We start from the raw sequence: 56442 nt of genomic DNA on the forward strand, positions 1-56442 counted from the left end.
GGACCCGGGTCCTGGTCCGGCCTCCGCCCACGGGCCGGTGCCGCCGGCCGGCCCCGCTGCCAGAATGGACCACGAGGGACGGCGGTACGCGGCCTCCGGCACGGGCCGGGAGGGGCGGCCGACGGGGGAGGAACGGCAACGATGGCCAAGGACACCGCGAGGCTGCTCTGGACGCGCAACGACGCACTGCTGGCCATCGGGATCGCCGCGGGGGAACTGGTGGGCTTCTCCGTCGGCGGCCGGCCGGAGGGACCGTTCCTCGCGGTGAGCGCCGCGCTCGCCCTCGTGGCGTCGGCACTGGCCCTGCCGGCCAGGCGCCGCCACCCGGCGGCCGTGCTCGCGGCCGTGCTGGCCCTGGGCGTGGTACCCAACCTGGCCACCCCGGGGGTGTCACCGCACTTCGGCCTCGCCCTCGTGGTCGCCCTCTACTCGGTGGCCAGGTTCAGCCGACCCGCCGTGGTGGCCGCGGCCTTCCTCGCCACCGTGCCCATGCCGTCGGTGGGCCAGGGCGGAACGCTGCTCCCCTCAGGCTGGGCCGTCGCGGCCAACGCGGTGGCCGCCGCGCTGGTCATCGCCGGGGGAGTGGCCACCAACCGCTGGCAGCGCGAGGTCGAGGCCAACCGCGTCCTGCTGGCCGACCGGGCGGTGGCCGAGGAACGGCGCCGGATCGCCCGCGAACTGCACGACATCGTGGCCCACCACATCACCACCATGCAGCTGATGGCCGGCGGAGCCCGGGCCAACCTGGCGCACGACCCCGAGACGGCCCGCGAGGCCCTGGTCACGCTGGAGGGCTCCGGCCGTCTGGCACTGCGCGAGATGCGGCAGTTGCTCGACGTACTGCGGGCCGGGGAGGAACCGGAGCAGGGCTTGCCGGCGCCGCAGCCCGGGGCGGCGGACCTCGATCGCATCGTCGCCGAAGCCCGGCAGGCCGGGACGGACACCGAGTTCACCGTGGACGGACCGGTGCGGCCGCTGCCCCCGACCGTGGGGCTGACCGTGTTCCGGATCGTCCAGGAGGCGCTGACCAACACCCGCAAGCACGCGGCGGAGGCACGGGCCGAGGTACGGCTGACGTACCGCCCGGACGAAGTCACCGTGGAGGTGCGCGACGACGGAACGGGCGGGCAGCCGGCTGAGCAGCACCCGGCCGCCCCCGCCGGGTACGGTCTGATCGGAATGCGTGAACGAGTCGCCCTGCACGGCGGCACCCTGGAAGCCGCCCCGCTGCGGGACGGCGGTTTCAGGGTCGCGGCCCGCCTGCCGGCCGGGTCCGGGCCGGCGGGCGACGAACGAGGGGGAGAGGGAGGGGAGCGGGAACTGTGATCCGCGTACTCATCGCCGACGACCAGCCGCTGGTGCGCCGCGGCCTGGCACTGATCCTGGCCCCCGACCCGGAGTTCGAGGTCGTGGGCGAGGCCGGGGACGGCGCCGAGGCCGTCGCCCTCGCGCAGCGCCTGCGGCCCGACGTGGTGGTCATGGACATCCGGATGCCGGTACTCGACGGGGTCAAGGCGACCGAGGAGCTGGCCCGGCTCCTGCCGGAGTCCCGGGTGCTGGCCCTGAGCACCTTCGACATGGACGAGTACGTCGTCGCCGCGCTGCGGGCCGGCGCCTACGGCTTCCTGCCGAAGGACGTCTCCCCGGAGGAGCTGGGCGCCGCCGTCCGAACCGTCCACGGCGGCGAGGCGGCGGTCGCCCCGCGCCTGCTCACCCGGCTGATCTCCACCTACGTACGGGCTCCCGCGCGGCCCCCGCGGCAGCCCGCCGCCATGGCGGGCGAACTCACCCCGCGGGAGCTGGAGATCTGGCACCTGCTGGCGAGCGGGCTCGACAACGCCGAGATCGCCCGGGACCTGGACATCAGCGTCTCCACGGTCAAGAACCACATCACGGGCATCTTCGGCAAGTTGGGCGTACGAGACCGCGCGCAGGCGGTGATCGCGGCGTACGAGTCGGGGTTCGTGGCGGCCGGGCGGGAGTGCGGTTGATCACCAAGCGCCCGTAAGAGGCCCGGAATCCTCCGGGGGAGCACACCCCTGACCAGCAAAAACACTGGATGATTCGCCCGTGCGGACCGGGCCCGGTCCATGGCAGAGTGCGATCAGCCCAACCGCACGACCAGGGAGCCGCCATGCGCGATCCGCACCCCACGCCCCTCGCGGCCGCCCCCGCGTGTCGGCCGGAGCCGAGCCCGCTGCCCCGCTGTCCGGTGTGCGGCAACGGCCCGGAGCGGATCTCCTGGCGCCAGCGCCCCGGCCTGCCGGTGGTGCTGGCCTTCGACCCGTGCGGACACCAGCACACCTCGCCGGCTCCGCCGGTCCTGGCGGTGGCGCCCGCCGTCGCCCCTGCCGGCCAGGGATCCACCGGCAGCGGGTGGCGGGCCGGGAACGGACGTCGGCCTCCGGCCACTCGGATCCCGGCGCGAAGTCGATCAGCCAGCCCCGCGCCAGGCCCGTCGTTGGCAGCCGGCGGCGCGTGATGCCGGGGACGGCCTCGGCGGGTTCGATGCCATCGACGTGGACGACCGTCTTGAGAGGCGTCGTGGGTGAGGTGCTCGCCCGGTGGTCGGCGTACGGCCGGCCGTCGAGGCGAGGGTCAAGGCCTTCCGGCGGGAGTACGTGCCCCGGACGTCGCAGGCCGGGCCCCCGGGGTGGTGGGTGTGGCACTGGCCGTGGGCGTGGGGGATGCGGCGCCGGCCGTCGGGGTGGGGGATGCCACCGGGGCGACGCAGGTGACCTTGTCACGCGGTGTGTAGTGGGTGCGGAAGGTGTCCCGCCCGACCTCACGGCCGTCCCGTAGGAGGAGGCGGTCGACCTCGACGTCGAAGCCTTCGTACGGGGTCTGCGCCTCGCAGTCGGGTCCGGAGGCCTCCCGCGTCGCCGGCTGTGTGACGTGGGTGCGGGGCCCTCGGACGGCTCGCACGGCGTCGAAGCGCTTCGTGCCGAGGAAGGTGATCGTCACCGAGTGGTCGGTGGACCGGGCCCGGATGTAGATCGGGTGGCCGGAGTCGTTCAGCCAGCGCAGGTCGAGCGTGCCCCACGCCACGGTGGCCTCGCGGCCTTCCGGGTACCGCTCGATGTAGAACGAGTGGGCCCCGTGCTCCAGCGGCTTGACGCCCGCGAAGAACAGGGCGTTGAACATGGTGGTCGCGACCGCGGAGACCCCGCCGCCGGGGGACTTCACGTACCGGCCGTCATTGATCATGATGCCGTCGACGAAGCCGTTCTTCGGCGTCCGCTCGCCGACCGTCTTGTTGAAGCTCCAGGCCTTGCCGGGCATGATGACGTTGCCGTCGATCCGTTCCACGGCGCGCCCGATGTTCGTGGTGCGATAGGCGGCGACCGGGAACTTCACGGTGAAGGAGGACATCTCCTCCTTGATCCCGAGCCGGCGGGCCGCCTCGGGTATGGGGCCCGACGCCGCCGGCGGTACGGCCGCCGCGTCCGGCCTGACCGCACCGTCTCCCGACGCCGCGTGCGCGTTCGTACCGCCGATGCCGCCGAGGAAGAGCGCGACGGCCATGCCTGCGGCCGCGAAGGCGGCCCGCCAGGCGGTGCGGGTGCTGTGGGGGCGTCGCATGTCTCTCCCGGGCGTGTCGGCGCGAACGGGATCAATCATTCACCCCTATGTCCAAAACCGGGCAAAAATGTGGCTTTCCACACGCCCCCGCGCCCGCTCCAGGGCGTGCGGCCGGGAGCCGGAAGGCCGCCGCCACCGTGCGGGAGCCCGCACGGCGACCTGTGGACCTACCGGACCGACGCCCTGTTCCTGGGCGTGCCCATCCGGTACGTGGGCGTACGCGCCCCACTGTGCTGAAGCTCTGAGGTCCCCCGAGGGGGCCCGGTTCGAGCAGGGGCGGGGCGTCCAGGACCCGCCACAGGGTGAATGCTCAAAGATGCTCGATCTGACGCGACTTCGAGCAACTTCCTTCAAACGGAGCGCGTGGAGCGCTATCTTGCCGGGAGCATGCCAAAGCGGTGTGTCCGTGACCCGGACCGCACGAGGAGCTGCCCGATGAGCGCCATGACCCCCTTGAGACTGATCCGCATCCGCAGGAGCCGGCCCCGGGGGCCGGGCAGGCGGCGCACCGCGGCGCTGCTCGCCGCCGCCCTCGCCGTGGCGGGGCTGGCCGCGGCGGGACCGGCCGTGACGCCCGCCAAGGCGGCCTCCGCAGCCCCCGCGGCCACGGCCGGCAACGTCACCGGATTCACCCAGTCCGGGAACACCTTCACCGTTACCGCGTCCAGCGGCGCCAAGGCCCGGGTGGTCGTCGCCCGCGCGGACATCTTCCGGCTCTGGCTCTCGCCCGACGGGGCCTTCACCAACGACCCGGCCGGTTCCGACCTCGCCCCCACCACCGACTTCGGCCCCGTCAGTCCCGCTTACACCGACGCCGGCGCGTACTACCGCATCACCACCGGAGCCCTGTCCATCCGGGTCAACAAGTCGCCCCTGCAGTTCTCCGTCTATCGCGCCGACAACTCCACCCTCGTCTGGCAGGAGACCCAGCCCACCTCCTGGACCGGCAGCCAGACCACCCAGTACCTCGCCCGGGGCGCGGACGAGCAGTTCTACGGAACCGGCCTGCGACTGGGCGAATGGGCGCTGCGCGGCAAGACCGTGCCGGTGGCCGTGGACAACAAATGGCGCGAGAACAACAACGCCAGTCCCGCCCCCTTCTACATGTCCACCAACGGCTACGGCGTCATGCGCAACACCTGGGCCCCGGGCTCCTACGGATTCAACGCCCCCACCACCCTCACCCACAACGAGAGCCGTTTCGACGCCTGGTACTTCACCGGCGGCTCCCTCAAGTCGGTCCTCGACGCCTACACCGACGTCAGCGGCAAACCGTTCATGGCTCCGATGTGGGGCTTCGAGCTCGGCAACGCCGACTGTTTCAACGCCTCCAACCCCGACTACCAGGGCGACCACAACCGCCTGCGCCACCTGACCACCCCGGACGTGGCCGGTTACGCCGCCGACGCCCGCGCCGCCGACATGCCCTCGGGCTGGTTCCTGCCCAACGACGGTTACGGCTGTGGCTACACCGCTCCGCTGAAGTCCACGGTCGACGCGCTCAAGGCCAAGGGCTTCCAGACCGGGCTGTGGACCTCCACCGGACTCGGTTCCATCACCGACGAGGTCTCCGTGGCCGGCTCCCGCGGAGTCAAGACCGACGTGGCCTGGATCGGCAGCGGCTACAAGTACGCCTTCAACGGCGTCCAGCAGGCCGTCGACGGCATCGAGAAGAACTCCGACGCCCGTCGCTACGTCTGGACCGTGGACGGCTGGGCCGGCACCCAGCGCAACGCGGTCGTCTGGACCGGCGACACCAACGGCACCTGGGACGACATGCGCTGGCACGTCCCCGCCATCGCCGGCGCGGGCCTGTCCGCCATCAACTACGCCTCCGGCGACATCGACGGCATCTTCGGCGGCAGCCCCAAGACGTACGCCCGCGACCTCCAGTGGAAGGCCTTCACCCCGGCCTTCATGACCATGTCCGGCTGGGGCGCGACCAACCCCGCGGCCGGCTACCAGGACAAGCAGCCCTGGCGGTTCGCGGAGCCGTACCTGTCCATCAACCGCAAGTACCTCCAGCTCAAGATGCGGCTGATGCCGTACCTGTACACGATGAGCCGGGTCGCGCACGAGAGCGGCGTACCCAGTACCCGCGCCATGGTCCTGGAGTACCCCGACGACCCGGTGGCCCGCGGCAACCTCACCAGCGGCCAGTTCATGGCCGGCGACTCCTTCCTCGTCGCGCCGGTCGTCTCCGACACCTCGGTACGGGACGGCATCTACCTGCCCGCCGGGACCTGGACGGACTACTGGACGGGCAAGACGTACGCCGGACCGGGCTGGCTGAACGGCTACCGGGCCCCGCTCGACACCCTGCCCCTGTTCGTCAAGGGCGGCGCGATCGTACCGATGTGGCCGCAGATGAACTACACCGGCGAGAAGCCCGTTTCCACCCTCACCTACGACATCCACCCGCGCGGAACCTCCTCCTTCAGCCTGTACGAGGACGACGGTCTCACCCGCGCCCACCAGTCCGGCGCGTACGCCCGCCAGAAGGTCGACGTCACCGCCCCGGCCACCGGCTCGGGCACGGTCAGCGTCTCCGTCGGCGCCCCGGCCGGCAGCTACACCGGCAAGCCGGCCGCCCGCGGCTACGAGTTCACCCTCCACGTGGCCACCGCCCCCGGCACGGTCACGGCGGACGGCGCCGCGCTCGCCCGCCAGTCCTCGAAGTCCGCCTACGACGCGGCCGCGACCGGCTGGTACTTCGACGCGGCGGACCGCGGGGGCGTCCTCTGGGTCAAGACCGGCTCGAAGGCGGGCGCCTTCAACGTCACGGCCACCGCCACGACCGTCCCCGCGGCCGACCCGATCCCGGCGGGCTCCGCCCCGATCGCGCAGTCGGCCTGGACCCTGGTCTCCGCCGACAGTCAGGAGAGCGGCGGCGAGAACGGCGCCGCCCGCAATGCCTTCGACGGCAACCCGGCCACGATCTGGCACACCGCCTGGTCCTCCGGCGCCCCGGCGCCGCTCCCGCACGAGGTCCAGATCGACCTCGGAGCCCGCTACGCGGTCGACGGCCTCGGCTACCTGCCCCGCCAGGACGGCGGCGTCAACGGCCGGATCGGCGGCTACGAGGTGTACGTCTCGGACACCACCACCGACTGGGGCTCCCCGGTGGCCGGCGGCACGTTCGCCGACACGGCGGCCCGCAAGGACGTCACCCTGGCCGCACGGACCGGCCGCTACCTCCGCCTCAAGGCCCTGACCGAAGCCGGCGGCCGCGGCCCCTGGAGCAGCGCCGCCGAGATCACGCTCACCGGGCGGGCCGCCCCGCTCCCGGCCGACGCCACCCTCGTCAACGCGGCCTCCGCCGCATGCCTGGACCTCCCGTACAGCGCCACCACACCGGGCACGGAACCCGCCCTGTACACCTGCCACGGCGGCCCCAACCAGCGCTGGACCCTGCAGGGCGACGGCCGTCTGACCGGCCTCGGCGGAGTCTGCCTGGACGCTACGGGTGCCTCGCGCGTCACCATCCAGACCTGCAACGCAAGCTCCGGTCAGACCTGGCAGGCCGGCCCCCAGTCCAGCCTGCGTACCGGCGGGCAATGCCTGGCCCCGGTCGGAGGCGGCAGCGCCAACGGCACCAAGCTCACCCGCGCCGCCTGCGACGACTCCGCGGCTCAGCGCTGGACCTTCACGCCCTGATCCTGGCCTTGATCCTGACCCCTGTCCTGACGCCCTGATCCCCCCGCCCTGACCGCCCCCCACGGCCGATGGGTCGGCACCCGTCCCCTTCCCCCTCGTCAAGGTCCGGACCGTGACGAAGCCGGGGACGGGTTGCCGCCCGGTCTCTGTGAAGATCATTGTTCACCCTGACACCCAAGTCAATCCTCCGATTTCCTCCCAACACCCAAGTGATAGCTTGGGGTTCATGACCCTCGACGACCTCCGTGTCTTCGTCGCCGTCTGCCGGGCCGGCAGCCTCAGCGCCGTCGCCCGTGACCTCGGCCGCACCCAGTCCGCCGTCAGTCAGCACGTCCGCCGCCTGGAGAAGCAGACCGGCGCGGGCCTCCTGGAACGCCATGCGCGCGGCGTGGTCCCCACCGAGGCCGGGCGGATCCTGTGGGCGGCCGCCGCCGACGGGATCGCCGGCCTCGACGGCGCCCTGCGCCGGCTCGACGACCTCGTCCGCGGCGGCGCCGGCTCGGTCCGCGTCACCACCGGCGCGACGACCGTGCGGCACTTCATGGCCGAGGCCGTCGTCACCTTCCGCCGCGAGCACCCTCAGGTGATCCTGGAGTTCCAGACCGAGAACTCCAGCCGCAGCTGCTTCGACGCCCTCGCCGCCGACGACCTCGACCTCGCCTGGATCACCATCGGCGCCCCCGTCCGCGGCATCGAACAGCGCCCCGTCATGCACCTGCCCTGGGTGCTCGCGGTCCACGCCGACGACCCCCTCGCCGCCCGGCCCCGCATCGAGCCGGCCGAGCTGGCCGCCGTCCGCCACATCCGGCTGCCCGAGAACTCCGCCTCCCGCGCCCACCTCGACGCCGCCCTCGCGGAATCCGGCATCCGGATCACCTCCGACACCAGCGTCGCCGACTGGGACACCGCCCTCCTGCTGGCCGAACTGGGCCTGGGCCACGCGGTCGTGCCCGCCCTGCCCGGCTGGCAGGTCCCCGGCACCGACGGCCCGCTGCGCCTGGTGCCCGTCCCCGCACTGCCTCCCCTCGCGGTGGGGTGGGCCGTGCGCCGCTGGACGGCCCTCAGCCCGCCGGCCCGCGTCTTCGCCGACGAGGTCGCCCGAAGCTGCCGAGCGCGGGCCGCCGTCCCCGGCGGATGATGGAGGGACCAGGGGCGGGCGGTGCGCCCGGCCCGGCCGAGGAGGAGGTGTACCTGCCATGGCGGAGCACGAGGGCGGTCCGTCCGCGCGCGAGCTGGAGGAGGGCCGACTGCTCAAGGAGCTCGAGGCCATCCACCGCACGCGCCACGAGACCCTGCTGCACGGGTCCAAAGACGCGCTGGTCACGCACACGCAGCGGATGAACGAGCTGGAGCACGAGTACGTGCGCCGCCACCCGGAGCGGGCCCAGACGCCGGGCCGCACGCGATCCGGCGCCCGTGCCCGTACGGCCGCGGACCAAGAGGACGGCCACCCGTAGCGGTCCGCGGGCCGCTCCGCGCAGGGGGGCTACTTCTCGGCGTGCTTGCCCAGCAGGAAGAGCAGCCAGACGAACCCCGCGAACAGGTGGGTTCCGAAGATGTAGAAGAACGCGCGCAGTGCGACGCCGTTCTCCTTCCACTTCTCGTTCTTCGCGGCGATGGGGTCGCGGCCGCGTTCCTCACTGGTGTCCGTCACCTGGACAGCCTACGGCTCTCCGCATCGCCTGAGTGGCCAAATTTGCCTCATGTGAGACAGAAATGTATCGTTTGAGGCGAAGGAGGCTCACTATGGTGGAAGAAAACGAACTGCTGGACGGCGCCGCGCGCGTCCTCGCCGGTGACCACAGCGCCTCGATGTCCCACATCGCCGCGGGCATCGGTACCAGCCGCGCCACACTGAGCCGTCGCCACGCAACCCGCGAGTCACTGCTCAAGGCCGTCGCCGTCCGGGCGATCGAAGTGGTCGACGGCTGCCTGACCCCGGCCGACCTGCCCGCGGACGCCGACGGCCCGGCCTTCGACGCCGCGCTGGAGCAGCTCGTCACCGACCTGCTGCCCGCCGTCCACCTGTACGGGTTCACCTCGCGCGACGCCACCGTGCTCGCCGATCCCGAGTTCCGGGCCGGTATCGAGCGCCAGGACCAGCGGGCCCTGGCGTTCTTCGAGTTCGGCCAGCGGCTCGGCCGCCTGCGCGCCGACCTGCCCCCGTACTGGATCTGGTACTCGCTCTGGGGTCTGCTCGACGCCGCCGCCGAAGGCGTGCGCGACGGGCACCTCGCACGCCGCCGGGCCGGCCATCTGGTCCTGACCTCCTTCCTCAGCGGAACCCGGGCCTCCGCCGCGTAGTCCCGCCGCGGGGCAGCCCCCCAGCGCAGCCCCGCGCACCCCTCCCGAACGGAACCTCCATGCACACCCCCACGCCGGATCCGCGCCGATGGATCGTGCTCGCGATCCTCTCCGGCAGCCTCCTGCTCATCTCGATGGACACCACGATCCTCAACGTGGCCTTCCCCTCGCTCGTCGGCGACCTCCAGCCCGGCGCCGTACAGCAGCTGTGGATCATCGACATCTACGCGCTGGCCCTGTCCGGCCTGCTGGTCACCGCCGGCGCCCTCGGTGACCGCTGGGGCCGCAAGCGGCTTCTGATGGCGGGCTTCGGCATCTTCTCCGTCGCCTCGCTCATAGCGGTGTTCTCCACCGAGGCCTGGCACGTCATCGCGGCCCGCGCCCTCCTCGGCATCGGCGGCGCGGCGATCATGCCTTCCACCCTGTCGATCCTGCGCAGCGTCTTCACCGACGCCAAGGAACGCGCCTTCGCCCTCGCCGTCTGGGCCGCCGTCTTCGGTGGCGGCATGGCCTTCGGCCCGGTCGTCGGCGGACTCCTCGTCCAGGACTACGGCTGGCACTCCGCCTTCCTCCTGAACCTCCCCGTCGCCGCCATCATCGTCGCGGCCGGCCTGCGCTACCTTCCCGAATCCCGCTCCCCGCGCTCCGCCGGCAGCTGGGACTGGTGGGGCGTCGCCCAGTCGATCGTCGGCATGCTGGCCCTCGCCGGCGGCATCAAGCAGCTCGGCAAGAGCGGCATCGGCGACCCGCTGCCCTGGGCCCTGCTCGTCGTCGCCGCGGTCACGCTGACCATCTTCGTCCGCCGCCAGCTGCGCCTGGCCAACCCGCTGCTCCAGGTGCGGCTGTTCACCAAGCCCGCCTTCAGCGTCGCGGCGACCGCGATCTTCCTGCCCATGGTGGGCATGGGCGCGATCCTCTTCCTCGTCACCCAGTGGTTCCAGTACGGCCAGGGCTACACCCCGCTGGAGGCGGGCCTGCGCCTGCTGCCCGCGCCGCTCGCCCTGATCTGCGCCTCGATGATGGCCCCCACCCTCATGCAGCGCTTCGCGATCCGGCACGTCCTGGGCGCCGGCCTGGTGGTGCTGGCCGTGGGCATGGCCCTGCCGTGGACCCTCCAGCAGTTCACCGATCTCGGCTACCCGGCCTTCGCCGTCGCCCTGACGATCATCGGCCTGGGCGCCGGCCTGGCGACCACGGTCGCCTCGGTGACGCTGATGTCCTCGGCCCCCGCGGACGAGGTCTCCAGCGCGGCAGCCATCGAGGAGACCTGCTACGAACTGGGCTCGGCCATGGGCGTGGCCATCCTCGGCTCCACGGCCGCCGCGCTCTACCGGGGCAACCTCCCGGCCCTCGACCTGGACAGCTCCACCATGAGCGCGGTACGGGACTCCGTGGGCGAGGCGGCCCACACGGCCGAGCGGATCGGCGGCGAGGTCGGCAGCACCCTGCTCGACGCGGCCTCGCACGCCTACACCCTGGCGATCACCCCGGCGTTCCTGCTGGCCGGAGCCCTCGCGGTCGTCGCCGCGGCCACCACCTGGTCGCTGATCCCGCGCGACCTGCAGCCGACCGAGAACCACTGAGGCAGGCTGCGGCGGCGGCGCTCAGGAGGCCGCGTACGTCCAGAACTCGCGCATCAGGGCCGGCGGCGTCGGGCTGCTCAGCTCCAGCTGGGTCAGCAGGATGCTGACGGCCCCGGTGGACGGGGTGACGTGCGCGGCCGTGCCGGTGCCGCCGACCCAGCCGTAACGGCCCGGCACGTTCCACGGGTCGACGGGCGCGACGTCCACCGAGCCGCCGAAGCCCCAGCCCTGGCCCTCCAGGAACAGCTCGGCGCCGGCCCGCTGCGCGGGGGTGAGCCAGTCGGTGGTCATCCGCTGTACCGAATCGGCCGACAGCAGCGGGCCGCCGCCGTCGAGCAGCATCCGGGTGAAGGCGTACAGGTCGTCCAGGCTCGACACCAGCCCGCCGGCGCCGGACGGGAAGGCCGGCACGCCGCTCCACTGCCCGTCGGGGGCGTCGATCAGTTCCGGGCCGCCCTGCGGTCCGGTCCGGTAGCAGCCGGTGAAACGCCCGCGGCTGCCGTGCGGTACGGCGAACCCCGTGTCGGCCATGCCCAGCGGCTCGAAGATCCGCTCGGCCAGGAACTCCGGCAGCGAGCACCCCGCCACCCGCGCGATCAGCACCCCGAGGACGTCCGAACAGGTGTGGTACAGCCAGGCCTCGCCCGGCTGGTGCAGCAGCGGGATCTTTGCCAGCGTCGCCATCCACTCGTCCGGCGCCGCGATGAGCTGCGGATTCGGCGGCCCCTGCTTCAGCTCGCTGAACAGCAGCCCGACCGCCGGGAGCGAGAAATCGGACGGGAAACCCCAGCCGGCCCGGAAGGTCAGCAGGTCCGCGACGGTGATCGCGTGCTCGGCCGGGACCACGTCGTCGACCGGGCTCGACGGAGTCCGTACGACCACGGGCGAGGCCAGCTCGGGCAGCCAGGGCGCCACGGGATCGATGAGCGCGAACCGGCCGTCCTCCACCAGCATCATCACCGCCACGGCCGTGACGATCTTGGTGATCGAGGCGACGCGGAAGAGCGAGTCCCGGACCATCGGGGCGCTGCCCTCCGTATCCGCGCTGCCCACCACCGCCACCTCGACCTCGTCGCCCCGGGCCACCAGGGCCACCGCCCCGGGCAGCGAGCCGCCGCTGACGTGCCGCTCCAGGATGTCGCGCAAACCGGTCACGAGTCCGCCTTTCCGTCGGCGCCGCCCCGGGACTCCCAGAGCGCGCAGTGGTGTTCGGCCGATGCGTCCACCGGGTGGATCCCGGCCGGCCCCGGAGCCAGCGACAGCACGGAGGCCGGCGGCGAAACCTTCCACCGCGGGGCCCCCGGCCCGTTCGGATCGCCGGTCCGCGCGAACCGGACCCAGTAGCCGGCCATCCGGTCCGCCAGCGCACGCTGAGGCCCGCTCAGGGCGAACGGCGTGTCGAACAGATAGGTCAGTTCGAATCCGTGCGAGGCGCCGTACGGGAAACCGGGGACCCCCGGCAGCCCGGTGTAGTTCGGCGCTTCCCGGTCGTCGAACCGGTAGAGGTACGTCGGCACGTGCCGCCCCAGTGCCCGGCCGTCGCGCAGCGTCGGGCACACGAAGGACACGTCGGTCAGCACGGTCGCCAGTGCGAGCGCTGGCGTCGGGTACGCGGAGGCCGGATAGGCCGCCTCGACGCGCGGGGCCGACTCCCCGAACGACGTGTACAGCCGGGCCCGGTAGGCCTGGTCGTCGGCGACCGGGTACACCGCCAGGGTCTGCCCGAGGAAGATCCGCATTTCGTCGCGGTCGGCGCCCTGGATCACCGGGACCCGGTGGAACCGCCCCTCCTGCAGTGCCCGCCGCGGTTCCACGGGCAGCAGCGCATTGCCGTAGGAGACGAGGGAGAAGCGCTGCATCAGCTCGGGCGTCGCCAGCCGCCCGGTGTCCAGGCCGCGCAGGCACTCCAGTTCTGCGGCGGGCTCCGGCCGTCCGCAGCCGAGCCGGGCCGCCGCGGCGGCCCCGTCCGCGACCGTGCGCCGCTCCGGCACGAAGGGCTCGTACGCACCCAGTTCCGGCAGCAGGGCCCGCGGCGGCATCGTGGTCGAGCAGGAACCGCTCTGCACGATCGCCCGGTGGAACAGGCCGGCCGAGGCGGGGGAAGTCAGGTGCACGCAGACGCTGAGCCCGCCGGCCGACTCGCCGAAGACGGTGACGTTGCCCGGGTCGCCGCCGAACACGGCCGCGTTGGCCCGCACCCAGCGCAGCGCCGCCTGCTGGTCGCAGAGGGTGGAGTCGGGCGCCCCGCCGAGCGCCGGGTGCCCGAACAGGCCGAAGACGCCGAGCCGGTAGTTGACCGTGACGACCACCGCCCCGCCCGCCGCGGCCAGCCGCTGCGGCCGGTACAGGTCCCCGGCGCCGTTGACGAAGCCGCCGCCGTGGAACCAGACCATGACGGGCCGCCGGACCCCGACCGCGGGGCTGGTGACATTCAGGAACAGGCAGTCCTCCGAGCCGCTCGGCCCGCCGGGCCCGATCGCGGGGAACTGCACGCAGCGGGCACCGGGCGCGCCCGCGTCCCGGACGCCCTGCCAGCGCGCCGGGGGCACCGGCGGCCGCCAGCGCAGCGCCCCGACCGGCGGCGCGGCGTACGGGATGCCCTCGAAGGTGCGGTACCTGGCATGCGCCCGGCCGCGTACCGCCCCGCGATCGGTCTCCACCACCGGCCGGTCCGCGGCCCGGGCACCGAAGGCCGGCCCGGCCGCCGCCAGCACCGGCGCCGACAGCAGCAGCCCCGCCAGCAGGGCCCGCACGGCCCGCCGTAGGGCCGCCCTCACCGGCGCCTCGTCAGCACGCCCCGTACGAAGGCGGCCTGCCCGGCGTGCTGGAGGGCGTCGCCGATCACGCTGACCAGCCGCACGCCCAGGGTCACCGGCGGATCCCAGGCCTCGTCGACCACCCGGTCCAGATCGGCGGCGGCGACCCCGCGCAGGAACTGCCCGGTCTGTGCGTGGACCGCGTCGAAGTAGCCCAGCAGCAGCTCGCCGGAGTCCACGCGCACGGTCCCGGCCTGGCGCGCCGTGTGCCCGTACCCCGTCGCCCCGGCGGGCAGCGGCAGCGCGAACCGGTCCGCCCAGCCCTGGGCGGACCACACCTGCTCCAGGCCGCCCGCGTCCGCCACGTGGTCGTCCTGGATCCGGGTGAGGTGCCACACCAGCCAGGCGATCGAGTTGGCCCCCGGATCGAGGCGCGCGTTCAACTGCTCGGCCGACAGCCCCTCGACCGCGTCGTGCACCACGTCGCGGATCCTGCCGAACGCGTCGGCCAGTACTTCCGTGCCCTTCATGCCTCCACCATGCCCACGCGGGGCGGGAGTCACCGGGGCGGCGGCGCGGGAGACCCCCGTTTGCCCGCCCCGAATGGCGCAGTGCGGCGAAGTGCCGCTGAATGTGACAAAGCGTGCGATTCCCGTGACGCACGATGGTCGGCGCGCGACGTGTACCCGCGCGTCGGCGAACGGAGCTTTCCATGGATGACCCCCTCAGGATCGCCGCGACGGAGCACGAAGAACCGCGCGGGCTCCCCGACGCGCCCGCCGCGGTGGGCCGCCCCGTCCGCGAAGCCGGCGAGAGGGTCGCCCTGTGGGGCGAGCACGCGCACGAGGGGGTGGAACCGGCCATCGCCCCGGGAGCCGCGGCCCGCGGCTCCCGCGCGCTGCGCCACGTACTGCGCTGGCCGGTGGCGCTCGCGCTGCTGGTCTGCGGGGCGCTGCACCTGCCCGCCGACGCGTCGGGCGCGTCGGCCGGTGACCCCGGGGTGCTGACCGGCCTCACGGTCGCCGTGCTGTGCCTGGGGCTCGGCGCCCTGCTGGCGGTGCGCGACACCGCCGCGGTGTGGCGCACCGGGGCCGTGGCCGCCCTCGCCGTCACCGTGCTGCACGTGCTGGGCGGGATCCGCGGGTTCGACCCGCCGGCGGGTGCGGTCGGCGGGTCCGCGGACTGGGCGGACGTGACGGCCGTGCTGTGCGCGGCGTCCGCGGCCGTGCTGGCGGGCCTGGCCCTGCAGTACCGGCCGCGGCGCGAAGGAACCTGAACCGGCGAGGGGCCCGGGCGGCGCCGTGCGGCCGGTTACGCGAGCACGTTCACCAGCCGTGTGAACACCCCGGGCAGCCGGGCGGCGAGCGGCACGATGCGGCGCGCGAGCGGGGGCTGCCCGCGGGCCCAGAGCAGGGAGGCGGTGAGGGCGCGGTAGCTGCGCGAAAGCTCCCGCCACGCCCGCTCGTACTCCTGCGGCCGGCCCGCCCGTACGCACCGTACGAGCTCACCCGCCGCCGTCACGGCCAGGGTGAGACCCTCGCCGGTGAGGGCGTCGACGTACCCGGCGGCGTCCCCCACGAACAGCACCCGCCCCGCCACCCGGACCCGGGCCCGCTGACGCAGCGGTCCGGCGCCGCGCACCGGCGCGCCGGGAGCCGCGGGCAGCCGGGCCGACAGCAGCGGGAACCGGGCGAGTTGCACGTCGAACGGGGCCTGCTCGCAGGTCAGCACGGCCACGCCGACCCGGTCGGGCCCGAGCGGGGTCACGTACGCCTCGGCCCGCTCCGACCAGTGCACCTCCACGCAGTCGCTCCACGGCTCCACGGCGTAGTGCCGGCGCAGGCCGTAGCGGGCCGCCCGGCCGGGCACGGGCGGCGCGGTCAGGCCCAGTTCCCGCCGGACGGGGGAGTGCAGACCGTCCGCCGCCACCAGGTAGCGGGCGGTCAGGCCGGCCGCGCTGACCGAGTCGGGGCCCTGGCGCACCTCGTCGATCCGGCGCGGGAGCACCCGTACGCCCAACTGCGCGGCCCGGTCGGCCAGCGCGGCCTGGAGCGCGGTACGCCGGGCGCCGAGCCCGGGGCCGGTGTGAAAGCGCCCCTCCGCGTGGCGCCCGGTGACGCCGTCGAGGTAGCGGATGCCGTGGAAGGGCCGGCCGGACACGGTGACGCCGAGCTCCGCGAGCCGGCGCACGCCCGCCGGCATCAGCCCCTCGCCGCAGGCCTTGTCGATGGGGGTCGGGCGCGGCTCGGCGACGACCACCTCCAGCCCGGCCAGCGCGCCGTGGATCGCGGTCGCCAGCCCGGCCGGTCCGCCGCCGGCGACGAGCAGATCGATCACGGCGCCGGGTGCGGGGCCGGGGCGGGTGCGCCGTCCACCGCGCTGCCGGCCGCGCTGCCGGCCGCGCTGTCGGCCGCGCCGTCCGCCAGGGCGTCGGCCAGGGCGGTGTCCTCGCAGTGGATGCGGGCGCCCAGCAGGACCGCGTTCAGGGCGGTGAAGCCGATCGCGGTCAACCACGCCGTGTGCACCAGCGGCAGCGCGATGCCCTCGATGACGACCGCGACGTAGTTGGGGTGGCGCAGCAGCCGGTACGGCCCCGCCGCCACCAGCGGCAGTCCGGGCACCACCAGCACCCGGGTGTTCCAGCGCGGCCCGAGGGTGGTGATGCACCACCAGCGCAGGCCCTGCGCCGCCACGGCGAACGCGAGCGCGGTCCAGCCCAGCCAGGGGACGAACGGGCGCCCCGCGGCCCACGGCTCCACCGCGCACCCGGCCAGCAGCGCGGTGTGCAGGGCGACCATGGCCGGATAGTGCTCCCGGCCGTACTCGCGGGCGCCGCGGGCCAGGCTCCAGGCGCTGTTGCGGCGCGCCGTGACCAGCTCGGCGAGGCGTTCGGCGGCGACGAGGCCGACGATCAGCAGGTACAGGTTCATCGGCACGGGTCACTCACCAGCGCAGCAGGACGAGTTCGGAGGCGAAGCCCGGACCGAAGGCGAGCATCAGCCCGACCGACCCGGGCGGCGGCGGTCCCGACTCCTGGAAGGTGGCGAGGATGTGCAGGACCGAGGCGGAGGAGAGGTTGCCGACGGTCGCGAGCGAGTTCCGGCTCGCCGCGAAGGCCGACTCGGGCAGCGACAGCGCATCCGCCAGCACGTCGAGGATCCGGGGCCCGCCGGGATGGCAGATCCACGCATGGACGTCGGACGGCTTGAGGTCGTGCCCGGCCAGGAAGGTCTCGACCTCCTCCGCCACGTGCAGCCGGACCAGTTCGGGGACCTCGCGGTCCAGCACCAGCCGGAAGCCCCAGTGCCCGATGTCCCACCCCAGCAGGTGCTCGGTGCCCGGGTAGAGGCGGCTGCGCGCGGCCACCACGGTGGGTCCGGTGCCCGAGCCGTACAGCGGATGGTCGTCGCCGACGGCCACCAGGGCCCCGGCCCCGTCGCCGAACAGGGCCCCGCCCACCAGGGCGGCCATCGAGGCGTCCGCGGCCTGGAGGGTGAGCGAGCACAGCTCGGTGGAGAGCAGGAGCGCCGCGTGGCCGGGGCGGCCGGTCAGGTGCTCGTGGAGGTGACCCACCCCGGCGGCGCCCGCGGCGCAGCCGAGGCCGAAGAGCGGCACCCGCCGCACGTCCGGGCGCAGCCCGGCGCGGCCGACGAGGCGGGCCTCCAGGGAGGGCGTGGCCAGGCCGGTCACCGTGGTCGACATGACCAGGTCGAGCTCGGCGCCGGCCAAACCGGCGTCCGCGAGGGCGAGTTCCAGGGCCCGGCCGCCGAGTTCGAGGGCGGCCCCGACGAAGAGGGCGTTCGTGGTTCCGAAGTCGTTCGACGGCCCGTACCGCTCCAGCGGCAGCGCCAGATGGCGGGCCCCGACCCGTACCGAGGCGTGGACGCGGTGCAGGAGCGCGGTGTCGCTGCCCGGCGGCAGGAACCGGGCGAGCGCCGCCGCGATCTCGGACTGCGGATAGCGGTGGGGCGGGAACACGCTGCGCACAGCCAGGACACGTGTCATTGCCTCAACATAGGGAAGAATCGACACTTCGTGAGGAACCGGTCGAGCCGGGCGCGCCGCAGCCCGGGCCGTCCACGCGACGGCCTAGCGTGACACCGTGCCCGCCACCGCCGCAGAGGCCCGTACGCCGCCGTCCCCCGTCGCCGGCCTGCTCGGCGCCTGCCATCCGCTGCCGACGGCGGCCGTCACCCTGTTCGCCGCCGCCCTGGCCGCGGCCGTGGGCCGCGCCCTGCCCGGAGCCGCGCTCTGCGTGGCCGCCGTCGCCGCCGGGCAGCTGTCGGTCGGCTGGTGCAACGACCGCGCCGACCTGCGCCGCGACCTCGCCACCGGCCGCATCGACAAACCCCTGGTCGCCGGTACGGTGACCCCGAGCGCGGTGACCGCCGCCGCGCTCGGGGCGCTGCTCCTGTGCGTACCGCTCTCGCTGGCCGGCGGGCCGCTCGCCGGCGCCGTGCACCTGACCGGCGTGGCGGCCGCCTGGGCGTACAACCTGCGGCTCAAGAGCACCGCCGCTTCCTGGCTGCCGTACGCCCTCGCCTTCGGGCTGCTCCCCGCCTACGTCACCCTCGGCCTGCCCGGGGCGCCCTGGCCGCCCCCGTGGCTGACCGCCGCCGCGGCGCTGCTCGGGGCGGGCGCGCACTTCGCCAACGTCCTGCCCGACATCGAGGACGACCTGGCCACCGGAGTGGCGGGGCTGCCGCAGCGGCTCGGCCTGCGCCGCTCGGCCGCGCTGGCCGGCCTCCTCGTCCTCGGCTCGACCGCCGCGCTGGTCGTCGGGCCGCCGGGGCCGGTGAGCCCGTACGGCTGGGCCCTGCTCGCCGTGACGACCGCCCCGGCCCTGCTCGCGGGCGGGCGTCTCGGCGGACGCTTCCCCTTCCACGCCACCCTGGCGGTCGCGGGGGCCGACGTGGCGCTGCTGCTGGCCGAGCTCCGCTGAGCCGGGCCGCCCGGTTTGTGGTCACACTGGGAGGACGCGGATCACGGGCAACAGGAGGTACGCGATGGATCCGGTTGCGGCGCTGGACCGGATCGCCTTCCTGCTGGAGCGCGCCCAGGAGCCGACGTACCGGGTGCGCGCGTTCCGCACGGCCGCGTCCGCCGTCGGACACATGGGCGAGGGCGAGGCGGCCGAGCGGGTCCGGGCGGGCACGCTGGAGGCGGTCAAGGGCATCGGCCCCAAGACGGCCCAAGTCGTCCGCGAGGCGCTGAGCGGAGCGATCCCGGAGTACCTGCGCAAGCTGGAGGACCAGGCCGCCGCGCACCCGGCCGGTCCGCCGGCCCCACCCGAGGCCCTCGCCCTGCGCGCGGCCCTGCGCGGCGACTGCCACGTGCACTCCGACTGGTCGGACGGGGGCAGCCCGATCGAGGCCATGGGCCGGGCCGCGGCCGGCCTCGGGCACGAGTACGCGGTGCTCACCGACCACTCGCCGCGCCTGACGGTCGCCCGGGGGCTCTCGCCCGAGCGGCTGCGCGAACAACTGCGGGTGGTGGCCGAGCTCAACGAGACCTGGGCGCCGTTCCGGCTCCTGACCGGCATCGAGTGCGACATCCTCCTCGACGGATCGCTCGACCAGGAGGACGAACTCCTGGACGAGGTCGACCTCGTCGTGGGATCCGTGCACTCCAAACTGCGCATGGACGCTCCCGCCATGACCCGGCGGATGCTCGCCGCCGTCCAGAACCCCCGCATGGACGTCCTCGGCCACTGCACGGGCCGGCTGGTGACCGGCCGGACCCGGCCCGAGTCCCAGTTCGACGCCGAGGCCGTCTTCGCCGCCTGCGCGGAAGCCGGCACCGCGGTGGAGATCAACAGCCGGCCCGAGCGGCTGGACCCGCCCCGCAGACTGCTGCGCCTCGCCGAGCGCGCGGGCACGCTCTTCGCGATCGACACGGACGCCCACGCCCCGGGCCAGCTGGACTGGCAGACCACCGGCTGCGAACGCGCCGTGGAATGCGGGGTCCCGGCCGACCGCATCGTCAACACCTGGCCGGCGGACGACCTCCTCACCTGGACCCGGACCCGCCGCCCACCCGGCTGATCGGGGTCGTGAGGGTGAACAGGGCCCCGTCCGGATCGCGCAGCGCCACCCACCGGTCGGTGTCGCTCGACTGGATCGCCGACACCGTACGGCCGCCCAGGTCCAGGGCCGCCTGCACGGCCGGCTCCAGCGCCGGGACGCGGAAGTGCACGTGCCAGCGGGGGCGGCTGTACGGCGCGTACGAGGCCGTCTCCACGGGACCGCTGTCGAGCCGGGCGACGGGCTCACCGCCCTGCCGCAGCACCACCCGGTCCTCCTCGTAACTGACCTCGCAGCACCCGGGGCGGCCGGTGGCCCACTCCAGCACCTCCCCGTAGAAGATCGCCGACTCGAACGCGTCGCGGGTGCGCAGCTCCAGCCAGGCCGGCGCGTGGCCCGCGCCCACCCGCCAGGAGTCCGACACCTGGCCCTCCCAGATCCCGAACACCGCGCCGTCGCGGTCCGCCGCCAGGGCCGCCCGGCCCCCGGACTCGAAGGACACCGGGCCGACCGCGATCGTGCCGCTGCGCTCGCGGATCCGGTCCGCCGCCACATCGGCGTCGTCGACGGCGAAATAGGGGGTCCACGCCACCGCGACCGCCAGGTCCGCGGCCAACGCCCCGATCCCCGCCACCGGCACCCCGTCCAGCTCGGCGACCGAGAAGGCCTCGCCGAGCCGCGCCGGCCTGAACCGCCAGCCCACGACCGCACCGTAGAACCGCTGCGAGGTCCCGAGGTCCCGGGCCATCAGGCTCACCCAGCACGGCGCCCCGAAGACGTCCCTCGTCGAAATCTTCACCGCTTGCTCCGCCCTTCATCCGGGGGGCGCCGTCGGCGCGCCGTCCCGAGCACAAGCAGTAGCGCCCCGGCCCGGTCGCAGGCGCGCAGACGCGCCCTTGTCACCGGTACGAGGTCCGGTGGATATTGCGTTGGCCCGACCGGGCCCGCGACCTATGGTTCGCTCCATGACGATCACGATCACGAGCGCGCAGGACGTTGACAAGGCGGTGTCCCTCACCACCCAGGCACTGAGGGACGTGGCACACCTCGACTGGAGTGCCCCGGCCGCCGGACTGGAGTGGAGCTGCTACGACACCGCCGTCCACGTGGCCGGCGACTTCACGGCCTACGCGGCCCAGCTCACCGGCCGGGCGACCGGCGCGTACGTCCCCTTCGAGATCACCGCCGACCCCGGCACCACCCCCGACGGGCTGGTGGAGATCATCACGGCCACCGGCGGCCTGCTGTCCGCGGCCGTACGGGCAGCCCGCCCCGGCGACCGAGCCTGGCACCCGTACGGCACGGCCGGCGCGGACGGTTTCGCCGCGATGGGCATCGTCGAGACGCTCCTGCACACCCACGACATCCTCGGCGGGCTGGGCGTCCACGGCTGGGAGGCCTGCCCCGAGCTGTCCGCGCAGGTCCTCGACCGCCTCTTCCCGCACGTCCCGCGCGGCGACGACGCCTGGCGGACGCTGCTGTGGGCCACCGGCCGCGGCGAACTCCCGGGCCTGCCCCGCCAGACGGCCTGGCGCTGGTACGCCGACCCCCTCCAGGCCGAGGGGATGACGCTCTGCGAGATCTCCCCGCTCGTCGCCGCCGATCTGAGCAGCGGCGGCACCGGCGGCTTCGCCTGGGCCGAAGGCGGCCCCGCGGACGGCACCCGCATCGGGGCCGGGCACGCGGTCAAGGCCCGCGAGGCGGGCACCTACCGTCCGGGCTGGGGCGCGTACGCCCTCGTCCGCACCGGCGACCGCCGCGCGATCGGCGCCATGGGCTTCCACGCCGCCCCCGACGCCGGGGGAGTCGCGGAGATCGGCTACGACCTCGTCCCCTCGGCCCGGGGCCGCGGCCACGCCACCGAGGCGCTCAAGACCCTGACGGCCTGGGCGTTCGCGCACCCCGGCTTCACCGAGCTGCGCGCCATGGTGGCCGAGGACAACGCCCCCTCCCGCGGGGTGGTCCGCCGGGCCGGCTTCGAGGAGACCGGCTCCGAGGACGGCCAGGTCCGCTACGCCGTACGGGCCCCCCGGGACTGACGCCCGGGAGGCCCGCCGAGACGGGGTGCGCGGTCAGTAACCGCAGTTGGTCACCCACTTGTGGGAGGAGATCCGGTCGTTCCACTCCCACGGGATGTTGCCGGCAGAGCCGTTCGGGGCACAGGTGGAGGCGCCGCCGTAGCCGATGTTCTCGTAGACGCGCACGTCGCCCAGCGAGCCCGCGTACCCGTTGTTCCACCAGGACGACGCCCGGTCGTTCATGTTGTAGTTGCCGCCCGAGCCACAGGTGCGCCAGTCGGAGTCGTTGCCGCTCCAACCACAGGCGGGTCCGCCGCGGTTGGTGTCGGCCCAGACCCAGTAGTTGCCGTCCGCGGCCACGCCGGAGGCGTCGGCCGAGGACGCGCTGGCCGTCGTCAGCGCCGCCGGGGCGGCCAGCAACGGCAGCGCGAGCGCGCAGGCCAGCATCGTCGTGCGGAACGTGTTCATGGGTTCTCCCTCTGTCCGTCCGTCATGCGTCGTGTTGAGCCACGACCCGCTCCGCCATCGGGAGCGCGTCGTTCTGGAGCCTTCGCCTGAGGGCGATCTCGTCCTGGTGCTGGGCACGGACTTCTTCGCCGTAGGTGAGGTCCAGAGCCTGGGAGACCCGCGCCAGCGGTGTGCCGGTGGCGCAGGTCGCTTCGATGACCGCGAGTTCGCTCTCGGCCGCGTCGGCCAGCCCGGCCGCGGCCTGCCGGGATTCGAGGGGGGTCGCGTGGGGCCGGCCCGCCGCCCGCATACAGCCGGCCCACTCGCGGACCGCGTCCGCGTAGCGCCGGTCCCCGCGTACCCGGGTCTCCTGCGCGGGCCGCAGGTTCATCGTCACGACCTTGGCGCGGAACCAGCCGGCCAGATCGCCGTACAGGGTGCGCTGCGCCTGCGCGATGCACCCCTCGGTGCTCGCGGTCAGGGTCATTCCGGTGGGCGCCTCGGCCGACAGGCCCACGGGGGAGCGGCCCATGAGCGCGGTACGGGCGGCCGCGCGCCGCCGCGCCGACAGGCTGTGGAAATACTGCTGGTTGGGGTCGGCCTGCCGGGCCTCGGCGCCGCGCCGCTCGTCGCGGCCGCCGTACCCGTGGGCCCGCGCCCACTCCACGTCGTCCACCGCGTACGGGAAGGACCGGCGCGCCGCGCCGTCGGCGGGGGACTCGGTGACGGCGTACGGGAAACCGCGCTCCCGCATGCAGCCGCTGATCAGGATCTGCTCGGCCCGCTCCAGCAGCCGGACTTCGGCGGTGCTCGGCTCACGGACCGGCCCCCCGGCCCGGGGCGCGGCGGACGCTGCGCAGCCGGCCAGCACCACGGCCGCTGCCAGGGCCGCCGCGGTGGCCGCGATGGCGTCGAGGCGTCGTTTCATCGGCGTACTCCTTCCTGTCCCGGTGCTGCCGGACTCAGGTCTAGCCGCCTTCCGTTGTTCGCCGTCGGGGCGCTGGCAGTGAACAAACAATTGCTGAACAATCCACCCCAGAGGGCAGAAAAGAGCACGGGTGGAAGGGGCTGGTGCATGGCGCGCAAGGAGCGTCCGCTGGAGGGTGCCGACGGACCGCTGCTGCACTTCGCCAGAGCCCTGCGCCGGCTGCGCCACGAGGCGGGATCCCCGCCGTACCGCGACCTCTCCTCGCGGGCGCACTACTCCGTCGCCACGCTCTCCGGAGCCGCGGCCGGGCGGCGGCTGCCGAGTCTGGACGTGACCCTGTCGTACGTACGCGCCTGCGGCGGCGACGCGGGGGAGTGGGAGCGGCGCTGGCACGCGGTCGCCGCCGAACTGGCGCTGGACACCCCCGGACCGCCCGGCCCCGAGCTCGCGGGGGACGGCGGGCACGGGCTCCCGTACGTGGGACTCGCGGCCTTCCGCACCGAGGACGCGGGGCTCTTCTTCGGGCGCGAGCGCCTGGTGGAGGATCTCGTCGCCACGCTCGCGCGCCGCCGGGTCCTCGCGGTGGTCGGCGCCTCGGGCGCGGGCAAGTCCTCGCTTCTGCGTGCCGGGCTGCTGCCGCGGCTCACGGGCGGCGCCCCGCGGCGGGCCGTACGCGTCCTCACTCCGGGACCGCACCCGGCCGAACGCCTGGCGAAGGCCCTCGCGGAGTGGCAGGAGCCGCTGGACGCCGGTCCCGGACCGGGTTCCGCTGCCGGCCCCGCTTCCGGCCCCGGCTCCGGCCCCGCTTCCGGTTCCGGGGAAAACGTGTTGGTCGTGGACCAGTTCGAGGAGGTCTTCACCGTCTGCGCCGACCCGCAGGAGCGGGCCCGGTTCATCGGGGACCTCGTCGACGCGGCCCGCCGGCCCGGCTCGCGCTGCCGTGTCGTCCTCGGTGTGCGCGCCGACTTCTACGCACACTGCACCCGCCACGCACCCCTGGTCGAGGTACTGCGCGAGGCGCAGATCGTGGTCGGCCCGATGAGCGCCGCCGAACTGCGCCGGGCCGTCGTGGAACCGGCCCGGCAGGCCGGCCTCACCGTCGAAGGCGCCCTCCAGGCCACCCTCGTCGCCCACGCCCACGGTCAGGTCGGCGCCCTGCCCCTGCTCTCCCACGCCCTGCTGGAAACCTGGCGGCGCCGGCGCGGCGCCGCACTCACCCTCGACGGCTTCCACGCGGCGGGCGGCTTCGAAGGAGCCCTCGCCCAGTCCGCGGAAACCCTGTACGCCTCCCTCTCCGAGCGCCGACGGCAGCTGGCCCGGCAGGTCTTCGGCCACCTCATCGCCCTCGGCGACGGCACCGAGGACACCAAACGCCCGGTGCCCCGCGAGGAACTCGGCCAGGACGCCGACACCGCGATCGTGCTGGCGCGCGCCGCCACCCTGCGCCTGCTCACCCTCGACCAAGGGCGCGTCGAACTCACCCACGAGGCGCTCATCCGCGCCTGGCCCCGGCTGCGCGGCTGGCTGAGCGACGACCGGGAGCGGTTACGGCTCCACCGCCGGCTCTCCGACGCCGCCCGGGCCTGGGAGGACGTCGGCCGGGACGCGGGCGCCCTCTACCGGGGCACCCGGCTCGCCCTGGCCCGCGAGCTCGTCACCACCCGTGCGGTGGGACTGACCCCGAAGGAGCGGGAGTTCTACGAGGCCAGTACGGCGGCCGAGGCGGCCGCGGGGAGCGTCGCCCGGCGCCGCGCGCGGCGGCTGCTGGCCCTGGTGGCCCTGCTCGCCGCGCTCGTCGTGGTGGCCGCGGTCGCCACCGTCAACGCCGTACGCGCCGAGGACGAGGTCACCCGGCAGCGCAACGACGCGGTCGCGCAGAACCTCGCCGAGAGCGCGACCGACCTGACCAACACCGAGCCGGGACTCGCCGTACAGCTGAGCCTGACGGCCTACCGGCTCTCGCCCACCGCCCGCACCCGCGACAGCCTGGTCAGCACCCTGATGACCTCGACCGCCGCACACTCCAAGGAGGTCGTCGCCCTCGCCTACCGCCCCGACGGCCAACAACTCGCCACCGCGAGCGGGGACCACACGGCCCGGCTGTGGCGGATGCACGGCACGGACCGGCCCGTCGCCCTCGCCACGCTGAGCGGGCACGGCGACGACGTCCGCTCGGTGGTCTACCGGTCCGACGGGCGTACGCTCGCCACGGCCGGCGCCGACGGCGGCATCCGGCTGTGGGACGTGGCGGACCCCGCCCGGCCCGCGCAGCTCGCACAGCTCGACGCGCGGATCGGCGACGTCCGGGCGCTGGCCTACAGCCCCGACGGCCGGACGCTGGCCGCCAGCGGGGCCGGTGGCGCCGGTGGCGCGGTCCGGCTGTGGGACGTGGCCGAACCGGCCACGCCCGTCGCGCTCACGGGCATCGAAGGCCACCGGGACGCCGTCCGGGCGGTCGCCTTCAGCCCCGACGGCCGTACCCTCGCCACCGCGGGCGAGGACGCCACCGTACGGCTGTCGGACGTCACCGATCCGCGCCGTCCGCAGCCGCTGGCCGTCCTCGAGGGACATGACGTGGCGGTGTTCTCCGTGGCCTTCAGCCCCGACGGCCACACCCTGGCCTCGGCCGCCGGCGGACACACCTCCGTACGGCTGTGGGACATCACCGACCTCAGGCACCCCGCCCCGCTCTCCACCCTCTCCGGCCACACCGACGTCGTCGGATCGGTCGCCTTCAGCCCGGACGGGCGGACCCTCGCCTCGGCCAGCGACGACCGTACGGTGCGGCTGTGGTCCGTGGCCCGGCCCGCGCGGCCCGGTCCGCTCACCACCCTCACCGGACACATCACGGCCGTCAGCTCGGTGGCGTTCAGCCCCGACGGCGCGGTCCTGGCCTCCGGCGGATTCGACGCCACCCTCCGGCTGGCCGGAACCGACTTCAACCAGGACATCGCCGAGGCCTGTGAACACACCGGAGAGCGGATCACGCGCGCCCAGTGGACCACCCACATGCCCTATCTCGCCTACGCGCCTCCGTGCGCCGGGCACGACACCCCCTAACCTCGGTCCCACCGACCGGAAAGCAGGTGTTCATGGTGAGTTCCCGAGTCCCCGTGATCGATCTCGGACCCTGGCGGACCGGCGGCCCCGGAGAGCGGGCCCGGACCGGGGAGCGCGTCGACGAGGCCCTGCAGAGAGCCGGCTTCCTGCTGGTGTCCGGCCACGGGGTGGACCCCTCGCTGCCCGCCCGGATCCGGGAGGCGGCCCGCACCTTCTTCCGGCTGCCCGCCGCCGCGAAGGAGCCGTACGCCGTCACGGTCGGCGGGCGCGGCTGGCTCGGCCCGGGCGCCGAGGCCAACAGCTACGCGGAGGGCGCCGCGTCCCCGCCCGACCTCAAGGAGTCGTGGTCCTTCGCCGCGGACGACCCGACCGGGAACCCCGCGGTGGACTCCGAATGGTTCCGGCCCAACACCTGGCCGCGGGAAGCGCCCGGGCTGCGGCCCCTGGTGGAGGAGTACCTGGCCGCGATGCGGGCGCTCTGCGACGAGCTGCTGGAGCTGCTGGCCGCCGCCCTGGGCCTGGAGACGGACCACTTCACCCGGCACACCGGACACCCCACCTGGGGCTTCAACCTCAACTGGTACCCCGGAACCGAGGTCGTCGGAGAACCCCTGCCCGGACAGTTCCGCATCGGTGCGCACACCGACTTCGGCACCGTCACCGTCCTCGACCGCCAGCGGGGCGCGGGCGGGCTCCAGATCCACACCGACTCCGACGGCTGGCAGGACGCCCCGTACGACCCGGCCGCGCTCACCGTGAACATCGGCGACCTGATGGCCCGCTGGACGGGCGACCGGTGGCGGGCCGGCCGCCACCGGGTCCTGCCGCCGCCGGCCGACGCACCGGCCGAGGAGCTGATCTCGCTGGTCTACTTCTACGAGTGCGACCCGAACACCCGGGTGGAATCCCTCCCGGCCCCGGTCGGCAGGGTCGTGCACGACCCGGTCGACTCCCACCACTACCTGCGCGGGAAGCTCGACGCCATCACCGTCCCTCAGACTTCAGGATGAGGCGGGGAGCGACCACGGTCGCAGGCGTCGTCCGCCTGCGAGTTGGCGATCCGCCAGGTCCGGCCGCCTAGGTTCGGTGTCATGACCACCCGCCGAACTGCCGTGTCCGCAGCCGTCCTTGCGCTCCTCCTTCCGCTCGCCGCCGCGGGCGTCTCCGCGGCGTCCGAGCCCCCGTCCGTGGCCGCGGCTTCCGATGCCCACCGGACCGCGGTGCAACTCCCGCTCCCCACGGGCCGGTTCGCCGTCGGTCAGGAGACCCTGCACCTGGTGGACCACAGTCGGACCGATCCCTGGGCGCACACCGGCCCGCGCGAGCTGATGGTGACCATGCGCTACCCGGCCCGCTCCGGCACCGGCGGGCCCGTGCGCTACCTCACCACGGAGGAGGCCCGGCTGCTGCTGATCGACCGGGAGCTGGACAAGGTGATCCCGGCCGAGACCCTGGCCGGCACGAAGACCCACTCCCGGTCCGGCGCCCGCCCCGTGGCCGGCCGGTACCCGCTGATCGTCCTGTCCCCCGGCTTCACCGTCCCGCGCGCCACCCTCACCTCGCTGGCGGAGGACCTGGCCTCGCGCGGCTACGTCGTCGCCGCGGTCGACCACGCGTACGAGAGCGCCGCGACCGCCTTCCTCGGCGGACGGGTGCTGGAGTGCCTGGCCTGCGCGCAGGTCGACGGGGACGAGGGCGTCCGGGCCGTCACCGAGGTCCGGGCCCGCGACGTGTCCTTCCTGCTGGACCGCCTCACCGGACGCCGGCCGGCATGGCGAAACGCCGACCTCATCGACGGCAGCCGCATCGCCATGGCCGGCCACTCGATCGGCGGCGCCTCGTCGCTCGCCGCGATGGCCGCCGACCCCAGGATACGGGCCGGGATCGACATGGACGGCGGACTCGCCACGCCCCTGCCCGCAGGCGTCGGCGGGCGCCCCTTCATGCTGCTCGGCGCACAGCAGAACAGCCCCGGGGCCCTCGAGAGCTGGGACCGGACCTGGCCCCGCCTCGACGGCTGGAAGCGCTGGATCACCTTCACCGGATCCGCGCACTTCACCTTCACCGACTTCCCCGCCATCGCCGACCAGCTGGGGCTCCCCGACCCCGACGCGCCGCTGCCCGGCGCCCGCTCCGTCGAGCTGACACGGCGCTACGTCGGCGCCTTCTTCGAGCAGCACCTCAAGGGGCGGCCCCAGCCCGTTCTGGACGGCCCGGCCGCCGACGCGCCGGAGGTCCGCTTCCACACACCGTGACGCCGAGGCCGCCTGCCCGTGCGGCCCGCGCCCTCAGACCACCAGCACGGGGTGGCGTACGACCGCGTCGAAGAGGTACCCCTGCGTGTTGTAGGCGGCCGTCTCGGGCTGCGTACGCCCCGTGGCGTCCGTGGCCCGGGCCAGCAGGGCGGTCGCTCCCGTGGCCCGCGGGGTCCAGGGGAGCGACCAGCGCACCCACCCGCCCCGCCGCGGGGCGTCGTGCAGCCGGGCCCGCTGCCAGCGGGCGCCGCCGTCCGTGCTGACCTCCACCCGGTGCACCGGCGCCGCGGCCGACCAGGACCGGCCGGTCAGCAGCCGCGTGCGGTACACCGGCACGGTGGCGCCCGGCTCCAGCTCGAAAGCGCTCTTGAGGGTCTGCCGGGTTAGCGGGGCGCTGCCCCCGGCCGGCTGGTCGGGGCCGAACAGCCGGTACAGGTCGGTGTTCCACGGCGAGTACAGCGGCTCGTCGCTCACCTCGATGTCCCCGACCCACTTGATCGAGGAGATCCCGATCCAGTCCGGTACCACGACCCGCACCGGGGCCCCGTGGTCGGGCGGCAGAGGCTCGCCGTTCATCTCGTACGCGAGCAGTACGTCGTCCAGCGCCTTGGAGACCGGTAGCGGGCGCCGCACCCGTCCCAGGTTCACCCCGTTCGCGAGCACCTCGGCGTCCAGCCCGCGCGGCAGCACGTCCACGGCGCGGCGTGTCACTCCCGCGAGGCGCAGCACGTCCGACAGCCGCACCCCGCGCCAGCGGGCGACGCCGATCGCGCCGAGCGTCCACGCGGTGCCGCTGACCTGCTGGCCCTGCTGGGTGGTGTAGAAGCTGCGGCCGTTGCCCGCGCACTCGATGAACAGGGTCCGCTCGACGGACGGGAGGGAGCGCAGCCGGTCGTACGTGAACTCCACCGGGCCGCCCGCCAGGCCGCTGCCCCAGATCTTCAGGCGCCAGCTGTCGGCGTCGATGCGCGGGGTGGCGGTGTGGTTCCGTACGAAGAACCGGTCGACGGGGGTGAGCTGCCCGGTACCGCGCAGGGCGGCGAAGTTCGTCTCGGCGTTGGTGCCCCGTACGGTGAACAGCTCCGGCGGGAGGGCCTTCACGATCCCGGGCTGAGGGGCGGCGCCCGACGCGGCGGCATCGGCAGCGGTGGTGTCGGCCGCGGTGGCCGTCCCGCCCGCGGCCAGCCCGAGCGGTCCGGCGGCCACCGCTCCCGCCGCGAAGAGCTTGAGCAGGTCACGGCGCTCCACCCCGGCGGAGCGGGCGCGGCCGTGGGCCCACTGCCGCAGGCGCGTGCGGTCGTACCGGCTCTCGGCGTTCGGGTCGAGGGGCATGGCGGGCTCTCCTTGGTCGAGGTTCCCGGTGGACCGTAGGAGCTACGGCCGGGCCGCGGGAACCTTCCCACCGCGATGGCCACGAATCTGCAACACGGCCGCAATGGCCGATTACCGTTTGACCGGCTGCTTTGGGCAGGATGTGGGGCATGACCGAGATCCGCACCCCCCGCCTGCTCCTGCGCCGCTGGACCGACGACGACCTGGTCCCCCTGTCGGAGATCAACGCCGACCCGGAGGTGATGCGCTGGATCGGCGACGGCTCCACCCTCGACCTGGACCAGACCGCCGAGCAGATCGAGCGCTGGGAGGACGAGTGGGACGACGAGGGCTTCGGCCTCTTCGCCGTCGAGCTGCTGGCCTCGGGGGAGCTGATCGGTGCCGTTGGACTCTCGGTGCCCGAGTGGCTGCCGGAGGTGCTTCCCGCGGTGGAGATCAGCTGGCGCCTCGGCCGCTCCTTCTGGGGCCAGGGCTACGCCTCCGAAGCCGCGCACGCGACGTTGGAGTTCGCGCTGCAGGACCGCGGCCTGGACCGGGTCGTCGCCGTCAACCGGGCGGGCAACGACGAGTCCGAGAACGTGATCCGCAAGCTGGGCATGGTGGCGGAGAAGGACACCGCCCACCCGGAGTTCGGCTCCCTGCTGAACATCCACGGCATCGACCTGACCGAGTACGAGGCCTGAGCCGAGCCCGACGGCCGCCTTACGGAGCGCAGGTGTCCAGCATGGTGCCCAGCATCTTCTTCTCGGGTTCGGTCACGGTCAGCCCGTAGGTGGACTTGACCGTGGTCCAGGCCCTGCCGTACTGGCACCAGGCCGCCTTGGACGGGGGCTGCCACAGGTCGGGGCCCTGGTCGCCCTTCGAACGGTTCGAGGACGCGCTGACCGCCAGAAGCTGAGGGTGGGTCAGGTCGTTCGCGAAGGCCTTGCGCTTGGCGGCGTCCCAGCCGGCCGCCCCGGAGCGCCAGCCCTCGGCGAGCGGCACCATGTGGTCGATGTCCACCTTCGAGGCCTCGGTGAGCACCACCACGTCGTACAGGCTCGTCCACTTGCCGGACACCGGCCGGCACTCCGCGTCGCGGACGACGTCGGCGCCGTCGCGCTGGAGGACGACCTCCCGGGTGTCGCACTTGTTGCCCTGCTCGGCCCAGTGCGTGAACTTGGCGCGGCTGTAACCGGCCATCGTGCCCGGCGCGGCCACCTTCAGCGCCGCGAGCTGACTCCGGGCCACGGCCGCGCTGACCATGCCGGGCAGGACCTCCCCGGCGGCGGGCTTGCCGTCGTCGGCGGGCGGGGAGGCGGGGCGGCTCGCCGGCTTCGACGCCCGCGGGGTCGCCTTCCCGTCGTCGCCGAGCACGGCGTCACCGGAGCAGCCGGCCACCACCAGCAGCAGTGAAGCCGCCAGAACCACACCCGGCACACGCGTCTGACGTCCCATTACCCCACCCTGCACCGGCTGCGCACACTGTCGGGGACAGACTACCCAAACCAGGGCGTCCTACCCACGGCGCCCCCCTGCCGGCCCTTCGGCCCACCCTCGGGCGGGCGTTGTCAGTGGCCCTCGCTAGTCTCCCGGCATACCGCAGTTCAGGGGGGCTTTCGCCACCCCTGTCAGGGCTGCGCGGGAGCGGCTGGAGGGGCACGGGCTGATGGCATGGCTGGCGGCGGGCGAGGGGTATGAAATCGCCCTGGTGGAGGGACGGGTGGCGGCGCGGTCCGCGACCGGCCGGGCGGCGGGGCGGCAGTTGAAGACCCTGCCCAAGGCACTGCGCGACCACCCGGAGGTGGACCGGCTGCGCCGGCTCGCGGAGTGGCTCGACCGGCACGCGGAGGCCTGCGCGGCGCAGGTGGACACCTGGATGGTGTCCTCGCTGCCGGTGCCGACCGCGCTCCTGGCGCGGGTCTGGCCCGACGAGGCCTGGCAGAGCGCGCTGCGCGACCTGGCCGTGGTGGGGGAGGACCCGGACGAGGTGGGCTTCCTGCGGGACGCCACCGCCTCCGGCGAGCTGAAGGTGGTCAACCTCGACGGCGAGACCGTACGGCTGTCCCCGCGCACGGTGACCCTGCCGCACCCGGTGCTGCTGCCCGACCTGGACGACGTACGGGACTTCGCGGCCGAGCTGGGCATCGTGCAGCGCGTCGAGCAGGTCCACCGCGCCACCTGGCAGAAGCCGGACGGGCTCGAGGCCGCGGCCACCGAGGTGCGCGACTACGCGGGCGGGGTGTTCCCGACCCGTTTCAGCCTGGCCGCTCGGGCCACCGGCCTGGGCTACCGGGTCTCCGGCGGATACGCCACCTGCAAGGTCCGGGACACCGGCCGGGGCACGGAGGCCGCGGTCTGGATCGGCGAGCCGTACTACGAGGACGAGCAGGAGACCGGCGCGCTGAGCTGGCACGACGAGGACGGCCGGGCGGTGCGCCTGACAGAGGTCGGGCCGGTCGCCTGGTCCGAGGGCATGCGGATGGCCGCGGCACTGTACGCCGGGCGCAAGATCGAGGAGGGCGGGGACGCATGAACACCACCACCACTGCCGTGGCGACGGCCCGGGCGAAGACCGAGGCCGAACTGCTGCTCAAGGCCGGCGCCGTACTGCCGTCGGACACCCCCGACGCCGGACCTGGCGCCGTGGACCTGACGGCCCGCGCCTACCGGCACCCCGCCCTCGGCGAGGACCGCGTCGTCGTCCGCCTCACCCCCGCCGAGCTCGGCCCGGCCGAGGACCTCGCCGCCGGCTTCCTGGGCCTCGTACCCGAGCCGGGCGGGGCGCCCGTCGTCGGCCTCGGCCAGCGCCAGGCGCTCGGCTTCCCCGAATGGGTCCTCGTGCACCACCCCGAGGACGGCCACCACGCCCTCGCCGTGGTCCCCGAGCTCGACCGGGCCGCCTCCCAGGCCAAGACCAAGCCCAAGGCCGCCCTCGACGCCTGCCACGAACTCGCCGGCCGGCTCGCCGCGTCCGTCCCGCACTTCCTGCCCGTCTTCTACGAGCAGGCCGCCCGCACCTTCCTCGCCGTCGAGAACACCACCTACGCGGCCCAGCTGTTCGGACGCGCCCGCAGCAGCGAGGCCCAGCACGGCCTGACCGTCGACGAGGACCGCCTCGACGCCGTCTTCCTCGAATTCGCGCTGGCCGGCGCGCTCCCGGTCAAGGTGCTCACCGGCTACGCCAAGGACCTGGCCGGCCGCGTCAGCCCCGCCGAGGCCCACGAGCGGTTCCGCCGCCTGTGCGTCCGGCGCACCGCGGGCGGACTGCCGCCCTCCGCGCAGGCCGCCGTCGAACTGCGCCGCCTCGCCCGCGCCGCGGGCCTGACCGGCACCGGCCCCGAGCAGGAGTACCTCGCCGAACTGCTGCCCCTGCCCGCCACCCTGCGCGCCGCGCTCGGCTGGTGGAAGGCCCACCGCACCGCGCTCGTCGCACTGGCCCGAGGCCGTGCGGCCGTACGCGGAACCCTGCTCGGCCTCACCCCGCCCGGCGGCGGAGACAGCGTCCAGCTCACCACCCTCTGGCTGGACGTCCTCGAGGAGTCCGGCGCCACCGCCGGACTGATCCGATCCGACCTGCCCGCCGAGGAGCGCTGCGCCGACGGCGCCGCCGGCTGGCTGGAACGCTTCCACGCCGCCCGGCACGCCGGCTGGGGCCCGCGCCCCACACCCCCGGCCCTGCTCGACCTCGTCACCCGCTGCGCGGAGCGGCTGCGCGCCGAACTGGCGCGGCCCGGCCGCGAAGCGGGCCTGCGGATCGGCGTCGAGGACGCCGACCTGCTCGACCTGCTCCTCACCCTGGAACTCCCCGTCGCCGACCCCGACCCGCAGGACCGGGCGCACCGCCACGACCGGCTGAACCTGAGCGACTGGGCCCGCGCCGACCAGCGCCGCGACCTGCTCGCCCTCGCCGCCGACGAGCGCTTCCACCCCGCCTTCGAACGGGCTCTGGACTCCCTCGGCGACGCCGCCAGCGGCACCGACGTCATCCAGCGCGCCGCCGCCTCGCCCGGTGGCCGCCCGCTGCTCGCCGCGTGGATGCGCAAGGTCGCGCGCGCCTCCACCGCCGCCGGCCTGCCCGGCCTGCCCGACGCCATCCGACGGCTGACCTGGCTCCCGGTCGAGGCGCTGGCACTCGCTCCGGAAGAGGTGGCCGAGGCGGCCGCCGCCGACCTCGCCGAAACCCTCTCCCGCACCCTGCGCGGCGGCCTGTTCGAAGAGCTGGCCTGGCCCGCGTGGGAGAGCGCCCTGGCCGAACTGGCCCCGGTCCAGGGGCCGCGGTCCCTGACCGTGGTCGAGGCGTGGCCCCACCTCATCGTGGCCAACAGCACCCAGGTCCGGGTCATCGACGCCGAGTCCACCGTGCTCACCCACGACCTGCGCATCCCGCCGGACTCCTCCCACCGCGACCGGTTCGGGTTCCACTACGTGGACGGCGAGCTGCTCGTCTTCTGGACCTCCTGGCGCACCGGCGAGACCCACGGGTACTGGCACACCGCGCCCGCCTCCGTGTTCACCCTGGACACCGGCGCCAACCGCTGGGCGCTGCGCTCCGACCACATCACCCTGCCACTGCCCGGCGGCGGCCGCACCACCGGCGCGGGCGTCCTGCATCGCGGAGACACCAGGCTCCCCGACGAGCGGCCGCTGCTGTCCGACGGGACCTCGTACTGGGTGTGGGAGCACCGCGACCAGTCCGCCGAGCACCGTGACAGCGGCTGGCGCGAGTACGCCCCGGCCGGCGGCGCCGGGGGTGACCCCGCCGACGGCACGGCCGGCGCGCTCTACGGCCGCCGGTCCTGCCCCGGCTTCCTCGCGGACGCCCTGCGCGGCCAGCCCGACACCGCCGTCCTGGCCGGCCAGAGCTGCTGGCTGCGCCCGGCGCCGGCCGTCGAGGCCTCGGTGCTCGGCGCCCCCGTGGACGGCCTGCTCGGCTGGCGCGCCGTACGCCTGCCCGGCCAGGGCTGGCACGGCTCCGACCTCGGCGGCCGCGCCGTCACCGTGCCCGAGGGCATCGACATGCCCGTCGCCGCGCTCACCTTCCCCGGCGACGACCGCCCGCGCGCCCTCACCCACCGCTGGCGCGAACTGGGCATCGCCGACCCGGACGGGGTGCTCACCGCCCAGTCGCGCGGCGACCACCGCAACCCCGGCTTCTCCACCGGCAGCACCGACCTTCCGCCGCTCGCCTTCTGGTACGCACTGCGCCCGCGCGACCCCGAGGGCTCGGCGGCGCTGCGCGCGGCCGACCGCGAGACCGTCGCCGCGCTGCTCAAGGCGGCCGCCGCGGCCGAGAAGTCCGCCGACCTGCCCGGCCTGGTGGCCGCGGCGCTGCCCCGGGTCACCGACCCGAAGATGACCGGCGGCATCGTCGAGGTGCTCGCCTTCACCCTCGTCCAGCAGAAGGCCCTGGACGCCGTCGCGGCCCGGCTGGACCGCGACGGCGCCACCACCGCCGACACCGAGGAAGGCCCGACCGACCACCTGCTCGACGAGGCCCTGCACGGCCTGATGGGCCGCGGCTACTACCGCTGGGGCGCCCGCACCGACGCCGCCTACCGCTACCTGCGCGCCCTCGGCGACGCGGGCCGCGACACCGAGGCCGTCGCCGTTCCGGGCCGGCTCCACTTCGACATGCCCGCCCTCCCGTACTCGGCGCTGCCGTGGACCCCGCTGCTCGACCATCCCGCGGCCATCGCCTACCGTGCCGTCGGCCCCGGCGCCGACGGCGAACAGCGCGCCGCGCTGCTCACCTTCCTCGCCGAGATCGACGCGCTGGGCCTGGCTTCGGCTTCGACCTCGGGTTCGGCTTCGGCTTCGACCTCGGGTTCGGTTTCGACCTCGACTTCAACCTCGACTTCAACCTCGGCTTCGGCCGAAGGGTCCGAAGGCCGCTGGCGCCGGGTCCTGGTCCACCTCGACCAGCGTCTGATGCGCGGCCCCGACGGAGTCGACCGCTCCGCGCACCACCGGGCCGTCCTCCCGCTCGGCGGGGGAGCCGCGCTCGCCCCGACCGAGCACAGCGAATCCGTCGCCGACGGGCACGAGTTCGGCGCGCTGCTCTACGACCCCGCCGGCCGGTTCGCCGTCCCCGGGCCCTACACGGTGCGCGGCGACGCCCCGCTCGGCGACCGCCGGCGCGGCGCCGGCTGGCTGACCGCCTTCCTGCGCGAGGCCGCCGAGCGCGGGCCGGCGCCGTTCCTGCCCGAAGCCGCCGAGGAGTTCGCCCGCCGCACCGGAGCCTTCGGCGCCCTGGCCCGGCTCGTCGTCGCCGGACTCCCGCAGATCGACAGCTACGTGAGCAACTTCCTGCCCGCCGGCCTGCGCACCGCCCTCGGCGTCAAGGCCACCGAGGCGGCAGCCGCCCGCGACGAACTGCGGAACCTGGACGGCGAGGTACGGCGCGAGCTGGTCGCCGCCCTGCTCCCCGCCGACCCGGCGCGGCTGTGGGAGGACGGCCCGGACGTGGCGTCCGCCGCCGAGGTGTGGAACCGGCGCGTGGGCCGGCGCACCCCCGTACCCGACTGGCTGCGCACCGAGGCCGCCCGGGCCGTCCGCAGCGGCTGGGCCGCTCACAAGGCGCTGCCCGCGCTGCTGGACCCGGCGTCGGCCCCGGAGCTCTCCGTGGACGTGGCGTGGGCCGTCAAGGGCGACCACGTGGAGCCCCGCGAGCCCGCCACCGATCCGTTCGTCGCGCACGTACTGACCGGCGCCGTCGCCACGGCGGCCTGGCTGGCCCACCGGCTGCCCGCGGGCCACCCCGTACGAGCGGCCCTGCCACCGGCGCTGACGGCCGTGCGGCAGCGGCTCGCATCGCCCGAACTGCTGCTCGGTGTCGGGCACTTCACCAGCCTGTCCGACTTCCGCAAGGCGGCGGGCACGCCCTCCGAGACCGGCGAGGGGTACGAGCGGTACGGCGCGGTGGTCATGGCCACCCACGACGACCAGCCCAAGCCCGCGCTGAGGACCGCACTGCTCGACTCCACCGGATCCGACCCCTACCTGGCGCTCCTGCGCGGGACCGACCAGCAGCCCTCGGCCGTGGAGACGGCGCTGCGGGTCGTGCACGACCCGCGCTTCGCGGCGCTGCTGGCCGACCCGGGCGCCCCGGCGGCCGGCGCGGCCGACGCCGACGGCACCTGGTGGCCGCAGGACCCGAGCCGCTCGGTGCCGGAGCTGGTGGCGGAGGTGTCCGAGGCCCACGGCCTGGGCGCCGACGCGGCGGCCCTGTACCTGGCGCTGCTCGCCATGCCCGACCCCACCGACCGCAACACGGCCCGCTGGACGGGCTGGAAGCCGGCCCGGCTGAAGGCGGCCCGCGCCGAACTGGCCGCCACCGGCCTGGTGGTGACCGCCGACCGCACCCGGGCCGGGCGCTCTCTCTTCCTGCCCGGCGGCTGGACCGAGATGGTCTCCCCGACGCTGCCGGTCGAACAGTGGAAGCTTCCGATGTACGACCGGCACGCGGGCCTCCTGGTACCCGGCGAGCCGGCCGCGGACCTCTACCGCCGGGCCTGGCAGCGGGTCCGCGAGGGTGACGTACCGCGCTTCGAGGAACTCAAGGTCAAGCGCACCCGCCCCCGGGCCCGCCGCCGCTGACGCCCGCCCTGCTCCCCTCTTCCGTTCGCGCCCCGAGGAATCCCGAATCATGACCGTGACAGAAGTCGACACCACCACCCCGACCGGGCGGCAGGTACTGCCCGCCGAGGAGCGGTACGCCGCCGAACTGGCCTTCCTCGCCGCCCAGGACACCGGGCCGCGGCCGCCCGGCTGGGCCCTGACCCCGCGCGCCGTCGTCACCTTCGTCTGCGGCAGCGACGGCGTCGAACTCGCCCTCCCGAAGCGGCGCGCCGGCCTGCCGGGCAAGCTGGCCGTCGCCCCCAAGTTCGTCGGCGAACGCGCGCTGGTCGAGCGCTGCGTGGTCACCCTCGCCGGAGAGCGCGGCCTGCTGCTCACCGGCGAGCCCGGCACCGCCAAGTCCATGCTCTCCGAACTGCTCGCGGCCGCCGTCTGCGGGACCAGCGCGCTGACCGTGCAGGGCACCGCCGGAACCACGGAGGACGCCTTCCGCTACGGCTGGAACTACGCGCTGCTGCTCGCCCAAGGGCCCACCTCCCAGGCGCTGGTGGACTCCCCGGTGCTGTCGGCGATGCGGACGGGCCGGGTGGTGCGCGTCGAGGAGATCACCCGCTGCCTGCCCGAGGTACAGGACGCGCTCGTGTCGATCCTGTCCGACCGGCGGGTCAGCGTGCCCGAACTCACCGCCACCGAGGACGCGATGGTTTGCGCGGCCCCCGGTTTCACGGTCATCGCCACCGCCAACCTGCGGGACCGGGGCGTCTCGGAGATGTCCGCCGCGCTCAAGCGCCGCTTCAACTTCGAGACGGTCGCCCCGATCGCCGACGCGGACGCGGAGGCCGACCTGATCCGCCGCCAGGCGGTCGCCGCCGTCCAGCGGGCCGGGGCCGCCTTCGGCGTCGACGACGCCGTGCTCGACGCGCTCGTCACCGTCTTCCGGGACCTCCGCTCCGGGCGCAGCGCAGAGGGGTGGGACGTCGAACGACCCGGCACGGTCATGTCGACCGCGGAGGCCGTGCAGGTGGCGGCCTCGCTGGGGGTGTCCGCCGCGTACCTGCCGGGCGGGGACGTCCTGGACCTGCTCCCGGGCCACCTGCTCGGCGTGGTCCGCAAGGACGACCCGGCCGACCACGCCCGCCTGCTGGGCTACTGGGACGGCCCGGTCCGCCGCCGCGCGCAGGACGGCTCCCCGATGTGGCGCCGCCTGTGGGACCTCCGCGGGAGCCTGCGGTGACGCGTCCCGCGCGGGCCGGGGGCCCGGGCGCGCCCGCGGCGCGAGAACGCGGCCCGGCCGGGGCGGTGGACGCGCTCGCCGCCTGCCGCGAGCCCTACCTGCTGGGCGTACGCCATCACAGCCCGGCGCTGGCGGCGGTGGTTCCCGCGCTGTTGGACGCCTCCGGCGCGGACGTGGTGTGCGTCGAGCTGCCGGCCGACTTCCAGCCGTGGCTGGAGCACCTGGCGGACCCCGAGACCGCGGCGCCGGTGGCTCTGGCCGGGACCGGGCGGGACGGCCGTCTGGCGTTCTACCCGTTCGCGGACTTCTCGCCGGAACTGGCCGCCGTCCGCTGGGCCCGCGCGCACGGCGCCACGGTCCTGTGCTGCGACCTCCCGCTGGCCGACCCGGGCTGGTCGGCCGTCTCCCCGGAGCCGGACCCGGCTCTGCCCGCGGCCCGGGAGTCGGTTCCGGGCGCCCGCACGGGCCCGGGCTCCGGTCGGGGCGCCGGCGCCGCCACGGCGAGGGGTCCGGTGGGATTCGCTGACGCGCTCAGCGGCGCCGGCAGCGGGCGCGAGGGGGATGCCCTGTGGGACCGGATGGTCGAGGTGCTGGCGCCGGGCTGCGCCCCCGAGGCCGTGCGGCGGGCGGCGCTGGGAGTCGGGTGGGGGCTGCGGGCGGACGCCGAGGTGGCCGCGAGCGACCTGGCCCGCGAGGCCCGCATGCGCCGGGTCATCGGCGCCGCCGTGGCCGCCGGACACCGGGTCGCGGCGGTCGTCGGTGCCTTCCACGCACCGGCCCTCCAAGCGGTGGACCCCCGGCCCGCAGACGAGCACGTGGCGGCTGCCGGGCACCGGGTCGCCGCGGTCGGCGGCGCCCTCCCTGCACCGGCCCTCCAGCGGGTGGAGCTCGGGGCCGGCGATGAGCCCGGCACCGCCGCGGTCACCTCGCTGGTGCCGTACTCCTTCGAACTGCTCGACTCCCGCTCCGGCTACCCCGCCGGCATCCGGGACCCCCTGTGGCAGCAGGCCGTCCTGGAAGCCGCCGGCGAACCGGAGCGCGTACGCCGCGCGGCCTCCGTCGCCGTCACCGGCATCTGCCGCGAACTGCGCCGCGCCGGGCACACCGCCGGCACCGGCGAGGCCGCCGAGACGTTGCGCGTCGCCGGGGACCTGGCCGCGCTGCGCGGGCTCCCCGCGCCCGGGCGCGGGGAACTGCTCGAAGCCGTCACCTCCGTCCTCGGCCAGGGCGAACCCCTCGGCCGGGGCCGGGCGCTGGCCCGCGCGCTGGAGGCCGTACTGATCGGCACCGGCCGGGGCCGGATCAGCCCCCGCGCCCCCCGCTCCGGCCTCGGCCCCCGCGTCGAGGCCGAGCTGGCGGAGCTCAGACTCCCGCGCCCCGAGGACCCGGCCCCGCGCGAGGTCCGCCTCGACCCGCTGCGCTCCGCGCTCGACGGACGCCGGGAGGTCATGCTCCAGCGGCTGCTGGTCTGCGGCGCCGCGTACGGGGAGCCGCTCACCGTCGCCGCCACCGGCGACGGCTCCGCCCTCGGGACCAAGTGGCGGCTGTCCTGGACCCCGGCCGTCCCCGCCCGCCTGGACCTCGCCGGAGTGCGCGGCGTCACCGCCGCCCAGGCCGCCGCCGGGATACTGCGCGAAACCGCGCGCCGCGCCGCCGCCGACGGCGGGCCCACCCCGGCGCAGGTCCTGGGCGGGCTGGCCGCGGCCGCGCGGTGCGATCTGCCCGAGCTGGTCGACGTGCGGCTCCACGAGGCGGCCACCGCCCTGCCGCGGACCGCCACCCTGCCCGAACTGCTGGACGCGCTGGACCTGTTGGAGGCCCTGCACCGGGGCCGCCTGCCCGGGACCTCGCCCGCGTCCCGCGCCGCCGCCCGCGCGCTCACCGACGAGCTGACCGACGCCGCCGTACGCTCCCTGCCCGGCCTCGCCGGAAGCGACGACCCCGCCGACGCGGCCGCCCTCGTGGCCCTCGCCGCCACCGGGCAGCCCGGCCTGCGCATGGACGACGCACTGCGCGAACTGGCCGGCACGGCCGCGCCGTTGATGCAGGGCGCCGCCGCGGCCGTACGGGTCCTGCTGGACCTGGATCCCGCCGCCGAGCTCGGTGGCCGCGCCGCCGGCTGGATCGACGGCGCGGCCGCCCCCGACACCCGGCGCGCCCTCGCCCGCCGGCTCCGCGGACTGCTCACCGCCGCCGGACCGCTGCTCCAGGCCGCCCCGGCCATCCTCGACCCGCTGCTGGAGCGCGTCGAGCACCTCCCCGACCAGGAGTTCCTCGACCGGCTGCCCGCGCTGCGCGGCGGTTTCGACGCCCTCGCGCCCGCCGCCCGGGACCGGCTGCTGGACACCGTGGCCGAGCGCCTCGGCGACCGCGTCGACCTCGTGCTCGACGCGCCGCCGGACCTGCTCGCCCTCTGGGCAGCCGCGGACGCGGCCGGGCTCGCCGCCCTCAAGGCCCTGCCGCTGCCCGCCGGGGAGACGGCGACGCCCCGCGAGGCCCCGGCCGCCGCCCCGCCGCCGACCGCGACGGACGGCACGGCCCGCCGGATCGCCCCGGCCGACCGCTGGCGCCTGCTGCTCGGCCGCCGGCAGGACCTGCTCCCGCCCGGCGCCCGCCGCTACGCCCACGCGCTCGACGAGCTGTACGGCGCCGGCCGGGGCGAAGGCGCCGGCGATCTCGACACCGGCCAGGGCGGGGGCCGGGAGGCTTCGTTCCCGACCGCCCGGGAGTGGTCCGAGGAACTGGCGGCCCTCTTCGGCACCGACGTACGGGAAGAGGTGCTCGCCCGCGCCGCCGAGGCGGGCCGCACCGACGTGATCGGCGAGCTCGACCCGGCCTCCGTACGCCCCTCCGTGGAACTCCTGAGCTCGGTTCTCTCGCTCGCCGGAGGCATGCCCGAAGCCCGCCTCGCCCGGCTGCGCCCCCTGGTGAAACGGCTGGTCGACGAGCTCGCCAAGGAGCTCGCCACCCGCCTGCGCCCGGCCCTGTCCGGGCTCGCCACCCCACGCCCCACCCGCCGCCCGGGCGGCCGGCTCGACCTGGCCCGAACCCTGCGGGCCAACCTCGCCCACACCCGCCGCCGCGACGACGGCAGCGTGGTCGTCGTCCCGGAGCGGCCCGTCTTCAGCACCCGGGCGAGCCGCGAGGCGGACTGGAGGCTCGTCCTCGTGGTCGACGTGTCCGGCTCGATGGAGGCCTCCGTCATCTGGTCGGCCCTCACGGCCGCCGTCCTCGGCGGGGTCCCGACCCTGTCCACCCACTTCCTCGCCTTCTCCACCCAGGTCGTCGACCTCACCGACCGGGTCGACGACCCGCTCTCGCTGCTGCTGGAGGTACGGGTCGGCGGTGGCACCCACATCGCCGCGGGCCTCGCGCACGCCCGCACCCTGATCACCGTGCCCAGCCGCACCCTCGTCGTCGTGGTCAGTGACTTCGAGGAGGGCGCACCGATCGGCGGACTCCTGGGCGAGGTACGAGCGCTGGCCGCCTCCGGAGCCCAACTACTGGGATGCGCCGCGCTCGACGACGCGGGCGCACCCCGGTACTCGGTCCCGGTCGCGCAGCAACTCGTCGCCGCCGGCATGCCGGTGGCCGCCCTCAGCCCGCTCGCCCTCGCCCGCTGGGTGGGCGACCGCCTCCGTGGAGAACCCCGTTGACCAGCAATACACTGCCCCCCGTCGCCCCCGACGTGCTCGCCGAGGCCGTCGAGAACCTCACCGCCCGGCTGCGCAAGAAGCTCGACGCCGCCATCGAGGGCTGCGCCGCGGCCGCCACCCGGACGGCCGACGGACAGGTCACGGTCCGGTTCGGCGAGGACGCTGTCGTCACGCTGAGCCCAGGCCCCGGGGGCGCCGTCACCGAAGCCGAACAGGCCCTGTGCAGCTGCCTGTTGGCGCCCCGATGTCTCCACCGGGCGGCCGTGCTCGGCGCGGCCCCACTGGCGGACGCGGCGGATCCGGAGCCGCAGCCGCAGCCGGCCACGGGCTCGGCCTCGGACCCGGTTCCGGCCTCGGACCCGGTTCCGGCCTCGGACCCGGTTCCGGCCTCGGTCGGGGTCGCCGAAGCCGCCGCGCACGACCCGGCCGGCGCTGCCGTCGACCCCGCTCGGACCGCCGCCGCGGCCGCGGTGTGGGAGGCCGCCGCGCAGGCCCTCTCCGCCGGGGTCACGGCCGCGGGCGCCGTCGTACAGGCCGAGTTGCTGCGCGCCGCGCACACGGCGCGCCTCGCCGGGCTGCCGCGCGCCGAGGCCGCCGCCCTGCGGGTCGTACGGGGCCTGCGGGCCGCCCGGGAGCGCAGTGCCGCCCAGCGGCTCCCCGATCTCACCGCCGCGTTCCGGGACCTGCTGCACACCGCCGCTCTGCTCGCCTCCGGCGCGGCCGATCCGGCACTGACGGGCAGCGCCCGCCGCCCGTACGAGCCGGGCGGCAGCCTGCGGGCGTACGGCCTGTGCCGCGAGCCGGTGCTCTCCGCGACCGGCTACGGGGGAGTGGTCACCCACCTGCTCGGGGCCGACGGCTCCCGCTACTCCGTGGCCGACGTCCGCCCCGGCGGCCTGGCCCGCGCCCGCGGCGCCGGCTCCGCCTCGGTCGCGCTCGGCGGCGCCGTCCTCGACCACGCCGGGCTCGCCCGCGGGGGCCTGCGCATCGCGGGAGCCACGGTCTCCCCGGACGGCCGGCTCGGCGCCGGACGCGGGGTCCAGGCGACCCCGCTCCGCGGCATCCCCTGGACCGAGGAGCCGGCCGCCGCGCTCTTCGCCCGCCCGGCGGCGCAGGCCGTGGCCGGGCAACTGGAGGCCGCCGCCGCGGCCGGATCCGACTCCGCCGCCGAACAGGCCGGCTCCGCGCTCCTCGGCTGCGACGCCGTGATCGTCGCAGCGGCCGGGCAGGACCTGCTGGTCCGCGAACCGCGCCCCGGCGCCCCCCTGCTCCGGCTGCGGCCCGCACACCCCCACCCCGAGCTGCCGCACGCGGCCAACCTGCGCCGGCTCGCCGCCCATCCCGGTCTCGCGCTGCGCGTCCTGGGCCGCCCCGACCTGGACCGCGCCGCCACCCTGCGCCCGCTCGCGGTCGGTCCCGTACCGGGGGCCGAGTACACGCTGCGGTTCCCCGAGGAATGGCTCGGCCGCGCCGACCTCGGCTACGACCGGCTCCAGGGCAGCCACTTCCCGCCCCAGCGCCCCGCGCCCGACCCCCGCGACGCCGCCGGACCGGACCCCCTCGCGGACTCCCCGCTGTGGCGGGTCCGCCGGGTCCTGGAGACCGGGGTCGCGGGCGGCCGCCGCGCGGTCGCCGAGGGCTTCGACCAGACCCCGCTGCGCCGGGCCGGCTTCGGCTCGGCCGCGGAACTGGCCACCGCCCTCGCCGCCGAGGCCGCGCGCCGCCCGCGCGATGCCTTCGGCCGTCTGGCCGACCCCTCCGCCGACGGCTACGCGTGGGCCTGGCTCGCGGCGGCCACGCACCTCGCCGCGGCGGAGCGCATGCTGGTCGCGGCCTCCTGGAGAGGCGAGACCGGGGGCGGTTGAGGGCTACCACTGCGTGATGGTGACCTCGCCGTCGCGCAGGGCGGCACGCCAGTCGCGGCTGGTGGTGGCCCAGCCCGAGTCGGGGTCATGGGCGCTGAGGGTCAGCCACTGGCAGGCCTGTTGCAGCAGCCCCTCCAGCAACAGCTTCCGGACGAGGGCCCGTTGGCCGGAGGGAACGGCGCTCAGGCTCAGACCGGCCCTGCCGCTGAGATGCAGCCACTCCACGTGCAGGCCGGCGGCCCGGAGTTCTGCCTCGACCACCGTCTGACCCACCGGGTGGGCGAAGCCGGCGCGCAGGGGCGACCGGGTGTACATCTCCCACGGGCGAGCGTCCATCGGCCGGACGCTACCAGCCCCCGTGCAGCCACGCCTCGAGAGCGGCGAAGTCCGTTTCCCGCAGGCCCAGTCGGGGGTCGACGCGGTGGAGGAGGGCGGGGCCGGGGTGGTGGGCGGACACCCAGGCGCGGTCCGCGCCGGTGATCTCGTCGTCGACCCAGGCGAAGGCCCGGCCCGCCGCCCAGGCCACGAGGGTACGGGTCTTCCAGTGCGTCCCGCCCGCCGCGTCCTCGGCGGAGGGCTCGGGCCAGTCCACCACGGGCAGGTGCGGCAGCCCGAGCAGCGGCGCGAGGGAATCGTTCGCGTCCCGCATCCACGTCGTGGCCCACACCAGCTCGCACGGCAGCGCCGCCAGCCGGGGCCCGAGCGCGGGATCGACCCGGGTGAGCAGGGGATGGGCGTGGGCGCCCGGGGACCCGTACGTCGGGTACCCCTCTGCGCCGAAGGGGATCAGCGGGCCGTCGACATCGAGGAAGAGGAAGGGGAGCTGTTGCGCGGAACCGGTCACGGCGGCACGGTACCGGTCCGTTGCGCAGGGAACCGAGAGCGGGTCGAACACCTCTCCAAGGGGGAGATGGACGAGGGGGACGACCATGACGACCACCGCTGTTGCCCTGATCGGGCGAACGGCACTGGCGGGGCTCCTGTGCGCCGCGCTCGCGGCCTGCGGGAGCACGCGGGCGGGCCAGGCGGCGGGGCCGGCCCCCGTGGCGAGCCCGGGCAAGGAGACCTGCGGCGTCGGCGCGGCGACGGCCGCGCCGCCGGACGCGGCGCCCGACGAGCAGACGGGCGGGAACGCCGGACCTCCGACGGACCAGGAGACCGGCGCTTACGCGGGGCCGCCGACGGACGAGGTCACCGGCACTCCGGGCCCGCCCACGGACGAGGACACCGGCACCCCCGGCCCGCCGACGGACGAGGAAACCGGCACTCCGGGCCCGCCGACGGGCGAGGAGGACGGCATCCCGGACCCGCCCGCCGACGGGGACATCACCAACGGCGCCGGTCCGTGTGGTGCGCGGGGGTGGTTCGACATGACCCGGGACTTCAACGCGTACTACGCGAAGCAGCGCACCGGCGAGGACTCCTTCATGCCCGAGAACGCCGTCCGGCAGGCCCGGGTCCGCAAGGCGCGGGGGGCCGGGGAGGCGGTGGTGTTCTTCCGCACACGGGCCGTCGGCAAGGGGGAGGCCGAGAACGCCCGCCGGGTGGCGAAGGTCTTCGCGGCGTGGCGCCGCGAGGTCTACGGCGACAACGGAACCGTCACCGTCCGCGTCTACGACCGCGGGCTCAAGACGTACTCCGTGGCCCTGACCGAGGCTTGGTGAGGTCCGCGGGCACGGCCATCAACTTCCCCGACCGGGGCACAAGGACAGACGGACGCAGGGCAGGACGACCGAGAGGCAGGAACCCCATGACGACGCACGACACCGCGACCGAGCCGCACGTGCCCTCCGCCGAGGAGCGCGCGGCCCGCGACCGGGTGCGGGAGCAGGCCACCGGCCTGACCCACCACCAGGTGGAAGCCGCGCTCGAGGCCGCGGAGGCGGCCGCCGGTGCTCTCGACGGCGCCGATGACGTCACGCTCGCGGCGGTGGCGGAATGGCAGCGGATCACGGATCTGCTGTTCGACCACGGCGGGCCGTACTCCCCGGACACCGACGCGTTCGTGCAGGGCCAGCTCACCGCCCGCCGCAACCACCGTCCCTGAGGCGGGCAGGCGGGGCGGGCAGGCCCCTAGGCATGCTTTGGAAGGTCATAAGATCTGCTTATGGGGTCATAACCGGGGACCGGGTGCCGGGTTAGGCTAGCCTCAGTTTAGGGTTCCTTTGATCGAGTCTTTCGTCGTTCGAAGGGAACCCAGCCATGCCTCGCCCCCTGCGGGTAGCAATCGTCGGTGCCGGCCCCGCCGGCATCTACGCCGCCGACGCCCTGCTGAAGTCCGAGGCGGCCACCGAGCCGGGTGTGTCCATCGACCTGTTCGAGCGGATGCCCGCCCCCTTCGGCCTGATCCGCTACGGCGTCGCCCCCGACCACCCGCGGATCAAGGGCATCATCACCGCCCTCCACCAGGTGCTCGACAAGCCGCAGGTCCGCCTCTTCGGCAATGTCGACTACCCGAACGACATCAGCCTCGACGAGCTGCACGCCTTCTACGACGCCGTGATCTTCTCCACCGGCGCGACCGCCGACCGCGAGCTGATCATCCCCGGCGTCGACCTCGACGGCTCCCACGGCGCCGCCGACTTCGTCTCCTGGTACGACGGCCACCCCGACGTGCCGCGCACCTGGCCGCTGGCCGCCGAGAAGGTCGCCGTCCTCGGCGTCGGCAACGTCGCCCTCGACGTCGCCCGCATCCTCGCGAAGACGGCCGACGAACTGCTGCCCACCGAGATCCCGCCGAACGTGTACGAGGGCCTCCGGGCCAACAAGGCGCTCGAGGTCCACGTCTTCGGCCGCCGCGGTCCCGCGCAGGCCAAGTTCAGCCCGATGGAACTGCGCGAGCTCGACCACTCGCCGAACATCGAGGTCATCGTCAACCCCGAGGACATCGACTACGACGAGGGCTCCATCACCACCCGCCGCTCCAACAAGCAGGCGGACATGGTGGCCAAGACCCTGGAGAACTGGGCGATCCGCGACATCGGCGACCGCCCCCACAAGCTCTTCCTGCACTTCTTCGAGTCGCCCACCGAGGTGCTCGGCGAGGACGGCAAGGTCGTCGGCCTGCGCACCGAGCGCACCGAGCTCGACGGCACCGGCAACGTCAAGGGCACCGGCCGCTTCACGGACTGGGACGTCCAGTCCGTCTACCGGGCCGTCGGCTACCTCTCGGACGAACTGCCCAAGCTGCCCTGGGACGCCCTGACCGGCACGGTCCCGGACGAGGGCGGCCGCGTGATCGAAGCCGGCGCGCACCTGCGGTCGACGTACGTCACCGGCTGGATCCGGCGCGGCCCCATCGGCCTGATCGGCCACACCAAGGGCGACGCGAACGAGACGGTCGCGAACCTCCTGGACGACCACGCGGCCGGCCGCCTGACGACCCCGGCCGCGCCCGAGCCGGAGGCCGTCGAGGCCTACCTCGCCGAGCGCAGCGTCCGCTACACCACGTGGGAGGGCTGGCACCGGCTCGACGCGGCCGAGAAGGCCCTCGGCGAGCCCCAGGGCCGCGAGCGCGTGAAGCTCGTCGAGCGCGAGGACATGCTCAAGGCCAGCGGGGCCTGATCGCACGCTCCCGTGGGGCCCGCCGGGTGCGGGCCCCACGGGATCGGCGGATCGGCAGGCGAGCCCGCTCGGGCGGTACGGGAGATTCGCCGCCCGGGGGCGGAATGCCCGGCGCCCGGCGGAGGTTCGGGTACTCGCGGACCCTGACCGACCTGCACGCACCCGGGAGAGCTCATGAAGATCGGCATCATCGGCGCAGGCAACATCGGCGGCAACCTCACCCGCCGCCTCACCGCGCTCGGACACGACGTGTCCGTGGCCAACTCGCGCGGCCCCGAAACCCTGACCGCCCTCGCTGCGGAGACCGGAGCCACCGCGGTCACCGTCGCCGAGGCGGCCCGCGGCGCGGAGGTCGTCGTGGTCACCATCCCCCTGAAGAACGTGCCGGCCCTGCCCGCCGGCCTCTTCGACGGGGCGGCGCCCGGCTTCGCCGTCATCGACACCGGGAACTACTACCCGCGCCAGCGCGACGGCCGTATCCCCGGCATCGAGGACGAGGGCCTCACCGAGAGCCGCTGGACCGAGCGGAACCTCGGCCACCCCGTCGTCAAGGCCTTCAACGGCACCTACGCCCAGGACATCCTCGACCGCCCCCGCGAGGCGGGCGACCCCGACCGGACGGCGCTCCCGGTCGCCGGCGACGACGAGGCGGCGAAGAAGACCGTCCGCGCCCTCATCGAGGAACTCGGCTTCGACACCGTGGACGCCGGCGGCCTCGACGAGTCCTGGCGCCAGCAGCCCGGCACCCCCGTCTACGGCCTCCAGGCGGGCACGGACGCCGTCACCAAGGCGCTCGCAGAGGCCTCCCCGGAACGCCCGGCGGACTTCCGCGGCTGACCCGGCGCGGCGGCCGGGGCCGGGGCGGATGTGACGGAAGTCTGACGAACGCCCGCGGCCCCTGGCCAGCGGACCCGCCGGGTGCTCGAATCACCCCGTGAGCACAGAACACCGAGCGGCCCCGGAAGACCAGGCGGGCTTCGAAGACCCCGCGGACCGCGAAGACCCCGCAGGCTCCGACGGCCGCGGCGCCCCCCTCGGCCGACGCCTGGTCCTCGGCATGGTCGGTCTGGGAGCGGCCGGGCTGGCGGCCGCCCCCTACCTGGAGCGCGGAGTCGACGCCGTACTCGGTGCGGCGGCCGGCAAGGACCCCACAGGCCTGACCGGACTGCTGCCGGGCGGCGGCGGGTTCCGCTACTACTCCGTCGCCGCGTCCGTCCCCGAGCGCGGCCCGGAGAACTACCGGCTCACCGTTGACGGCCTGGTCGAGCGCCCGGCCACGTACACCCTCGACGCACTGCGCCGCCTGCCGCAGACCCGCGTCGTACGCGACGTGCAGTGCGTCACCGGCTGGCGGGTCCCGGGCACCCCCTTCGAGGGCGTGTCCCTCACCCGGCTCCTCGACGCCGCCGGGGTGCGCCCCGAGGCCCGCGCCATCCGCTTCACCTGCTTCGACGGCACCTACAGCGAGAGCCTCACCCTCCCGCAGGCCCGCCGCGACGACGTCATGGTGGCCCTGGACATGCAGGGCGAGCCGCTGAGCCACGCCCACGGCGGCCCGGCCCGCCTGTACGTGGCCCCCATGTACTTCTACAAGTCCGCGAAGTGGCTCTCCGGCATCACCCTCACCCGCGAGGTCCAGACCGGCTACTGGGAGGACTTCGGCTACGACGTCGATGCCTGGGTCGGCAAGTCGAACGGACGCGACGATGCCCCGACCGTCTGAACACCCCGGCCGGGTCCGCCGCTTCAGCCCCGCCGAGCGCCGGGTCCACCGGACCACGGCCGCCCTCATGGGACTCTGCCTGGCGAGCGCCGCCTGCCTCTACCTGCCCCCGCTCGCCGAACTCGTCGGACGCCGCCGCCTCGTGGTCACGCTGCACGAATGGTCCGGACTGCTGCTGCCCGCGCCCGCCCTGGCGGGGCTCGTCTCCCGCGCCTTCCGCGCCGACCTGCGGCGGCTGAACCGCTTCGGCCCGCACGACCGGACCTGGCTGCGGTCCGCGCTGCGCCCGGGCCGCCGGACGGACGGCCGGCCCGCCGGCAAGTTCAACGCCGGACAGAAGCTCTACGCGGGCTGGGCGGCCGGGGCGGCCCTCGTGATGCTGGGCACCGGCCTGCTGATGTGGTTCACCGGCCTGGCCCCGCTGTTCTGGCGCACCGGCGCCACCTTCGTCCACGACTGGCTGGCCCTGGCGCTCGCCGTCGTACTCGCCGGGCACGTCACGAAGGCACTGGGCGACCCGGAGGCCCGCCGCGGCATGCGCACCGGCTCAGTGGACGGCGCCTGGGCAGCGCGCGAGCACCCGCTGTGGCGGCCCGGCCGCCACGAAACCTAGAGGGCGTCCCCCGGCCGCCCCAGGCAGGTCAGGGCCGCCGCCGTCAGCGCCCGCACCCCCGCCGGGAGGGCCGTCCGCGCGTCGGGGGCGAAGTCCGGGGCGTGGTTCGCGGGCAGCGCGGCGAGCTTCTGCGCGGCCGCCCGGCCCGGGGCGGCGGCCCAGGCGCCGGGGCCGATCACGCCCAGCATCCAGTACGCCAGCCGTATCCCCTGCGCCCCGTGCAGGGCCCGGCCCGCGTCGCCGAACAGCGCGAAGTCCTCCGTCGCGAGGGACGGCGGCCACATCGCCACCCGCTCCGCGCCGAACTCCCGTACGTGCGCCTCCCGTACGGCCCCGGTCGTCGCCGGGTCGGGATGGGTCACGGGGGACTCGCAGACCCGGACGACCTCCGGCTCCCGCGGACAGCCCGAGGCCGCGCACTCCGCCCGTACGATCCGCTCCACGGCGGCCGCCGCTCGGGCGAGCGCCGCGTCGCCCGCCGCCCGTACGGTGATGTCCAGCTCGGCCCGCTCCGGCACGATGTTCGCCCGGTCGCCCGCGTGGAACGCGCCGACGGTGACGGCGACCTGCTCCGAGGGCGCCGCCTCCCGGGCCACCACCGTCTGGAGCCGGGTCACCACATGGGCCGCCGTCACCACCGGGTCCACGGTGAGCTGCGGGGCGCCCGCGTGACCGCCCCGGCCGTGCACGACGACCCGATAGGTCACGCTCCCGGCGGTCATCGGCCCGTAGCCGTGCGCCACCATGCCCGCGGGCAGCGGGGCCGCGTGCTGGGCCAGTACCGCGTCCGGCCGCCCGACGCGCTCGTACAACCCGTCGGCCAGCATCGCCCGCGCACCCTCCAGGGTCTCCTCCGCGGGCTGCCCCACGACGACGAGCGTGCCCCGCCACGTGTCCGGCGAGCGGGCCAGCAGCGACGCGGCCCCGGCCGCCGCCGCCAGGTGAAGGTCGTGCCCGCAGGCGTGCGCCGCCGTGCCCTGGCTCGCGTACGGCAGGCCCGTGGTCTCCCGTACCGGCAGGGCGTCGAGTTCGGCGCGCAGCAGCACCGTCGGACCGTCGCCGCTGCGCAGCACCCCGGCGACGCCGTGCCCGCCGATCCCGCGCCCGGTCGCGTACCCCGCGGCCGCCAGCCAGTCGGCGAACTGCCCGGCCGTACGGGCCTCCTCGCCCGACAGCTCCGGATGCCGGTGCAGATCCAGGTACAGGGTCGTCAGCGGGCGCAAAAGGTCGGCGAGGGCAGCGGATGCGTCCATGGCACCCATGATCGGCCGCCCGCGCCCGGCCGGGGGCGGCAAGGCGCTGACACTTTACGTCAGCGGGATGACAGAGGTACGGGGGGTCCGCTGACGGCGGCGCCGGGTCTGATGGAGCCAAGTGACCGCACCGACCGAAGGAGTCACCATGGAGAAGTCCCCCCTCGCCTCGCTCGCCGACGAGATCCTCGAGCTCGAGTCCGAGACCTTCGAGATCTCCGACTACTCGGACGCCAGCGAGGTCGTGCTCGCCGGTTCCACGAGCTGCAGCTCGACCTCGACCTGTTCCTCGACCACCAGCACGACCTCGTGCAGCGCCTGACGCACACCTGACACACACCGATGCCCCGGCCCCCGCGCGAGCGGGAGCCGGGGCATCCGGCCGCCCGGAGCGGGGCCGTCAGGGGAACGGGTGCGGCACCATCCGGATCTCCGATTCCGCCAGGTCCGTCTCCCTCAGCCCCGCCCGCCGCGGCGCACTGCGCAGCCGCGGCATGTACGGGGCCCGCTGCCGGGACCAGCCGAAATCGATCGGCAGCAGCCCCGGCACCACCGCGCAGACCGTGCTCAGCCCCATCCGCCGCTGCTCCGGCGTGGTCTGGTCGACGGCGATCACATCGTGCCCGGCCGCCGTCAACTCCGCCACGCAGCGCAGGAGATCGTCGCGCAGATCCCCGGTCGCAGGGCGGCTCCAGGACCGGTGGGCCTCGTCCAGCGCCAGCACGGCGCACGGCTCCCGGTACGGGCGGACGTACGGGGCCATCGTCGGCAGCCCGTACAGCTGGGCATGGTCCTTGAGGTGCTTGACCTGCCCGAAGTCCCGTGCCATCGCCTCCAGTTCGCTCCTGCGCTCGGCCACCTGGCGCGGCAGGTGCGGAATGTAGGTCAGCACCTCCGACAGCGCGGCCTCCACCGCGGCCGCCGGATCCAGGGCCGCGCCCGCGCCGAAGGAGTACAGCCCCGGCCCGCCGTCGCGGCGTACCGCCAGGGCGGTCACGACCGGCACCGCGAGGTCGATCCGGTTGTCGAAGGCGTGCACGTCGTACCCCTGGAGCGCCGCCCGGTCGGCCATCGCCTTGACCGCCGGGCCCGGCACCGAGGCCAGATCGATCTCGGGCAGCCGCAGTCCGCCGTACCAGGCCAGCAGGAAGGCGTCCCGCTCGATCAGCTCCAGCAGTGCGCCCAGCAGTGCCTCCTCCGCGCAACTGCCGATCGCGCAGCCGTTGGAGCACTCGAAGACGAAGTTGTCCGCCGCCAGGCCGGCGCTGTAGTGCACCAGCCGCGCCGGCACGAGCACCGGCCGGTCGTCGCGCAGCGAATGCCCGTACACCCACGGGATCGGCCGCTCGGGGTCGAAGGGGGACACCAGCGGATCGTCCCGGTAGGTCTGCGGCGCGTAGAACCCGCACTCGGCCGGGTCCAGCGCCCGGTCACCCAGCTCGGCGTACGAGGCGGTGAGCGGCGAGGTGCCGGTGCGGCGGTGCGTGCCCGCGTACCGCTCCAGGCCCTCGAGGAAGGCCAGGTCGCGGCTGGCGGTGAAGCTGTTGGCCTGACCGCTCCAGGTGACGTCCGTCAGACCCGCGTAGCCGCGCATGAAGACACTGCCCGCCACGGGCGCCGTGGTGGGCGAGGTGACGTTGATCCAAGTGCCGGCGCCGAGCACCCCGGTCACGGGGTTGGCCAGCGCCGCCCGCGGCACCGGATACGAGGAGGCCGCGCGCAGCCGCTGCGCGCGGGGGTCGGGCTTGGGCCGGGAGGCGGGGGTGAAGGGCGCCGGGGCGTCCGCTGCGTTCGGCCCGCAGTCAGGGCAGAGCGGATCGGCCGCGAGGGGGTAGGTCCGTACCCGGAGGGTCTCCAGGTCCAGCCGGGTGACCTGGGGCAGGGCCCGGTCGGCGGCGCCCGGCCCGGGCGCCGTGACCGTGCCGCCGCGGGCCGGGTGAGCTGCCGCCGGGTGAGCCGCGGTCGGATCGCCTGTGGCCTTACGACCCGCGGCCCGGTTCCCGAAGGCCGCGCCGTGGAGCGCGTACGCCGCATCGCGCGCGTACGCCGTCAGGCCCGGCGGGGCCGCCGCCACCGCGGTGAGCGGACCGGCGCCGGTCTCCAGCGCGTCGCGCTCACTGCGGCTGCGCAGCCGCTGCCAGCGCATCGCCAGGCACCGGCCGCAGGCGGGCGCGGCGCCGTCCCCGCCCCAGGGGCCGATCAGCACGGCCCGGGCGGTGAGGTGGACGCTCGCGGCCGGACGCACCGCCGCGAAGGGATCGGCGGTGCGCGGCCCGAGCGCGTCGTGCACGCCGAGGCTGACCACGTGGGCACCGAGTCCCGCCAGGGCACGGGCCAGCTCGCGCCGGGCGGCTTCCAGCGGGGTGCCGTCCGGGGCCTGGAGCGGCTGCGGGGCCGGGGAGGTCGATGTCATGTCCGGTTGCTCCAGCGGAAGGTCTTGAGCCCGATCCCGCCGAACACCAGGGCGAAGCCGAGCAGGACCGCGCACCCGGTGCCGATGCCGGCGAGCGAGCCCGAGCCGGTGAGGGCGCCGGTCGCGGCGTCGTTGAGGTAGCGCAGCGGCAGGCCCCGGGAGAGCTGCTGGAGCCAGGACGGCATCATGTCCAGCGGCAGGAAGGACCCCGACAGGAACGCCATCGGCACCATCAGGCAGTTGGCGATGGCGGCGACGGCCTCGGGCGTGTTCGCGTACGTCCCGACGATGACGCCGATCGCCATGAACGCGGTGGTCCCCAGCACCAGCGCGGGCAGCACCAGCGGCCAGCGCCCGTCCAGCACCAGCCCGAACCCGGGCAGCATCGCCACCGCCACGAACACGGCCGCCTGGACGACGCCGATCGCCAGGCCCAGGACGTACCGCGAGGCCAGCACCGTGGTCAGCGGGGTCGGCGTCAGCCGGATCAGCCGCAGCAGATCGTCGCGCCGCCACTGCATCAGCGTGAACGCGATGCCGAACACGGCGGCGTTGGCGACGCCCCACGACATCACGCCGGGAGCGATGTAGGAGATGTACGGGCGGCCGGTCTCCTCGACGTCCTGCCCGCTGAAGATCAGTCCGAAGACGACGAGGAAGATGAGCGGGAAGGCGAAGGTGAAGAAGAGGGTGGCCTTGTCCCGGACCTGCGCCCGGTAGCCGGCGGCGGTCAGGGCCGTGTACGCGCTCATGCCTGGGACTCCGTGGTGGGTGCGGGGGCGGGTGCTTCAGCGGTGGCGGTGGCGGCGGTGGCCTTGGCGTGGCCGGTCAGCTCCAGGTAGACGTCCTCGAGCGTCGCCGTACGGGTCATCACCCCGTCCAGCCCGGTGAGCGAGTCGAGGGCCTGGAGGACCTTGCCCGGCGAGGAGGTCTCCAGGACCAGCGAACCGCCCTGCAACGAGGCCCGGTCCACCCCCGGCAGCGCGGCCGCCCGCTCCGGCTCGATCCGCCCGGCCGGCAGCAGCAGCCGGGCCGGGGCGCCGGCGGCGGCGACGAGCCGGTGCGGGGAGTCCAGGGCGGCGACCCGGCCGGCGACGAGGATGGCCACCCGGTCGCACAGTGCCTCGGCCTCGTCGAGGTGGTGGGTGGTGTAGACGATGGTGCGGCCCTGGCTCTTGAGGGTGCGCAGCACCTCCCACAGATCGCGGCGGGCCTGCGGGTCGAGCGCGGCGGTGGGCTCGTCCAGGAAGATCAGCTCGGGGCTGTGCACGAGTGCCGAGGCGATGGCCAGGCGCTGGCGCTGGCCGCCGGAGAGGTTCTCGACCAGCACGTCCCGCTGTTCGGTGAGCCCCACGGTGGCCAGCGTGCGGTCGGCGGCCGCCCGGTCGGCGCGGTAGAGCCCGGCGACGGTGGCCAGGTGCTCGCGCGCGGTCTGCCGGACGAAGAAGGCCGAGGCCTGTGTCTGTACGCCGATCCTCGGCAGCAGCGCCGTGTCGCGCGGCCAGGGGCTGTGGCCGAGCACCCGGACCGTCCCGGAATCGGCCCGGCGCAGCCCCTCCATGATCTCGATGAGCGTGGTCTTGCCGGCGCCGTTGGGGCCGAGCAGGCCGAAGAACTCGCCGCGGCGCACGTCGAGGGAGACCCCGGCCACGGCCTGCCGGTCGCCGTAGTGCTTGTGGATGTCCAGGGCGGTGATGGCGGGTGCCCCGTCCGCGTCGGGAGCCTCGAATGGCGGCTGGGCGCTGTCAGTTGTCATGGGTGGTGCTTTCCCTCGGTTGGGTGGGAGGTTCAGGGAGCGAAGGCGTACAGGGCTGCGGCCACCAGGGCCCCGCCCAGGACCAGGACGAGCCCGGCGGAGCCGATCCCGTACGCGAGGTAGATCCGGCGGGCCCGCGGCGGGTACGCCCCGGCCGCTGCCCGGTCGCGCATCCGCAGCCGCAGGTACGCCGAGCCGGCGGGCGCCAGCCGGGTCACGCGCAGGACGTGGCCCAGCATCGTGTAGCCGTCCAGCGGCGGCAGCGGCAGGAGGTTGACCAGGGCCTGCGCGCTGCCGAGCAGCAGCAGTGCGCCCAGCACCCGCCCGGTGGGATCGCCCGCGGGCAGGGCGGTCCACCAGCCGGCGAAGGGCAGCAGGAAGAGGAGGTTGGCGAAGGCCCCCGCACCGGCGACGGCCACCTGCTGACGACGGCGGGGCAGATAGCGGTAGTTGTCGACCGTGCAGTACATGATCGCCACCGGCAGCCGCCAGCGCAGCCCGATCTCCCCGACCGTGCCGCCGACATGGCGGGCCGCGATGCCGTGCGCGAACTCGTGCAGAGCCGTACTGAGCCACAGCACCGTGGCCACGGCCAGCAGCGGCACCGGACGCGCCGCCAGCCACCGCAGGTCCCCCGCGAGCTCACCGGCCGAGGCCGCGAGCAGCCCCTCCATCGCCAGGCAGACCAGGAGCAGCGCCCCCAGTACCGCCGGGCGCAGCACGGGCCGCAGGAACCGGTGCAGCCGGGCGGTCGTGGCGTCCGCGTCGGCCACCAGACGGAGCGTGCCGCGCAGCAGCGTGCCCGTGCGGGGGCCGCTGCCGCGGGGCTGCGGCGGGGCCGGCGGCGGCCCGCCCGCCAGGAG

Annotated in this window: 46 protein-coding genes and 2 pseudogenes (1 of these 48 only partly in view); 27 read left to right on the forward strand and 21 right to left on the reverse strand. The window is 75.1% G+C overall.

Annotation, left to right across the window (positions count from 1 at the left end):
* Positions 1–141: 141 nt before the first annotated feature.
* Both ACFWB8_RS20460 and ACFWB8_RS20465 read left to right on the forward strand, forming a co-directional pair.
* A complete protein-coding gene (locus ACFWB8_RS20460; protein WP_385228666.1) occupies positions 142–1326 on the forward strand; it encodes a sensor histidine kinase in 1185 nt (394 codons plus the stop codon).
* Positions 1323–1991 (forward strand): response regulator, encoded by a 669-nt coding sequence (locus ACFWB8_RS20465; RefSeq protein WP_385228669.1) that lies wholly within the window; start codon positions 1323–1325, stop codon positions 1989–1991. Before ACFWB8_RS20460 ends, ACFWB8_RS20465 begins: the two co-directional genes overlap by 4 nt.
* A gap of 405 nt (positions 1992–2396) precedes the next feature.
* On the opposite strand, the pseudogene ACFWB8_RS20470 reads toward ACFWB8_RS20465, so the two are convergent.
* Positions 2397–2510, reverse strand: a pseudogene (locus ACFWB8_RS20470) (anti-sigma factor); the annotation flags it as partial.
* A gap of 88 nt (positions 2511–2598) precedes the next feature.
* Positions 2599–3405 (reverse strand): annotated as a pseudogene (locus ACFWB8_RS20475) (VanW family protein); the annotation flags it as partial.
* 612 nt (positions 3406–4017) lie between these two features.
* Here ACFWB8_RS20475 and ACFWB8_RS20480 point away from each other — a divergent pair.
* The 3 genes from ACFWB8_RS20480 to ACFWB8_RS20490 all read left to right on the forward strand — a co-directional run bounded on the left by ACFWB8_RS20480 (position 4018) and on the right by ACFWB8_RS20490 (position 8696).
* The gene (locus ACFWB8_RS20480) at positions 4018–7239 is read left to right on the forward strand and encodes a TIM-barrel domain-containing protein (RefSeq protein WP_385228672.1); all 3222 of its coding nucleotides are present in this window, start codon (positions 4018–4020) and stop codon (positions 7237–7239) included.
* Between the two features lie 226 nt (positions 7240–7465).
* Positions 7466–8377 (forward strand): LysR family transcriptional regulator, encoded by a 912-nt coding sequence (locus tag ACFWB8_RS20485; protein WP_385228675.1) that lies wholly within the window; start codon positions 7466–7468, stop codon positions 8375–8377.
* 58 nt (positions 8378–8435) lie between these two features.
* The gene (locus ACFWB8_RS20490; RefSeq protein ID WP_385228678.1) at positions 8436–8696 is read left to right on the forward strand and encodes a DUF6158 family protein; all 261 of its coding nucleotides are present in this window, start codon (positions 8436–8438) and stop codon (positions 8694–8696) included.
* Positions 8697–8725: 29 nt separating this feature from the next.
* Here ACFWB8_RS20490 and ACFWB8_RS20495 read toward each other — a convergent pair whose 3' ends face one another.
* Positions 8726–8893, reverse strand: a complete 168-nt coding sequence (locus ACFWB8_RS20495; protein WP_385228681.1) for a DUF6126 family protein — start codon at positions 8891–8893, stop codon at positions 8726–8728.
* 92 nt (positions 8894–8985) lie between these two features.
* On the opposite strand from ACFWB8_RS20495, the gene ACFWB8_RS20500 reads away from it, so the two are divergent.
* Both ACFWB8_RS20500 and ACFWB8_RS20505 read left to right on the forward strand, forming a co-directional pair.
* Positions 8986–9543, forward strand: a complete 558-nt coding sequence (locus tag ACFWB8_RS20500) for a TetR/AcrR family transcriptional regulator (protein ID WP_385228684.1) — start codon at positions 8986–8988, stop codon at positions 9541–9543.
* Positions 9544–9602: 59 nt separating this feature from the next.
* On the forward strand, positions 9603–11126 hold the full coding sequence (locus ACFWB8_RS20505; RefSeq protein ID WP_385228687.1) for an MFS transporter: 1524 nt from the start codon (positions 9603–9605) through the stop codon (positions 11124–11126).
* 21 nt (positions 11127–11147) lie between these two features.
* Here the strand turns inward: ACFWB8_RS20505 and ACFWB8_RS20510 are convergent, their stop codons facing one another.
* From ACFWB8_RS20510 to ACFWB8_RS20520, 3 genes are read right to left on the reverse strand one after another with little or no spacing between them, the layout of a single operon-like run.
* On the reverse strand, positions 11148–12281 hold the full coding sequence (locus tag ACFWB8_RS20510) for a serine hydrolase domain-containing protein (RefSeq protein WP_385228690.1): 1134 nt from the start codon (positions 12279–12281) through the stop codon (positions 11148–11150).
* The gene (locus ACFWB8_RS20515) at positions 12278–13903 is read right to left on the reverse strand and encodes a carboxylesterase/lipase family protein (protein WP_385228693.1); all 1626 of its coding nucleotides are present in this window, start codon (positions 13901–13903) and stop codon (positions 12278–12280) included. Before ACFWB8_RS20515 ends, ACFWB8_RS20510 begins: the two co-directional genes overlap by 4 nt.
* Entirely contained in the window at positions 13900–14412 is a 513-nt protein-coding gene (locus ACFWB8_RS20520; RefSeq protein ID WP_385228696.1) for a DUF664 domain-containing protein, read from the reverse strand. The genes ACFWB8_RS20515 and ACFWB8_RS20520 overlap by 4 nt, the downstream gene beginning before the upstream one ends.
* A gap of 182 nt (positions 14413–14594) precedes the next feature.
* Between ACFWB8_RS20520 and ACFWB8_RS20525 the strand changes: the two genes are divergently transcribed.
* Entirely contained in the window at positions 14595–15158 is a 564-nt protein-coding gene (locus tag ACFWB8_RS20525; protein ID WP_385228698.1) for a hypothetical protein, read from the forward strand.
* Positions 15159–15193: 35 nt separating this feature from the next.
* On the opposite strand, the gene ACFWB8_RS20530 is transcribed toward ACFWB8_RS20525, so the two are convergent.
* The 3 genes from ACFWB8_RS20530 to ACFWB8_RS20540 are packed head-to-tail and all read right to left on the reverse strand — an operon-like array spanning position 15194 to position 17887.
* Positions 15194–16219 (reverse strand): NAD(P)/FAD-dependent oxidoreductase, encoded by a 1026-nt coding sequence (locus ACFWB8_RS20530; protein ID WP_385228700.1) that lies wholly within the window; start codon positions 16217–16219, stop codon positions 15194–15196.
* Entirely contained in the window at positions 16216–16812 is a 597-nt protein-coding gene (locus tag ACFWB8_RS20535) for an isoprenylcysteine carboxyl methyltransferase family protein (RefSeq protein ID WP_385228795.1), read from the reverse strand. Before ACFWB8_RS20535 ends, ACFWB8_RS20530 begins: the two co-directional genes overlap by 4 nt.
* Before the next feature lie 13 nt (positions 16813–16825).
* A complete protein-coding gene (locus ACFWB8_RS20540; protein ID WP_385228702.1) occupies positions 16826–17887 on the reverse strand; it encodes a type III polyketide synthase in 1062 nt (353 codons plus the stop codon).
* Between the two features lie 97 nt (positions 17888–17984).
* On the opposite strand from ACFWB8_RS20540, the gene ACFWB8_RS20545 reads away from it, so the two are divergent.
* Both ACFWB8_RS20545 and ACFWB8_RS20550 read left to right on the forward strand, forming a co-directional pair.
* Positions 17985–18824 (forward strand): UbiA family prenyltransferase, encoded by an 840-nt coding sequence (locus ACFWB8_RS20545; RefSeq protein WP_385228704.1) that lies wholly within the window; start codon positions 17985–17987, stop codon positions 18822–18824.
* Positions 18825–18888: 64 nt separating this feature from the next.
* Positions 18889–19926 (forward strand): PHP domain-containing protein, encoded by a 1038-nt coding sequence (locus tag ACFWB8_RS20550; RefSeq protein WP_385228706.1) that lies wholly within the window; start codon positions 18889–18891, stop codon positions 19924–19926.
* On the opposite strand, the gene ACFWB8_RS20555 is transcribed toward ACFWB8_RS20550, so the two are convergent.
* The gene (locus tag ACFWB8_RS20555; RefSeq protein ID WP_385228798.1) at positions 19892–20653 is read right to left on the reverse strand and encodes a VOC family protein; all 762 of its coding nucleotides are present in this window, start codon (positions 20651–20653) and stop codon (positions 19892–19894) included. The genes ACFWB8_RS20550 and ACFWB8_RS20555 overlap by 35 nt on opposite strands.
* A 217-nt stretch (positions 20654–20870) precedes the next feature.
* On the opposite strand from ACFWB8_RS20555, the gene ACFWB8_RS20560 reads away from it, so the two are divergent.
* Entirely contained in the window at positions 20871–21944 is a 1074-nt protein-coding gene (locus tag ACFWB8_RS20560; RefSeq protein WP_385228708.1) for a GNAT family N-acetyltransferase, read from the forward strand.
* A gap of 33 nt (positions 21945–21977) precedes the next feature.
* On the opposite strand, the gene ACFWB8_RS20565 is transcribed toward ACFWB8_RS20560, so the two are convergent.
* Positions 21978–22391: a peptidase inhibitor family I36 protein gene (locus tag ACFWB8_RS20565; protein WP_385228710.1), complete on the reverse strand. Its 414-nt coding sequence runs from the start codon at positions 22389–22391 to the stop codon at positions 21978–21980.
* Positions 22392–22413: 22 nt separating this feature from the next.
* Positions 22414–23298, reverse strand: coding sequence for a hypothetical protein (locus tag ACFWB8_RS20570; RefSeq protein ID WP_385228712.1), 885 nt, complete (start codon positions 23296–23298; stop codon positions 22414–22416).
* Between the two features lie 147 nt (positions 23299–23445).
* On the opposite strand from ACFWB8_RS20570, the gene ACFWB8_RS20575 reads away from it, so the two are divergent.
* The 3 genes from ACFWB8_RS20575 (at position 23446) to ACFWB8_RS20585 (ending at position 28613) form a co-directional block, all read left to right on the forward strand.
* Positions 23446–26358, forward strand: coding sequence for an XRE family transcriptional regulator (locus ACFWB8_RS20575; protein WP_385228715.1), 2913 nt, complete (start codon positions 23446–23448; stop codon positions 26356–26358).
* A gap of 32 nt (positions 26359–26390) precedes the next feature.
* Positions 26391–27368 carry an isopenicillin N synthase family dioxygenase gene (locus tag ACFWB8_RS20580; protein ID WP_385228718.1) on the forward strand — a complete coding sequence of 326 codons (978 nt, stop codon included), beginning with the start codon at positions 26391–26393 and terminating at the stop codon, positions 27366–27368.
* 81 nt (positions 27369–27449) lie between these two features.
* A complete protein-coding gene (locus tag ACFWB8_RS20585; protein WP_385228720.1) occupies positions 27450–28613 on the forward strand; it encodes an alpha/beta hydrolase family protein in 1164 nt (387 codons plus the stop codon).
* Positions 28614–28646: 33 nt separating this feature from the next.
* On the opposite strand, the gene ACFWB8_RS20590 is transcribed toward ACFWB8_RS20585, so the two are convergent.
* Positions 28647–29945, reverse strand: a complete 1299-nt coding sequence (locus ACFWB8_RS20590) for a sulfite oxidase (protein WP_385228723.1) — start codon at positions 29943–29945, stop codon at positions 28647–28649.
* 149 nt (positions 29946–30094) lie between these two features.
* On the opposite strand from ACFWB8_RS20590, the gene ACFWB8_RS20595 reads away from it, so the two are divergent.
* Positions 30095–30628: a GNAT family N-acetyltransferase gene (locus ACFWB8_RS20595; RefSeq protein WP_385228726.1), complete on the forward strand. Its 534-nt coding sequence runs from the start codon at positions 30095–30097 to the stop codon at positions 30626–30628.
* Positions 30629–30647: 19 nt separating this feature from the next.
* On the opposite strand, the gene ACFWB8_RS20600 is transcribed toward ACFWB8_RS20595, so the two are convergent.
* Positions 30648–31382, reverse strand: coding sequence for an HNH endonuclease family protein (locus ACFWB8_RS20600; protein WP_385228729.1), 735 nt, complete (start codon positions 31380–31382; stop codon positions 30648–30650).
* A 211-nt stretch (positions 31383–31593) separates the two neighbouring features.
* Between ACFWB8_RS20600 and ACFWB8_RS20605 the strand changes: the two genes are divergently transcribed.
* The 5 genes from ACFWB8_RS20605 to ACFWB8_RS20625 are packed head-to-tail and all read left to right on the forward strand — an operon-like array spanning position 31594 to position 44257.
* Complete coding sequence (locus tag ACFWB8_RS20605; RefSeq protein ID WP_385228732.1) at positions 31594–32460, forward strand: DUF4132 domain-containing protein; 867 nt, start codon at positions 31594–31596, stop codon at positions 32458–32460.
* Entirely contained in the window at positions 32457–37523 is a 5067-nt protein-coding gene (locus tag ACFWB8_RS20610) for a DNA-binding protein (RefSeq protein WP_385228735.1), read from the forward strand. Before ACFWB8_RS20605 ends, ACFWB8_RS20610 begins: the two co-directional genes overlap by 4 nt.
* A gap of 49 nt (positions 37524–37572) precedes the next feature.
* Entirely contained in the window at positions 37573–38736 is a 1164-nt protein-coding gene (locus ACFWB8_RS20615; RefSeq protein WP_385228738.1) for an AAA family ATPase, read from the forward strand.
* Positions 38733–42392, forward strand: a complete 3660-nt coding sequence (locus ACFWB8_RS20620) for a DUF5682 family protein (protein ID WP_385228741.1) — start codon at positions 38733–38735, stop codon at positions 42390–42392. Before ACFWB8_RS20615 ends, ACFWB8_RS20620 begins: the two co-directional genes overlap by 4 nt.
* Positions 42389–44257: a hypothetical protein gene (locus tag ACFWB8_RS20625; RefSeq protein ID WP_385228744.1), complete on the forward strand. Its 1869-nt coding sequence runs from the start codon at positions 42389–42391 to the stop codon at positions 44255–44257. Before ACFWB8_RS20620 ends, ACFWB8_RS20625 begins: the two co-directional genes overlap by 4 nt.
* Before the next feature lie 3 nt (positions 44258–44260).
* On the opposite strand, the gene ACFWB8_RS20630 is transcribed toward ACFWB8_RS20625, so the two are convergent.
* Positions 44261–44593 carry a hypothetical protein gene (locus ACFWB8_RS20630; RefSeq protein ID WP_385228747.1) on the reverse strand — a complete coding sequence of 111 codons (333 nt, stop codon included), beginning with the start codon at positions 44591–44593 and terminating at the stop codon, positions 44261–44263.
* A 10-nt stretch (positions 44594–44603) separates the two neighbouring features.
* Complete coding sequence (locus tag ACFWB8_RS20635; RefSeq protein ID WP_385228749.1) at positions 44604–45101, reverse strand: HAD domain-containing protein; 498 nt, start codon at positions 45099–45101, stop codon at positions 44604–44606.
* Between the two features lie 85 nt (positions 45102–45186).
* On the opposite strand from ACFWB8_RS20635, the gene ACFWB8_RS20640 reads away from it, so the two are divergent.
* From ACFWB8_RS20640 to ACFWB8_RS20665, 6 genes are all read left to right on the forward strand, one after another.
* The gene (locus ACFWB8_RS20640; protein WP_385228752.1) at positions 45187–45921 is read left to right on the forward strand and encodes a hypothetical protein; all 735 of its coding nucleotides are present in this window, start codon (positions 45187–45189) and stop codon (positions 45919–45921) included.
* 86 nt (positions 45922–46007) lie between these two features.
* Positions 46008–46304 (forward strand): hypothetical protein, encoded by a 297-nt coding sequence (locus tag ACFWB8_RS20645; RefSeq protein ID WP_385228755.1) that lies wholly within the window; start codon positions 46008–46010, stop codon positions 46302–46304.
* A 155-nt stretch (positions 46305–46459) separates the two neighbouring features.
* Positions 46460–47821, forward strand: a complete 1362-nt coding sequence (locus ACFWB8_RS20650) for an FAD-dependent oxidoreductase (RefSeq protein ID WP_385228758.1) — start codon at positions 46460–46462, stop codon at positions 47819–47821.
* Positions 47822–47995: 174 nt separating this feature from the next.
* Positions 47996–48658, forward strand: a complete 663-nt coding sequence (locus tag ACFWB8_RS20655) for an NADPH-dependent F420 reductase (RefSeq protein WP_385228761.1) — start codon at positions 47996–47998, stop codon at positions 48656–48658.
* 97 nt (positions 48659–48755) lie between these two features.
* The gene (locus ACFWB8_RS20660) at positions 48756–49544 is read left to right on the forward strand and encodes a molybdopterin-dependent oxidoreductase (RefSeq protein WP_385228764.1); all 789 of its coding nucleotides are present in this window, start codon (positions 48756–48758) and stop codon (positions 49542–49544) included.
* Positions 49528–50157, forward strand: a complete 630-nt coding sequence (locus ACFWB8_RS20665; RefSeq protein WP_385228767.1) for a cytochrome b/b6 domain-containing protein — start codon at positions 49528–49530, stop codon at positions 50155–50157. Before ACFWB8_RS20660 ends, ACFWB8_RS20665 begins: the two co-directional genes overlap by 17 nt.
* Here the strand turns inward: ACFWB8_RS20665 and ACFWB8_RS20670 are convergent.
* Complete coding sequence (locus ACFWB8_RS20670; protein WP_385228770.1) at positions 50154–51410, reverse strand: amidohydrolase; 1257 nt, start codon at positions 51408–51410, stop codon at positions 50154–50156. The genes ACFWB8_RS20665 and ACFWB8_RS20670 overlap by 4 nt on opposite strands.
* A gap of 148 nt (positions 51411–51558) precedes the next feature.
* Between ACFWB8_RS20670 and ACFWB8_RS20675 the strand changes: the two genes are divergently transcribed.
* The gene (locus ACFWB8_RS20675) at positions 51559–51732 is read left to right on the forward strand and encodes a thiazolylpeptide-type bacteriocin (RefSeq protein WP_007268044.1); all 174 of its coding nucleotides are present in this window, start codon (positions 51559–51561) and stop codon (positions 51730–51732) included.
* Positions 51733–51810: 78 nt separating this feature from the next.
* Here the strand turns inward: ACFWB8_RS20675 and ACFWB8_RS20680 are convergent, their stop codons facing one another.
* The 4 genes in view from ACFWB8_RS20680 to ACFWB8_RS20695 are tightly spaced (at most 32 nt apart) and all read right to left on the reverse strand, a layout consistent with a single transcriptional unit that may run on beyond the window.
* Complete coding sequence (locus ACFWB8_RS20680) at positions 51811–53823, reverse strand: TOMM precursor leader peptide-binding protein (RefSeq protein WP_385228773.1); 2013 nt, start codon at positions 53821–53823, stop codon at positions 51811–51813.
* Positions 53820–54575: an ABC transporter permease gene (locus tag ACFWB8_RS20685; protein ID WP_385228776.1), complete on the reverse strand. Its 756-nt coding sequence runs from the start codon at positions 54573–54575 to the stop codon at positions 53820–53822. Before ACFWB8_RS20685 ends, ACFWB8_RS20680 begins: the two co-directional genes overlap by 4 nt.
* Complete coding sequence (locus ACFWB8_RS20690) at positions 54572–55579, reverse strand: ABC transporter ATP-binding protein (protein ID WP_385228779.1); 1008 nt, start codon at positions 55577–55579, stop codon at positions 54572–54574. Before ACFWB8_RS20690 ends, ACFWB8_RS20685 begins: the two co-directional genes overlap by 4 nt.
* 32 nt (positions 55580–55611) lie before the next feature.
* Positions 55612–56442: the 3' portion of a peptidase M50 gene (locus ACFWB8_RS20695; protein WP_385228782.1), read on the reverse strand. The gene runs 279 nt beyond the window's last position; only the last 831 of its 1110 coding nucleotides appear in the window; its start codon lies beyond the right edge, outside the window; its stop codon occupies positions 55612–55614.

The sequence above is a fragment of the Streptomyces sp. NPDC060031 genome, assembly GCF_042736805.1.
GTDB lineage: Bacteria > Actinomycetota > Actinomycetes > Streptomycetales > Streptomycetaceae > Streptomyces.

Excerpts from the sequence above, each read along its gene's own strand:
- ACFWB8_RS20460 (WP_385228666.1), top strand. The coding sequence starts at position 142 with ATGGCCAAGGACACCGCGAGGCTGCTCTGGACGCGCAACGACGCACTG.
- ACFWB8_RS20480 (WP_385228672.1), top strand. The coding sequence starts at position 4,018 with ATGAGCGCCATGACCCCCTTGAGACTGATCCGCATCCGCAGGAGCCGG.
- ACFWB8_RS20485 (WP_385228675.1), top strand. The coding sequence starts at position 7,466 with ATGACCCTCGACGACCTCCGTGTCTTCGTCGCCGTCTGCCGGGCCGGC.
- ACFWB8_RS20490 (WP_385228678.1), top strand. The coding sequence starts at position 8,436 with ATGGCGGAGCACGAGGGCGGTCCGTCCGCGCGCGAGCTGGAGGAGGGC.
- ACFWB8_RS20500 (WP_385228684.1), top strand. The coding sequence starts at position 8,986 with ATGGTGGAAGAAAACGAACTGCTGGACGGCGCCGCGCGCGTCCTCGCC.
- ACFWB8_RS20505 (WP_385228687.1), top strand. The coding sequence starts at position 9,603 with ATGCACACCCCCACGCCGGATCCGCGCCGATGGATCGTGCTCGCGATC.
- ACFWB8_RS20520 (WP_385228696.1), bottom strand. The coding sequence starts at position 14,412 with ATGAAGGGCACGGAAGTACTGGCCGACGCGTTCGGCAGGATCCGCGAC.
- ACFWB8_RS20525 (WP_385228698.1), top strand. The coding sequence starts at position 14,595 with ATGGATGACCCCCTCAGGATCGCCGCGACGGAGCACGAAGAACCGCGC.
- ACFWB8_RS20535 (WP_385228795.1), bottom strand. The coding sequence starts at position 16,812 with ATGAACCTGTACCTGCTGATCGTCGGCCTCGTCGCCGCCGAACGCCTC.
- ACFWB8_RS20540 (WP_385228702.1), bottom strand. The coding sequence starts at position 17,887 with ATGACACGTGTCCTGGCTGTGCGCAGCGTGTTCCCGCCCCACCGCTAT.
- ACFWB8_RS20550 (WP_385228706.1), top strand. The coding sequence starts at position 18,889 with ATGGATCCGGTTGCGGCGCTGGACCGGATCGCCTTCCTGCTGGAGCGC.
- ACFWB8_RS20555 (WP_385228798.1), bottom strand. The coding sequence starts at position 20,653 with ATGGCCCGGGACCTCGGGACCTCGCAGCGGTTCTACGGTGCGGTCGTG.
- ACFWB8_RS20560 (WP_385228708.1), top strand. The coding sequence starts at position 20,871 with ATGACGATCACGATCACGAGCGCGCAGGACGTTGACAAGGCGGTGTCC.
- ACFWB8_RS20565 (WP_385228710.1), bottom strand. The coding sequence starts at position 22,391 with ATGAACACGTTCCGCACGACGATGCTGGCCTGCGCGCTCGCGCTGCCG.
- ACFWB8_RS20570 (WP_385228712.1), bottom strand. The coding sequence starts at position 23,298 with ATGAAACGACGCCTCGACGCCATCGCGGCCACCGCGGCGGCCCTGGCA.
- ACFWB8_RS20575 (WP_385228715.1), top strand. The coding sequence starts at position 23,446 with ATGGCGCGCAAGGAGCGTCCGCTGGAGGGTGCCGACGGACCGCTGCTG.
- ACFWB8_RS20580 (WP_385228718.1), top strand. The coding sequence starts at position 26,391 with ATGGTGAGTTCCCGAGTCCCCGTGATCGATCTCGGACCCTGGCGGACC.
- ACFWB8_RS20585 (WP_385228720.1), top strand. The coding sequence starts at position 27,450 with ATGACCACCCGCCGAACTGCCGTGTCCGCAGCCGTCCTTGCGCTCCTC.
- ACFWB8_RS20590 (WP_385228723.1), bottom strand. The coding sequence starts at position 29,945 with ATGCCCCTCGACCCGAACGCCGAGAGCCGGTACGACCGCACGCGCCTG.
- ACFWB8_RS20595 (WP_385228726.1), top strand. The coding sequence starts at position 30,095 with ATGACCGAGATCCGCACCCCCCGCCTGCTCCTGCGCCGCTGGACCGAC.
- ACFWB8_RS20600 (WP_385228729.1), bottom strand. The coding sequence starts at position 31,382 with ATGGGACGTCAGACGCGTGTGCCGGGTGTGGTTCTGGCGGCTTCACTG.
- ACFWB8_RS20605 (WP_385228732.1), top strand. The coding sequence starts at position 31,594 with ATGGCATGGCTGGCGGCGGGCGAGGGGTATGAAATCGCCCTGGTGGAG.
- ACFWB8_RS20610 (WP_385228735.1), top strand. The coding sequence starts at position 32,457 with ATGAACACCACCACCACTGCCGTGGCGACGGCCCGGGCGAAGACCGAG.
- ACFWB8_RS20615 (WP_385228738.1), top strand. The coding sequence starts at position 37,573 with ATGACCGTGACAGAAGTCGACACCACCACCCCGACCGGGCGGCAGGTA.
- ACFWB8_RS20630 (WP_385228747.1), bottom strand. The coding sequence starts at position 44,593 with ATGGACGCTCGCCCGTGGGAGATGTACACCCGGTCGCCCCTGCGCGCC.
- ACFWB8_RS20640 (WP_385228752.1), top strand. The coding sequence starts at position 45,187 with ATGACGACCACCGCTGTTGCCCTGATCGGGCGAACGGCACTGGCGGGG.
- ACFWB8_RS20645 (WP_385228755.1), top strand. The coding sequence starts at position 46,008 with ATGACGACGCACGACACCGCGACCGAGCCGCACGTGCCCTCCGCCGAG.
- ACFWB8_RS20650 (WP_385228758.1), top strand. The coding sequence starts at position 46,460 with ATGCCTCGCCCCCTGCGGGTAGCAATCGTCGGTGCCGGCCCCGCCGGC.
- ACFWB8_RS20655 (WP_385228761.1), top strand. The coding sequence starts at position 47,996 with ATGAAGATCGGCATCATCGGCGCAGGCAACATCGGCGGCAACCTCACC.
- ACFWB8_RS20665 (WP_385228767.1), top strand. The coding sequence starts at position 49,528 with ATGCCCCGACCGTCTGAACACCCCGGCCGGGTCCGCCGCTTCAGCCCC.
- ACFWB8_RS20670 (WP_385228770.1), bottom strand. The coding sequence starts at position 51,410 with ATGGACGCATCCGCTGCCCTCGCCGACCTTTTGCGCCCGCTGACGACC.
- ACFWB8_RS20675 (WP_007268044.1), top strand. The coding sequence starts at position 51,559 with ATGGAGAAGTCCCCCCTCGCCTCGCTCGCCGACGAGATCCTCGAGCTC.
- ACFWB8_RS20680 (WP_385228773.1), bottom strand. The coding sequence starts at position 53,823 with ATGACATCGACCTCCCCGGCCCCGCAGCCGCTCCAGGCCCCGGACGGC.
- ACFWB8_RS20685 (WP_385228776.1), bottom strand. The coding sequence starts at position 54,575 with ATGAGCGCGTACACGGCCCTGACCGCCGCCGGCTACCGGGCGCAGGTC.
- ACFWB8_RS20690 (WP_385228779.1), bottom strand. The coding sequence starts at position 55,579 with ATGACAACTGACAGCGCCCAGCCGCCATTCGAGGCTCCCGACGCGGAC.